Below are 57671 nucleotides of genomic sequence, written 5' to 3' on the forward strand. Positions count from 1 at the left end.
AAAATCACAATTGCAAAAAGCCCAAGAAGCAAAAAATAACATTGATAATCAAAAACCTGAACAATTAAAAAAAGTTATTCAGGAATTAGCTAATGCTTTAACAGATGCTAATAATCAGTTGAATGAGTACACAAAAAATATTAGTAGTGAAAAACAACAAATTAATGACGGTATTAAACAAGCGGAATTAATCAAACAACAATTAGCTAACAACAGCGACTCTACAGATTTAAAAACAAAAATTGACGCGGCTATTAATGCAACTAAAACCATTCTGGATAATCCAAAATCATCTGTTGATGAATTAAAAAATGCCAATCAAACCCTAAAAACGGCTAACATAGCAAATAGTGCTGCAAAGAAAGCTTTAGAACAAACTAAAGAAACCGCTCTTGATGAATTAAAAAAAGAAATCACCGCAGCCGACACAGCACTTATTGATCCGGCTAATAAAAATAAAAACACCACAGCACTAAGTGAATCATTACGCAAAGCTTTAGAAGTATTAGTCAAAGCAGACACAACACCAGCTAGTGATGTTGATAACCAAACTAAGGAGCTTAAAAACGCTATTGCAAGCTTTAAGTCGCAATCACCAAATTCATCAAATAACAATGAAAAAGAAGTCTTATCCACTCAATTAGACAAACTAATTGCAGATACAACCACAGCACAGAATAAAAACGATACAGTGGGATTAGATACCCAAGAATTGAAGCTACAATTGCAAAAAGCCCAAGAAGCAAAAAATAACATTGTTAACCAAAAACCTGAACAATTAAAAAAAGTTATTCAGGAATTAGCTAATGCTTTAACAGATGCTAATAATCAGTTGAATGAGTACACAAAAAATATTAGTAGTGAAAAACAACAAATTAATGACGGTATTAAACAAGCGGAATTAATCAAACAACAATTAGCTAACAACAGCGACTCTACAGATTTAAAAACAAAAATTGATGCGGACATTACTGCTGCTCAAAATGTTTTAGAGAAAACAAATTCTACACTTGATGAATTAAAAAATGCAAAAGAAACACTAACAGCAGCTAACACAGCCAATGCATCGGCAAAAACTGATTTGGAAAATGTTAAACGAGCAGCTATTGCTGCTCTGCAAGCTAAAATTACAGCAGTTCAATTATCAATTCAAAAACCGGAAAATAAGAATAAGGATATCACAACCTTAACTCAATCAATGATTGAAGGATTAAACACATTAGTTGATAAAGATACTTCTCCAGTCGAAGCAGTTAATGCCATGACAGATAAATTGCAAGCAGCAATACAAACATTTGAGGCACAAGAGGTTGTCGACCCAACTGCTAAATACAAAGAGTTATTAGGTGAAAAAATTAATAAATTAATATCTGATGCTGATGCTGTAGCTGCTACAAATGCTGCTAACAGAATTACAGATGATGAATTAGTTCAACAAATAGCTGCTGCTAAAAAAATGAAAGAAAATCTCGAAAATCAAACTGCAGACGAAATTGAAGCTCAAATTAACGCCTTATTAAATTCATTAAACGATGCTAATAAAAACTTAAATAAAATTCTAGATAAGAAGGAATTGTTAGCGTCTGAATTGCAAAAAACAGAAGCATTATTGAAATCATTAAAACCAAACAGTGATTATGAAGAAATTAAAGCAGCGATCCAGGCTTCATTGACGGCGGCTAAAACAACTTTTGATCAAACCAACCCTACGCCTGAAAAATTACAAACAGCGCTGGATAACTTAAAAACAGCCAACACTGCAAATGCTGAAACTAAAAAAACTTTAGACCAAGAACATTTGGATAAAGTAGAAGAATATCAGCAAATATATAATGCTGCAATCGACATTTTAACTGACCCTCAAATTCTTGATACTCCAGAACGGCAAGTATTGTTGGGTTTAAAAACAAGTGAGTTAGCTGCTTACCTAAATCCTATTTTATATACTAAAACTGATTTAACTGAAAAAACTAAAAAAATTGAATCATCAATTTTAAATTTACAAAAAGAAAGTGCGAAAAAAAGAGCTGCTATTTTGCTTGCTGAGATAACGAATAATGATATTTACGCATCATTAAAAGAGAAGCTAGAAAACGAAATAAATAAATTTGAATCCTTACCGAATGATGTGACAAGTCAACAAACCAAACAAGCTATTACATCATTAAATAAAATTATTGATGAAATAAACTTGTCGAAAAAAAATATTGACAAAGACACTGTTTTATCGTTACAAAATAATTTTGATTTTATTCAAAAAGATGTAAATGACTATTTGGAAAATGATCTTGCAGATAATAATTATGCTGATATAAAAGAGTTTTTAGATAATATTAAAAATAAACTAAATTCTATTGTTCATCCAAGTAACGGAACAAAACCAACAATTTATCAAATATTAGATGCTACAAAGGAATTGAAATCATCGCTTGAAAACGCTAAACTTAGTAAAGAAGTTCTGGACCTACGATTAATTAATTCAGATGTACCTCCACCTCAAAAATATGATCCAACAAAAAAAACAAAAAAAGAAATCATTGATGATTATATAAATCTTTTGAATGAATCTATAAAAAATACGAACAAAATTATCGCGGAAACTTCAGAAAAATATCCAACAGAAAGTTTCCCGAATGATACAACTAGTAAATTTCCGAAATCATATAAAGAGCTAAATGATTTAAACAACCCTGAGAAAACTCACGCAAGAAAGTATTTGACTTTTTTAAACACCGAACTAAAATGAGCTCAAGAACAAATAAAAGATATAAACGCTATTGAATACAAAAATTTAATAGGTAAGATAAATGTTTATTTTGTAAAACGTTATAATGAAATTATTTTAAATAATTTAGAAAATATTATTGAGCGGTCTAGATCTGTGTTGCGAAATTTTGCACTTTCCTTAAATCATAATAAGTACAAAGATATAATATCTCTCATCAAAACTCATTTATTAACTTTACCCGAGGAAACAGATAAGCCTCAATATATGTTTAATGAGAAAACAACATTATTGCAATTAAATCAAATACAAACAAATTTAAATAAATTATTAAATAGTTTACCAGGGGAAGTTATGAAAATCGATTTCATAAGTATCCTTGATCATGATTTGCTTAATTTTATTCCTGCTATAGAATCTTTTTACAAAGAAAATATCAATGAAGATTGAACACTAAAATTGAACTCCGCGGGCATAAAAAAAATAAAAGATAAAATAGATAAAACTAAAATTGAAGTCTTGAAAATTCCGTCTGAAAATTATATATTAATTAAAGAAAAAACTAGTGAATATAATAATTTTAAGAATGAATATTTTGCAGCCTACACCTCCGCTATTCAATATTATACATCCGAGGCTTTAAAACAAATACAAACAGAAAAAATGGGTGGACAAGCCGAAGAAATTTTAAATATTCTAGAAACAATATCGAATAAAAAATCTTCTGCTGTTATTTCAAATATTTTAAAGGATAATAATTATATCAAAGATGTTAAAGAGAATATTTCAACTTTCGATGAATGAGCTAAAAATATCAAAGAAAATGCAATTAATATATCACTTAAAATTCTTCAAACAGGATCAAGCGCTTATCAATTATTCAATAGTAATTTACAATTAGAAATTCAAGTTGGAGAACTACATATTAGTGATGCACAAAAAAAACTAAAAGATTTCATAAGTAAAATCGAAGATGAAACTAATAAGTTTTTAGATTACTATAACTCTTCCCATGAAAAAATAACGCTTAAGAAATTTCTTGAAGATATACAATCAAAAGATTCTACAAAACCAAATATTTATGCATCATATCAAAATTTTTTAGAAATTATACAAAGAAATAAAAATCATCAGAATCTTAAAAATAGAATTGATATTATTGATCAGCTCATTAAAAATGATAGTATAGTTCGTGAAAATTTATTCTCTTATGCTCAAGAATATTTTAAAAATAATATGACTGATGATTTTAAACAAAAAGCAAGAAAATGATTTATTCAAAATTCAATGACCTCAATATTAGGAACTTATGATGAATCTTGCAGTTCCAACACTCATTGTTTCGCGAATGTTGATAGACTAGAAGGTAGTTCTCAAAACTCGAGCTTAGATAAGTTTAATAAATTACATTCAGGATCTTATGCTTATCTTGATAAAAAAACTGGATTTATGAAAGAATTAATAGACCCTAATTCGGAACTTTATGCTTCTAATGCTCTTAATTTTATGAATGACTTAAATTTATTATTTTTGAAAGAAGAGTCTATAATTAATTCATTAAAACCGAATGAAGAATGTGCTCATTACGCTTACGCTTTATTTGTTTTATTAAACAAAGAAAACCCAGGTGATATCGATGATAACTTTAAATTCGTTTTATCTCGGAAAAACTTTACACCGGATTGGTCAAAAAGAAATGAGTTTAGTGATTTTATTGTAGCAGATTTGTTTTTTGCACCAGCAGCAAGACGTGAATACCTTCGAAATTTTGGTTTCTACGATCTTATATCATACATGCTTCAAGGATTAATTTATGCATATCAGAAAAAATGAAAAGAAGTGCATCCAGATCAACCTCTAGACACTAAGTATTTTATACCAAAAGAAAACCAAACAATTCAGCTAAAGGAATTCCAAAATTTAACAATTATTCAAAAAGCATCTTATGTTCTAGATGTTTTTGGATCCCTTACCTTTTTAGGTAACTTAGGTTTTAAAGAATTAACAAAAAAAGGAAAATTTTGAATGTATTGAAATGAACCTTTAGCATGGGGCACAAAAATTAAAGAAGCACCTGAATTAAATAAAGATACATTTAATTTTCAAGGGATCTATCTAATTAGTGAGGAAGAACCAAAATCAAAAGTGATGCAATTGTATAAAATTAAAGACCAAAACATCTCACTTTTTAATAACTTTATTGGTGGTGATGGGGATAGTATTTTAAATATAAAAAATGTTTCACCAACCACATATGTTGGCACGAAGCAATCAAATATATCTATCGATTTATGAATTAAAAATATGTTTTATAATTTAATTTATACATATCAAGAACTGTATACAGCATTTTTAGAATTAAATAATAGTTTTATCATAAATAATGAATACGTTAATGCGCTTTTAGTAGTAGAAAAAAATGGCAAACCAATACGTTGAACAAGAATAAGAAATTTTGAAAATTTCAAAGAAATGCCTATTATTTTTAATGATTTTGTGCATTTTAAAAAATAATTAATTTAATATACTTTAGAAAAACTAAAAATAAAGAAGTGTAGGAAGAATGAGGGTAAGCCAAGCGACTTACCCTTTTTTTCATGACTTTAAAAATTCTGAAAAGATTTAAAAATGTAAAATTCAAGACATTTAATTCAAGGTTGGGCCATCGATGATTGAATATCGGATAATGTGAGCACATGAGCGGATGAACAACGTTGTTCAAAAAAACCAAAAACAATTTACCGACATTTTCTGACGATGAGTTAGAAGAAGGAACTAAAAAATAAAAAATCTGGTAGTTCTAAACATTTGATCCTTCGTGGAATAAAAGGGAACGGTTTCGTACAACTACCAAACTTTGTTTATAACGTATTAGTTGCGAGCAAAAATGCTGCAGTTGTTCCTTTGGTTATACAGTTATATAAACGTCAAACACTCTCATCAAAGAATCGTAATTTTTGGGAGAATGATGATGAATGTTTCTTTATTTATAAACAAACCGATTTAACTGACGATTTAGGTGTGGATGAAAGAACAATAAGAGCGGGTTATAAAGTGTTAAAAGAACTGCGAATAATCGATGTTGTCCCTCAAGGCTTAGGTCGGCCAGCAAAACTGTATTTTAATTCTAGTGAAACAGTCTATGAAGCAATCGTGAATAATAATGAATTGATGAATATCATAAAAGAACACGAAGCTAAGGACACGAATGATTTTATGAATCATTTATACAACGAGGTCTTTAATCAACAATATTAAAGGACTGATTACAATAAAAGATTCAAAACTATCAATCTAAATCATTGGTGATTAAGTTCATCCAATCGTCTAAAACACGAATAGAAATTCCTATCAAGACAGGAAGAAAAGTTCCCCCCCAGAGGTGAAGAAAAGTTCCCCTCCTATATAAAACAGATTGATTATAAACAGATTGATTGTAAATATATAAGTCTAAGTCTAAGTAGTTAAGTTATGAACTATGGTTTGAGAAGATATTAAACTAAAACAAAATATCAATCGAATTTAGAAAAGTACAAAAATTGATTATTCATAAAATGAAAAAAAGACAATTATTCAAAAATATAAAAATAGACGTTTTAACAAACAAAACATAAGTTAATCAACAAATTACTCTAACGTTTTAAAAAAAGCTCTTAAACGAGGTATTAGAGTGTTTTACGAAAGAGTTAGTTTAATGCGAGTATTTAGTAAATTGAATTTTATAACACCTAAAGGTCAATATAAGACCGGTAAGGGAAATATAAGAACTTTAGAAAATTGGGTTCATAATGGCAACATGTTGAATTATTTATTACGAGTATCTGCATCAGTAGTTATGCCAAATGATTTTTTATATGGCAAACAACAAGTGTTTGCCATGGATGTAAACGAAAAACTAAAATGATTTTAAAAACATGTTAAACAAAATAATTCAGAATATGCTAATCAGTCAGGATTATATGACTTGTTTGCTAAAACGCCCGAAGATGTTAAACAAGATGATGTACAAGCAGAGCTAAGTCAACATGTAGGAAACTTTTGCGAACTAACAATATCACCTAGCGATTTAGGTTTACAAAAAGGTTTAGTTACAAAAAATCAATATCACGAAGTTTTAAAAGAACCTGTGCGAAGTTTTTTAAAAGCAAACAAGTTGAACGATGAAAACATTCGTTGTTATTACACCTTGCACGGTAACACTGAGCATCCGCACGCCCATTTATTCTTTTACGAAAAAAATCCGTGCTTAAAAAAGCGCGTTTCACAAAAGAGTCAGTTAATAACTTATCTAAAAGTGTTTATGTCAAAATCATGTATTCAGCTGATTTATCGAAAATAGAAAATCTGAATAAAAGCTTATGAACAAGCAAAAAACAAATTAATCAATGCTTGTCGAGTGTTTTACAAAATGACGAACAAAGTATTAAAAAACGACTTTATGTTGAGTTTTTAAAAGATGTCCGAACAATTGAAAATGAATTAGCGAACAAAAAAGATATTTCCTATGCTAATTTATCGCAAGCATCACAAAATGCAGTAGCTAACATTCAAGAGTTTGTTTATAAAACGAATTCAGAATTCAAAAATGAAATAGATAATATCAATGCTATTTTGGAAGTAATAAAAAAGGGCAAGGCATTTGCCTTGTTCTTCATCTTTCCTACACTTGTATAGTTATAAAACAAAAAGATGTCGTTATTTTATTTTTAACTTTTTATTGTTCTACATTTTTTTGTGTTATTTTTAAATCTGAAGATTACTCGTTATAAAACTTTCGCTTTTAACTCTTCATAAAATGAAGGGTGTTTTCATTATGGTTTTATCTTATTGAATAGTCATAATTTATTTTCATCTTTTTCAAAAAAATAAAACCTTGTATTGCAATTTATATCTTATTTGCCTTGGATATATGAGTTTTTTAAACAGGACTTTTTAATCCGATGCACACTAATTGATAAATCTTTTTGGTAAAAAATAAAATCTTCATTTTTTATTCGCCTTTTTTCTAGTTTCCCTAATATCTTCATTTTCTTTATTTATTTTTTAATGTACAAATAAAAGTAAATAATATTTTTTCTTATTTCTAATTTACTTAGAAGGATATATAATATTTAAAAGTTCAAAACTGTGATACCTCTAAATGGCAAACACATTTCTTCGTTATTAAATTATTTTATATATCTATGTATTATTAATGAATTATTTATATTTATGTGTTGGATGTATCAACGAATGTTTTGCTCCATTTGAAAAGAAGTGTGGTTAATATGAAAAAGAAAATATGACAATTACTCCCTTTGTTTTTATTTCCAGGGATTACAATAACAATGATTGCTAGTACAAGTGTTAATAAAAATATGCATAAGTGAGATAATTGGTCTCAAGTTGACAATGGTCAAATAGCAAATATTGAAAAATATTATGCTCAGGATTGGATGAGTGAAATACCCGATGATCGTAGTATTTTCACTTTAAGTATACCTGGTACCCATGATTCGACGATGTTTAATGGAACAGGTTTTTATTATACATTTGGTTATACTTGAGCAAATACACAATACTATAATTTTGGTAATCAATTAAATTTAGGAATTAGAGCCTTTGATCTTCGAATTTCTTCAGATGGTTGATTAGTGCATGGTGTAACATATTCAAAACAGAAATTTGAATCTGCGATGAACGATTTTGCTAATTTTTTAGATAAACATCCATCTGAGTTTGTAGTTGTGCGAGTAAAAGATGAAAATTTTAATGTTAACGATTATAATTAAGCACAAAAAGCGAACAGAAATTATGAAGCAGTATTGAGAAAATACGAAAAATATTTAGCAAATCCAGAAGGATGAAACTATAGTAAATTAAAATATGAGAGAGGTATTAATGTTAAAGCTTATCGAGGCAAAATAATCATTTTAAATCACTGGCACCACAAGGTTAATACAAGTCCAAGAGGTGGATTTATGTTTCGATCTGTTTCATACGGTCCAACGATTCAAGACCAATACAATGATATTTCTTCGACTGATCATAAATTTAAATTAGTAGCACAAATGATGCAAAAAGCCAGTGCTAATCAACGTGATAATGAAGCTTTTTATGTTAATTTTTTATCAATGGCAAGCGGATGACGCCCTTATGTAAGTTCCAAAGAAGTCAATTCAAAAGTTAATAATTTTTTAAATAAACAAACATCTTTAAGTTCTTTAGGTCTGATTTATATGGATTTTCCTGGACCTTCATTAATTCAATCAATTTACCGAACTAATTTTTATTATACAGATGAAGCTTTGCGAACGGGTGTTTTAGGACCAAACATTGATCATTTAAAACTTAAACCTATCTATGAATTTGACAATTTTATATCACTAGATACATCAGATAATCCACGAGCTTATCAAAACTTATGATTAGAATTGTACATAGACGATTCCTTAGTTAAGAAAATCCTTCTACCTAAGGATTTCAATGCCGCTGAATTCACTCTAACATTAGACAAAACGCAACTAAAATTGGGAAAAAATATTTTTTTAAAGGCTTATAAAAAAACACCTGATAACGGCTGATATCCTGCGCGTATTTATAATCAGGAAGAACTAGCAAACATTATTGTTCAAAAACATCCTTTTCTTATAGAACAGAATGCACTTTTAAAAAAGATTAGTAATGCGCAACAAACATTTTTAAAAAAACATCCTAAGATTAGTGAGTTTTTAGAAAATCAATATATTCCAAGACTAAAAAAATTAAACCCTCACCAAGATAATAGTTTGGGAAATTTTCAAAAAATAATGAAGAATTGAGAAAATATTGAAAAGTATTTAGAAAATCTAACTAAACTCCTAGAAGTATTTAAAAACAGTTTTTCTAATATCCAAAAACTACCGTTAACCAATCTTTTTAATTCTACAAATACGGAAAAAATTAAAAATTTGGATAAGCAAATAACTAGTTCAATGAATGATGTTTTTAATCAAGCAAGTCATGAATTGATTAATCCTTTGAATTTAACAAGTTTAAACCAACGTATTATGAAAATAAATGCATTAGTTAGTTGAATTAAAACTACTTTTGATAGTATTCATGGATTAAATTTATTTAAAGAAATAAACGAATTTCAATCATCGAATCCAGAATTTGATTTTGCTAAAGGTAATATTTTACATGCACTTAATGAAAAAATTAATGAACTAAACCAACTTTTCGAAAATAACCTATTAAATAATAATACTAGCGAAGTTATTGCAACCATGCAAGAAAAGTCAAAGAAATCAGGTAGCGAATTAAACCGATTAAAATCTAAAATTGATGCATCATCTGCTTTTTTACAAAAATGTAAGGATTTTTTTAAGCAACCAAAGAATGAATCTTTATTAACTTTTTTTAAACAAGATATAATTCAATCTCTAGAAAATAATAATCTGGACTCTGAAAACATTACACAAAAAGCTCGGACTTTTTTACTAGCTTTCAATCAATTGCGCGAATTAGTTCAAAATCAGTCAAAAATTTTGTCATCTTCATTAAAAATGAATTATAAATCTTCAAATATCCAAACATACGTAACTTTAATCGATCAGGTGCAAAGTGCATTGACAAAAAAGGATCCAAAAACCCTTACTATCTCATATATTTACGATAATATTGACAGATTAAAAGATATGCAAACCAAGATTCAAAATAATGCTGATATACTACAACGAATTAATGAACAAATTCAAAAAGACTCATCTCTATCAGATTTACAAAAAAAATATTTTACAAAAAACTTGTTGCGAATAGATAATTTAGATGAAAGAAATTCATCTCCATTAATTAATTCAATTAACAAAATTAAAGATGTATATAACAGTCTTGACCATCTAACCTCTTTAAACAGACGTCAAAAGAAGAGTATTCGTGATCATTTACAAACAATGACAGATATACCATCACTTGTGGAGGAATTAAAAGTAGGGCAAGACTTAAATCAGGGTATGAAGGAATTATCAGCCAAACTCAACCTTTTAAATGATTATCAAAAAATGAAAGGCTTTTTAATTTTAAACCCTGATAAACGTAATGAATTTACTCAATTTTTTAACAAAACTAAAACCGAAGCTCGCGATACCAATTTAACACAAAACTCAGTAATTAAAGCTATTGAGCAATTAAATCACTTTCATGATATATTTGCAAAACAAAAAAGTCTAGAAGAGGCAAGGAAAACTGTAGAAGAATCAGCTGATTTATACCAATTTGAACAAGCAGAATTACTATTAGATTTGAATAAAGTTGCTAATTTCGATGACTTAACGAGATGGTATAAAAAACACAAGGAATGAAGTAGTAACGCAATAAGAAAAAAGGATTTAATAACTTTCCCGAATTTAAACGCATTACAGCTACAAAAAATTTTAGATGTATTCATTAATGCAAAAACAAGAGAAGATTATAATCGATTACGTAGTGATTTTACTTGCTTAAACGAATCGATTAAGAATGGGTTTGATTTAGCAAATAAACTAAAAGGTATTGAATCTTCGGAACTATATTTAAAAAATTCAGTTGAGCAGCAAAATAAAATAAAGGAATCACTTAGTTTATTGAATGATTTACTTGTCAATAGTACTAACTATAATAGTGTTAATAAACAAATCGCATTAGTGCAAAATGATTATAAAAATTTAATAGATAATTTTCATACATTAGAAAGCATAAGTCTTAAAAAACAAGCTATAGATGAATATGAGCAAACTTATCAAGCAGCACAGCTAATGAAAAAAGAATTAACACATCCACAGAATATTTATGATTCTTTAAAACAACAAATTACTGATTTTTTAGCAAAGAACACCTTAAATGTACAAGATTATAATCTGCCATTAGAAACCATTAAAAAAAATAAAAACGAATTGCAAAAACAAATAACTGATTGAAAAAGATCTCAACAAATTATTGAAAAACAATATAACGATAAAATTCGCAAACAAAAAGAACTGCTAGATACTTTTAATACTTATGCTGAATCTTTAATTTTTAATCTATCTACTCAAAAAAGCAATGCTTTACCAAGTACGATTGAAAAAGATGATCTGAAACCTAATCAAGACAACCCAGATTATCAAATTGTTAATTTATCAATGAAACCAAACGATGACACAGGGGTTTTAGAAATATCCTACGAAGTCAAAAAGGGTGATTTAGTTTATGAAAAAAACCAATTAATAAATGGTTTTATGACAAACAAAGAGATGCAGGAACAGCAATTTTTAAAAGAATCTAAGAAGCGACTTGACGAGATTATTCATAAAACTAATGAAAAAATAGATTCTTTTAAAGATCTCAATAATGAAATGTCTGATGATGAAGTTTTACAAACGGCTATGACAACATTGATTGATACTTGTGACCAAGCAAAGCAAGTGCAAAAAAACATCGACTCTACAAATAAAACAATTAATGATGCGGTTCGTGCACTGATTTTAGCAAATGAAAAACTTGATGAAGCCATTCAAAAACATGAGATTAATGAACGCAAAAACCAGTTGGGTTTAAAAATAAATAACTATATTAGTGAAGTCCAAACGTGAGCTAGTGAACAATGAGAAGAGCCGATCACCTCATTTATTAAAGATATGCAAATGTATGCTAAAGAACTAGATAATGCGAACACTTGAACAGAAGAACAATGATTATTAATTACAGATAATATAAATAAAAAGTATGCAGATTTATCTGCACAAACAGATGATTTTTACAATCATTTACTTACTACATTAACCCAAAATGTTTCGTTTGTTGTTGATAAGCAAAAGCATTTCCAAGCTATTCGTGATATCAATAAAGAAGATTTAATTATTCAAAAAGATAATAAATTACAAATTGACATAAAAAATCTGCTTGCAGACGAAAAAGAACACGCCCTTACAGTTAATTTTGATTCTGTTTACAAAGGTTATAAAATTAATAGTTCCTTTGTAATTACAAATATTACCTTAGACAATGAAAAACACTTGGTGATTAACGAAGAAGTAACGGATGTTTCACACGAAAAACCAGTGGTTTTATCATTACCAGATGTTCCTCATGAAACTATAACAACTAATGATGAAAATACAGACCAAGATATATTACCTGATAAAACAAATGGAGTTGTTAAACCAGTTAACAAAGAACCAGTGGTTGTATCATTACCAGATGTTCCTGATAAAGAGATAACAACTAACGATGAAAATACAGACCATGATATATTACCTGATAAAACAAATGGAGTTGTTAAACCAGTTAACAAAGAACCAGCGGCTGTATCATTATCAGATGTTCCTGATAAAGAGATGACAACTAACGATGAAAATGTAGATTCATCTATTTTACGAGAAAAGGTTGTAGAAAATAAAAAGACTACGCCTAATGGACATTCAAATAATATGGATACAAAACCAATAGAAAAAACTACCACAACGAATTTTAAGACAGATCATGATGATACAAAAAAAGATCTAATTAAAAATAAAGAACCAATTATAGAAAAATTACCAATTAAACACAACGCAAAACTAGTGGACGCTAATGACAAGAACAACACATTAGTTAAAGGCATTCCTGCAGAAAAAAACAAAACAGGAAATGAATTTAATACCTCTATCTTGCCACCAAGTAATCAAAAACAAAAAACATCTGATGTTAATACTATTCAAGCTGATCACAAATCACATCTTAAATATTTATGACTTCTACTACTACCTTTATTAGGCTCTATAATTATTCTGTTAATATATCTTTACATTAGAAAGAAACGTAAATCAAAAACATAATAAAAAAGGATATTAAATGCTTCGATTAGATAAATTCCTAACAGATTCTTTAGATTATTCGCGTAAAACAGTGCGGCAATTAATTCGTCAAGGGCGCATTTGTGTTAACAATAAAATAATCAGATCGAATGAATATATAGATCCTACTTGCGACATAATAACCTTAGATAATCAAGTCGTTAGTTATCAGAAATTTAGGTATTTTTTGTTAAATAAACCACAAGGATATATCACAGCTAATCATGATTCATACAATAAAGTTATTTTTGATTTACTTCCAGATTTAGATCGTAATAAATATTTTGCTGTGGGGAGATTAGATAAGGATACCGAAGGACTTTTAATAATCACTAACGATGGTTTATTTGCTCATAAAATGCTTCATCCACGTAGTCGCATAGCAAAGACATATTATCTAGAAGTTCATGCGGATTTTAACGATTATATAAAAAACTATTCTGGCCCTATTAGAATATCAGGGTATGTTGTTCATGATTACCAGTTTAATTTTCTATCAGCACGAAGTGCCGAGTTAACTATTTACGAAGGTAAATTTCATCAGGTTAAAAAAATGCTCAAATTTTTTGACTATCAAGTGACTTTTTTAAAGCGCATAGCCTTTGGTAAATTATATTTACCTGATGATCTAAAAAAAGGAGAAATCAAAACTTTTGATCCATCGCTTATTTAATACTATATAAATGCAATATGTTAAATTACTATTTTTTTATAATTTACTTATTAAACATTTTTTGTTAAAATAAAGGGATTGAATTATTTTAAAATGGAGGGTCCACCACTTATGAAAAATCAAAATTCAAATAAAAAAAGACGAAAAATAGCTGCAGCTTATTCTGTAGTTAGTTCATTATTCATGGCAGGTGTAGTTATTACTGCTACACAATTAAGATGAAATAAAAACAAAGATCACACATATGATGAGACAGGTATAGAATACCGTAAATTATTAGAAGAAGCAAAAAAAACACTTAAATTATTAATAGAAAATAACAATTTAAATTACGAAAATTTAATTGATGATTTAAAGAAAAACATTCAATTAAATTCCAATATCGATTTAAAAAATAGTGAGCGAGTTAAAGAAGCTATAAATTCATTAAAACGAAAAATTAGCAATATTAAGAAGCAACAAGACGAAATCGATTATAACTACAAGAAAATATCTTTTGACTCAGGTGAATTAATCAAAAAAGCTAAAGAACTTTTAGCAAAAATCGATTCTTATCAACAAGATGATGTAGCACATCAACATAAAGAATTATTAACAAACGCAATCGCATCATTAGAAAAAATGTTGAAAGCAAAACCAACAGTTTTAGTAAATGATTTATTAAAACAAAACGAATTATTACAAGGTTTAATTACTGACTGCGAAAATTATTTATTAACATTAGATAATAAAAACGATTCAAAAAACAAACTGCTGCAAGAGATTCAAACATTAATAGCAAAGATTAATGATAAAAACCAAGGTATAAGCAATCTTTATCAAGTTGTTAAAGATAAAATCAATTCTGTAACGTCTGAATTCAATCGATTAGTACCTAATGTCAATGATTTATCGAATGTATCTTTAGAAGTTTTAGAAGCATTTAAAAATAAACTTATAGACCTATTAAATAATATTGATCCAGATATTTTAAAAATTTCACAAGATAATTTATTAAATGCTTCAAATAACATTCAAGATTATATAAATGAATTAAAGATACATTCTAATTCTAGAAATTATGTTGATATTATTAACAGATTAGAAGAAACATTAAAGGCAAATCAAGTACCCAACTCAGATGTATTAATGAATGAAAAACAAACGAAAAATTTACTTGATGCTTTAGATTCAGCAAAAACTAATAAGTTAAATAAAGATACAGAATTAAAAAACAGCAAGGAAACATTAATTTCTACTATTAAGCAAGCAAATACACTTAAAGATCAATTAACTGACCCGGCTTTAGTAGTAGAAAAAAACGCTTTAGAAAATTCTATAACAAAAGCTAATACAATCAAACAAGTAGATGCAAACAACAAAGAAGCACTAATTGCTGATATAAATCAAGCTAAAATTGATTTGGAAAAAGCAATGCAAGTTGCTCAAAATAAAAAAACTACAATTGATCAACAAAAAGCTAACCTGAAAGAACAAATTATAAATTCAAAACAAGCTATTACCGATTTTCTTAATAATTTAACCCCTCCAGAAAAATACGCTGCACTAAAAGAAAAAACAAACCAGTCTTTAACAGACCTAAATAATAATAATCTTAATTTAGATGTAAAAACATTAGATCAATTAACGTCAATTGATCAAGAGTATAAAAATCTATTAGCCGAAGCTAAGAAACAAAAAGATCAATTAGATGGCAATGAAAAAACTGCTAAACTAACAGAACTAAATGGTATAAAAGAACAATTAAAACAAAAAGTAGCGGAAATAGACAGTCTAAAAAATAATGGTAAGAATCATATAGATGGATTAAATTCAGCACCAATTAATGAGTTTTTAAGTCAAACAGATCCTGAAACTGTTGATTCTATTAATCAAGCTATTATTCAAGGTAACCAATTGCTCCAACAAGCTGATAAAAATATTTATGCTGATAAATTAAATACAATTAAAAAAGATTTAGAATCATTAGCACAAACTGAAGATTTAGCTAAAAAATACCCTGATATCAATAATCAATTAACAGGATTTGTATCTGCTATTTCAACACCGGTTGACCCTGATACACTTGAAGCTTACAAAACACGTTATGAAGAACATAAAGAAGATGTAGCTAAAATAAAGGAAGCAATTAAACAAAAACAAGAGAACGAACAACAAACTAAACAACGTTTAGTTCAAGAAATTCAAGAATTATTAAACCAAGCTGATACAAAAAATCAAACAATTACAGCGACATATCAAACAGTTAAGGATAAAATTGCTGATTTAAGACCCGATTTTAATAAATTAGTACCAAACACAACAGATTTATCTAATGTTTCAATTGCATCATTAGAAACATTCAAAACAAAAGTTAAAGATGTTTTAGATAATATTCAGGCTGAAATTTTAAACATTTCAAAGAGCAATTTAAACACAGCTGTAAAGAATCTTGATGCTTTTATTGATAAATTGCAACAAAATCCAAAATCTAAAAATTATGTTGATATTATTAATCAATTAAATGAAACATTAAAAGCCAATCGTACACCAGCAAGTGATACTATAACCAACGAAAAACAAACTGAATCATTAAAAAACGCATTAGAAGAGGCGAAAAAGAACCAATTAAATAAAGATAACGAATTCAAAGTCGCAAAGGATGCTCTATTACCACTTATCGAACAAGCAAATACGCTTAAAGATCAATTAACTGACCCGGCTTTAACAACAGAAAAAACTAATTTAGAAAACGCTTTAAACAATGCTGATAAAAAAAATAAAGTTGATACGAGTGGCAAAGAGGCGTTAATTAAGGATATTAATAAGGCTAAAACAGATTTAGAAGTAGCAATCCAAGCTGCTAGTGCGAAGAAAAATGAAATTGACAAGCAACGAGAATCTCTAAAAAATCAAATTACAGATTCTAAAAAAGCAATTAACAATTTTTTAAACACATTGACACAAAATGAAAAATATAAGGATTTGTTTACAAAAACAAACCAGTCTTTAACAGACCTAAATAACAATAATGTTAATTTAGATGTAAAAACATTAGATCAATTAACGTCAATTGATCAAGAGTATAAAAATTTATTAGCCGAAGCTAAAAAGCAAAAAGATCAATTAGATGGCAATGAAAAAACTGCTAAACTAACAGAACTAAATGGTATAAAAGAACAATTAAAACAAAAAGTAGCGGAAATAGACAGTCTAAAAAATAATGGTAAGAATCATATAGATGGATTAAATTCAGCACCAATTAATGAGTTTTTAAGTCAAACAGATCCTGAAACTGTTGATTCTATTAATCAAGCTATTATTCAAGGTAACCAATTGCTCCAACAAGCTGATAAAAATATTTATGCTGATAAATTAAATACAATTAAAAAAGATTTAGAATCATTAGCACAAACTGAAGATTTAGCTAAAAAATACCCTGATATCAATAATCAATTAACAGGATTTGTATCTGCTATTTCAACACCGGTTGACCCTGATACACTTGAAGCTTACAAAACACGTTATGAAGAACATAAAGAAGATGTAGCTAAAATAAAGGAAGCAATTAAACAAAAACAAGAAAACGAACAACAAACTAAACAACGTTTAGTTCAAGAAATTCAAGAATTATTAAACCAAGCTGATACAAAAAATCAAACTATTACTAATATCTATCAATCTGTAAAAGATAAAATTAACTCTTTACCTTCTAAATTTGCTAAATTACTGCCCGATAAAAACGACTTATCAAATACTACTATTAAAACCTTAGAATCATTTAAGGATGAGGCAAAAAATGTTATAGACAACATTGATACTAATATATTAAAAATTTCTGAAGAAAATTTGAAAACTGCCGCGAATAATATTAATACTTTACTTAATGAATTAGAAAAAAATAAGAATACAAAGAATTATACAGAAATTATTGACACACTAAAGTTATCATTAAAAACTAATAGTCACTCTGCAAACAATTATTTAACTAATGAAGCGCAAACTAAAAAGTTAGAAGATGTATTAAAAAAAGCTAAAGCAGATCAAAAAACTAAGGATAATGAATTTAAAATAGCTAAAGATAGTTTATCTGTAACTATTTCGCGAGCAAATACGCTTAAAGATCAATTAACTGACCCAGCTTTAACAACAGAAAAAACTAATTTAGAAAACGCTTTAAACAATGCTGATAAAAAAAATAAAGTTGATGCGAATGGTAAAGAGGCGTTAATTAAGGATATTAACAAAGCTAAAACAGATTTAGAAGTAGCGATCCAAGCTGCTAGTGCGAAGAAAAGTGAAATTGACAAGCAAAAAGCTGATAAATTAGTTAAATTAAACGCGTTAAAAGAACAGTTAAAAGCAAAAGTTGCAGAAATTAAGAATATTAAAAATGATAATAAAGAACATATAAGTTCTTTGAATACTCAAGCAATAGAAGAATTCTTAGTACAAGAAGACCCGCAAACAATTGGGGAAGTTAATAATCACCTTAGTCATGGTAATGAAATTTTAGAACAAGCTGATAAAAATATCTATGCCGATAAATTAAATGCAATTAAAAAAGATTTAGAATCATTAGCGCAAGCCGAAGATTTGCCAAACAAATTTGTGGATATTGATGCTGAGGTTAAAAATTTAATACAAACAATTAAATCACCATTTAATCCAGATACAGTTGATGCTCATAAAGAACGTTATAACGAACATGTTAATGACGTGGAAAAAATAAAAAGAAAAATTGCTGAAGCAAAAGATGAGTTAGCAAATAAGAGAAATAATCTATTAAAAAATATTGAAAAAATCATTGAGGGTGTAAATGCAAAAAATGCATCTTTATCTTCAACTTATTCATCTTCAAAAAACAAATTAGAATCGCTAAACAATGAATTTAACCAATTAAAAAATGATTTTTCAAATAAGACAGTTCATGACTTAGAAACCTTTAAAACAAAGGCACAAAAAACTTTAGACTCAATTGATGAAGAAGTTTTACAAACATCGAAGAACAATTTATCGGCTGCAGTAAGTAATTTAAACAATAGATTAAGTGAATTGAACGCCAATCCTCATAAAAAAATTATGAAAATTTAATTTCTAAATTAGTACAAGTTAAAACAGAAAATGAGACACCGGTCAATGCTCTTTCTGATAATGAAAAGAAAATCGCAAATATCATCACCGCTATTAATAATTCACGATCTGAACAAAATAATTTAGACAACGCTTTTAAAACTGCAATTGATAATATAAATAATGTAATCAAACGAGCAGAAACATTAGCATCCACACTTAGCAATGAGGGATTAAATTCAGAAAAAGAGGAATTGCAATCTATCATTGATCAAACTAAGTTAAAAATTCAAAAAGATAATAATAACTTATTACCTTTAACTGATGTAATTGAATCTGCTAAACAACAATTAGAGACAAAAATGGGTCAAGCCGAAAACGCAATTACTCAAAGAAAACATCAATTAAAGGAACAAATTAAGCAAATTAAACAATCGTTAGATACAGAAAAGAATGCATTAGTAGCTGATCATAAATATCAATCCGTTGGTCAGGAAATTGCTCTAGCGATAAATGAAACGAATAACAATCATCAAAACATGGATAATTATTCAATTCCACAATTAAAAAATGTGCTATCATCTTACCAAACAATTAAGGATTCAATACCAAACAAAAAAGCAGTTGTTGATCAAAAAATTGCTAAATTACGAGCTGAATTAGAAACTAGTTTACATGATGCCGAAAACATTAACACAAGTATTAAGAATAGTGTATCTAATCCATCGACTGAGCTTACGAAAAAACACACAGACTTAAAAAATGCAATTTCTTCAGCTCAGGCATTAAAAAACAATAATAATGCAAGTGCTAATGATCTAGAATCACAAATTCAGAGATTAAACTCTGCAGGGTCTGCGGCTAGTAAAGCAACTTTAGAACACTTACAAACTGAATTCAATACAATTCATAACAAATTTATAGAATTAGCAAAGCAAACAGAAATAGCAAAGGACCTCCAAGTTTCTTATAATAATCAGATTAAGTCAATTAATGATTTAACACAACAAAAAGCTACAAGTACGTTTAATAACAAGGGCGATTTTGTTAATTTACATAACCAAATAAATACTTTAAATAATGAATATAATAATCTTTTGAATCAATTTAAAAACAACCAAAAAACTCTATTAGATAATTTTATTGATAAAAATAATAAACAATTAACTAGTGTCCGAAGTTTAAAGTCAGGTTACCCAAAATTTGAATCAATTATTAGTCAAGAAGACATGATAAATAAATTATCAAATCAAGCTCAAGAGCTTAAAACCAAAATTAATGCTGGGGAATTTAATTCAGCTATGATCAATACATTGCATCAAATACAAGCAAAATATAATGGTAAAATAAATGATTTAAATGTGAAAGTCAACTCAATGAATAAGAAATTGAAATACATTGTTGACTCCGCTAATACTTTTAATGACAACATTAATAAACTAGATAACGCAAATCAATTGCCAAAGATTGATATTAACGTTCTAAATGTTTTAAAAAACGGAAAAGTGAATATCAAAAACGATGACCAATTTAATAATTTAATTGATCAAATGTTAAAAAAATACTCAAATTCGGTAGATTTGGCTACTAATAAAATTAATCAACAATATGATAGTTTAACTAATGAAACAGGCGTATATAATCAAGCGTGAGCAGATAAGTTAGAAGTTTCAAAATATATTAATGATAAAGCCAACGCTTTAAATGATTTTGTAAAACAAGCTAAATCTGTTACACCAAATAACCAGCCTGCATTAGAATTAGAGAAAGCTATAAGAGAATTCAATAAACTTAATAATCAAGCATTTAAAAATGGAATTAACGAAAACGTCTCAAAAGCTGATTTAAATCATTATTTAGGGCATGAGATAATTACTGGTATATCAAGTAAACAAAAAGCGATGGATGAAATTATTAAAAAAGCTAAATTAGCCTTTGATAGTATAAAACAAGAAGCAAATTCAAAGGTAACTCCTTTATCATCAACTATTAATCAATTTGTTAGCGATGTTAACCGCAATCAATTAAATAATAATTATGGATATAAAGGTACTATCGATGCATTACAACCGTATAATGAATTATTTAATAATAATCATGCAAGTCCACTAGAGCAATTACAAAAATTCACAGAATTAAAATCTAAATTTAATACTGATAATGTATCCAAAGAAGAATTAAACGAAATCGCTGTTAAAAAAGAAAAATATAACAATAATATTAAAAAATTTGAATTATCTAGCTGATTTTGAGATTTTATTTATGAAAAATCAATTAATAAAATTCAAATTAAACGAGATTGATTAAATGAATATTTATCGTTATTTTTTAGAACCCAAAATATAGTTAATACAACACTTAAAAATAATTCGAATCCAATTGTTAGTCGTTTCGGAAGTGCTGGATTAAATGCTGAAAACAGAAATTTAGTCAAAGATAGCTATAAAAAAATGCTAAATCTATTTAGAATAGATGCAAATAATGATAGTTTTAAAACCAGTCTAGATATTAATGAAATAAATCACAAAAATGATGAAATGCAGAAATTTACATTTTCAAGTTTTGGAAATGTAATTGATTTTCAAAAATTCATAGTTTTTAATAATATTATGGAAAAAATAATAGAATTTATAGCTGACACAATTTGATGACCGATTCAAGAGGCTTTAATCGACTTCTCTGTTTTAAATCCTTTTTCTGCAATGGTCAATGGTAATGTAGATCAAAGTGTGAAAAATGATAGACAAAGATTTTATGTAAAGAATAATCAAACGATTAAATATATGAATTTTGATGAAAATATTATTATTTATAATCGAAATATAAATAAATTGTTGGAGATAAGTAAAAACTTTGATAGAGTTATTAGCCCTATTAAAAATAAACAAAAACCTCAACGAATTTTTGATTTACAAATCGACCAAGATTTTAATAACATAAAATACATGAATACAGGTTTTGATAATGATAAATACACAAACACTATGGTAATTAAGAATAATTTAATCAACATAGCTGATTATTTTAAGAAATACGATGTTGAGTCTAATGAATTCTTACAAAAAGTGGAAAAACAACTAACAATAGATGGTGATTTCAGAAAAAATCAAAGTCATAACCCCATTTTTTATCCTACAAAGAACATTCTTTTACGAATCGATAACAATATCAGACGTTTTTCAGCCTTAGGATATGTAGGGAGAACATTATTCCAAACCCAAAAAGTTCTTTCTGACGAAAGATTAATAGACTCAGAAAATTTAAAACAATTAGGCCGAGAAATGTCACAAGCAGCACTTTCATTTGGTGTTGTGATCGGAAATGGTGAAGAAAAAGGAACTCATTATTATGAATATTGAGATACTATTAAAAATTATACTAAATACTCAGGGGATGACTCATTTTTAGGAGAATGAACTTATAAAAACAACTGAACATCTCAGCACGATTGATTATATAAAGATATTAATCCAATAAATCGACAACGACACTCTGTTGGTCACGAGGTTGACCATAATGATTGAAATACAATAAAGAAAACTATTACTGATGGGTATAAACTATACTATGACTTCATTAACACAACAATTCAATTAGATCAATCTGAACAACAAAAACAAAATGTGTTTGGTGGCAACCACTTACTTGTTTATAATTTTAAAAAGGACGAACTGGATGAATTCTTACCTGAGAACGTCTTCCCTAGATAATTCGCTTTTATAATTCCTAACATGAGCTAAAAATCAATTTAACTAAAATAAAATCACATTGTGGTTTTATTTTTTTATTTAAAATAGTATTTCTTTGCTGTTTTAGCTTAGAATAATAAGTATATTAACTTTTGAGTGTATTGAGAAAGGTTTTATTATGTTTGTTAAAAAAACACAAACGCCACTCCACCATTTAGCATTTGATCCTTCTATCAAAAGTACTGTTAAACGTTTTTTACACGGTTCTGCCCGTTTTATTGCATCATCAGTGCTGTTAACCTTAGCGCTAGTTTTAGTTGTTGTAAGCATGGCAGCAGGATTAAAAGATGGTGCTTTTGGAGTACAAAGTATTAGTTATATAACCGTTTTCCAATTAGCTTTCGCCCAATTAGGCGGGACTGTTGGGGTTTTAATCGCTTTATACTCCAATAATTTCCACTCTCGTGATAAGCATGGATTTAGTTTAAATAAATCTTCACAACAAGCTGGAAGTATTTACGCCTTGTTATTTGGAATTTTTCTGTTAATTATTTATTTTCCAACAGCTCATGTGTATAACGAATATGCGAACATTCACACTAATACGTTATATACACAACAACAAGGGATGTTTTATATTTATGCATCTTGTGGATTGATATTATTCTCTTGCTTAAAACAATATTGACTATCTATTTTATATAAATCTCGTTTTTTAAAAAACCGAATTATGTATTATGTTTTTGAAATTAGTTTATATGTTTTAGGGTTAGGTTTAGCGTGTTTAATTGGATTATTATCTAATATAACATACGTGGGGTTTGGTGTTGGCTTAAGTATTGCGAGTTTTGTTGTTAGTATGTGCATTTTTACTTACATTAACGCAACACACTTATATTTACGAGATAAATTAGTGCTTATCCGAGCACAATTTATGGCGATTTTAAAAGCAACATGAGATTATACATTAATATCTGTCTTTACATCTGTCATTAAAATGTTTGCAATGATTAGTTTATTTTATGTAATCAATGATAAGATGGTTGGCTCAACCCCATTATATATGCAATCTGCACGGATCATTTGATATCAAGCAATGATGTTTATTCAAATGTTCTTATTCGGAATTTCTGATTATTTAGTTTATTTGTTTGGGAAACAAATGATTCGTCAACAACGTTTCCATAAACCAGAATTATTTTGAACAATTATTGTTTATGGATCATGTACAACAATTATTTTGGGAATTATTTTCGCTTTTAGCATTCAAGGTTTTAGCAACTTGTATGCACGAAACCAGGACTTAATCATTCCTGTAGAAGAAAATGCACCACCAGCTTATTTATATGAATTATTTAGAAAAAAACTATTAGAAGATGAAAATAATATTCATAAGATTATTGATGGTTTTGCTCAAACACCAGAGGGGCGAGCTTTATTCGAACAAGCCATTCATTTAAAGTTATTAACGCGATTAAATAACGATCAGCCATTAGATGAAAACATTCTAAAAATGTTAGAGAAAGAGGGATTTGATGCTACTTTAAACGCTATGATCAATAAAATTGCAACTGATAAATTAGCAAACGATCCTAGCGTGCTTAACTTAGCTACCAAAAGTGTACAATCCGAATTCTTAAAACGTTTAACAAAACAAACAACTCTTGAACCTCAATTAGTCCAAATGGTTCAAGCTAATCAATTTAATCAAGCAGTTAAGGTCATTATTGAACAAATTAAAATGACAAAACCAACTGAATTAAACGAGTTAATCTTAAGCTATCAAGTTGATGTAATTAAAAATCTGATGAAGACTCCAACTTTAGACCCTCTTGTATTCCAAATGATGTTAACTAACCAACCAACTGAATTAATAAATACTTTAGTCGGACAAAAGGCGCAATCAATTCATCAAGCTAATCCTCAATTATCTTTAGAACAAGCAACAGTTTTAGTTCAAAAAGAAATCTTACAAGGTTTATATAAATCAACTTATAATGATAGTTTATTAACTAATTTTAACCAAGCTGTTGATAATTACTTTAAAAATTTAGCTGATAAAAATTTAACTATTTTAGTTCAGGCAGAGATTGCTAAAAAAATCCTTAACAAAGAGGTGCTTGATACAGAATTTTATTCATTAGTTAACCAATATATAACAAACCAAGTTGAAGCATTGCATTTAAGTGATCCAGAACAAAAAGCCGCTGTTTTAATGCAAGTACAATCTGAATTGATTAAAAAGATTACGAACCAAACAACACTTGATCCTCAAGTTATCCAAGCAATCCAAAATAACCAATTTAACACAGTATTAGATAATGTCATAATGCAAGGTGTTAAACAATCAGAATTGATGAAATATAAAGTCGAACAAGAAGTTGCTTTAGGAATTATTCAAAAAATTATCGCACCTAACCAAATCGATGCGCAAATTACTCAAGGTTTACAAAATCATGGCGTTGCATTTGTTCTTAGTCAAATTGCTCAAAAAAAAGCACATGCTCTTAGTGTCCAACACCCTGAAGTACCTTTTGATCAATTACTATTAGGCGTGCAAAAAGAAATTTTACAAGGATTATACCAAAGTAAATTTCATGACAATTTATTAGCTAACTTTGAACAAGCAGTTAATAATGCTTTCAAAACTTTAGTTCAAACTCAATTAAATTCACCAGCAGTATTATCTCAAGCTAAATACTTAGCGCAAACAAAAATTCTTTCAACTTTAGATCCGTTATTAGTTGACAAAGCTTTTGATAATTTAATTACAACTACTATTAATGACCAAGTTCATAACAATCCCTTAGTTTTAAAGAAAATAATTATGGGTGTACAAACAAAAATTCTTGATAAGTTAAATCTTGAACAAGGTTTATATGCTCAAGGGTTAAAAATGATTCAAAATGAACAATTCAATGAATTTGTCAATAAAACATTAATGAATCAAATCTTCATTTTACAAGCCATTGATCTTAAAACCCAAGAAACTATTAATAACTTGAAATCACAAGATGCACAAGTTGCTTTAGATCAAACTAAATATTTAGTGGATCGTCTATGAGTTAAAACAGATGAATTTTTTATCGAAAAGATTAATAAAGTAAATCCGTTTACACGCTTATTTAAACACATTGACGCAAATGATATAGCTAACGAATTTAGTCATAAAAACGCCTTCATTCACATCTTCTTACTAAGTTGATTCTATCCATTAGCGTTAATCATTATTCGTTATGCTGATTTAATTAGATGCAAAACACCACTACCTGTGTTCACACTAATTATCCAAATTGCTGCCATTGCTTTTGTTGTAGGCTTTGGGGTCAATTATCAAACATCAGATACTTATAAAGGTTTATATGCATGATGCATGCCCTTGTCAATTATTGGGGCCACAATTCTATGTGCAGCCCTTATAATCGTTGGTGTCAACTATTTAAAATATCAAAAAGCCCTAACAAACAACAAACCACTACCAATTAATTAGAAAAAACAGCAAGATTAAGCCGGTTCTTGCTGTTTTTTTTTTTTTTTTGGCAATTCTGCAATAATTTAAATATGTCTATTCTAGACATTTTAATAATTAATAATTGATAAATAAAAAAAGGATTTAAAATGGGTAAATTTAACATTGACATTATAATTGATTTTGATGAGTGTCTATCAATAGGTGCACAAAAACAAACGAAATCAAAAACCATCGGAGAGCATTTATTAGATATTAGAAATCAATTACTTAAAGAGACTAGTCACTCTAATAACCCATCATCAGATGCAGACGTTGATATCTCGAATTTCTTGAATGAATTGATTCAAGAAAAAGAAAATATTTACATTTTGCATAATGACTTAATAACAAGGTTTAACAAAAATAAACCGGTTAACCAGAGTGACTGTTTAGATTTTGTAATTTGTTTAGGCGAAAAATACAATTTTCTAACTTTAGACATTAAGACTGAATATGATTCAGAAGAATACAACTATGCTTTAAGATTAAAAAGAATAAATATACTCAATAACTTAAAAGCCTCAATGATTCCAGAATCATTTGCAGAACTTACAAGTGGCTATGATTTTGATTTCCATTTTTACAATAGTATTAGTGACAAAATTGACGCTGAAAATGAAAGGACTGCTTCAGATGTTTCTAAAAAGAATGAGTTAAAATTAAAAAAGAGTGAGTTAATGAAATTATTATGAAAAGTTATTCAAAAAACTCCTAAATTATTGCATCAAGAAAAATGAAGCAGGGAAGAAAATTTAAACTTAAATTTTGTATATTATTTTTATAAAGATTTAATTTGACACTGAAAAGATAAATATGCTAATAAAAAAGAAGATAATGAAGAACTTTTACCTAAAATTGTTAAATTAGAAGAAAAAAAGTCTGGGGATGAAGTACATTTTATTGTTAAAATTCCTGAGAACCAAGACTCTTCAAATATTTTCAACTTGCAAAAAGGAAAGCGTTACTTATTAAATAACGAAAGTGAAAAAATAATTGAATTTGAACTTGCAGATATAAAAAATAGTGTAAAAGAAATATATTACATAAATTCTATACAACGTATACAAGATAGAAATAATAAAATAATCGAAAATTCTGAAAAAGAAGTACAGTCATTACAACAAAAGATAGATGAATTATCTCCCGAAGAAAATAAATTAAATAACGAATTACATTCTTTAGAACGAATGATAAAAGATCTTAATGAACTAAAACGAAAATTAGACGAGGATAATAATCAGAAAAAATATGAATTAAGACGAGGGTCCACAGACGACTCGAGATATGCATACATTAATAGTCAAATTAATAATAATAATCAACAAATAAAATATCATTCAAATAAAATTAAAGAACTTGATGATAAAAAAAAGGACCTTGAAAAGAGGAAACAGGTTCTTAAAGGAGAAATAGATAAAATCGAAAATTCTATTTGACAAAAAAAATCTATTATTTGGAAATGTGAAGAAAATAATAAAGAAATCGAAAAGTCATTAATAAAGAATGAGGAAAACCAATTTTTTAAATTTAAGATTAAGAAAGACAAAATAAATAATTCAAATAGCAACAATTCATATACACAGATGGAAGGGGTTTTGACTGATTTTTGAGACATTTGTGAAAAAGAAGTTTTTAAAGAACCAACAGAAGATCAATTTTTAAAAATAACAGAAAAGTTAATATCTTTACCGAAGATTTTTGAAACCAATAATGAATTTTGATTGTCAGATCAAGATGATGGATTAATGACAAAACACAAACGTTTTTATAATAATTTGAAAAATTTTGCAAAGGGTGATTACCAGAATCCATTTTTATCATATTTTATTGAAAAACCAGGAAAATTTACAATCAATTCACAGGCGTTAGAAGACATAAAATTATGCCTACATGACGATAATCCTCTTAATGATTTACAATTAAAAGCTGCTAAAAAAGCGTTGATTTCTCCTTGCATTTCATTTTTACAGGGACCTCCAGGAACCGGAAAAACACAAACCATTGTTGCGCTGATATATCATATAATTAAAAAAGAAAAGAAGAATGTAGTATTGACTTCATCCACTCACGAAGCTATTTTAAACGCTTTTGATCGCATAGCTTCATTGACTGAGGATGATCCTAATTTCATTTTCTATAAGACTTTAAAAAAAGTTGATGACAAAGATGATAAAAAAAATAAAACAAATGATAATGAAAAACTAGAAAAACGATTCGACATACGAAATACATTTTTTAATTTTTGTAACGCTTCTATTAACTATTATTCTAGTAAACATTTAAAAAATACAACTAAAGACGAATTTAAAGGTTTGATGAATAAAATAAATGATGTAATTAAGCCATCAAATTTTCAAATAAATAAAAAATTAATTGAATTTATTAGTGAATTGGAAAAAACAAGTAATCTTAAAAATATATCCGGTACTGATGAGGAAAAAAGACAACAAATCGTCAAATTTTTCAATAAGGACAAGGATAGTTTCCCAAATTTTATCAAAGAACACTTTGATAAAGAATATGAAATAATCACATTAGATGACATTGAATATTATTTTAAAAAAATTCAAGAAAGCTTATCAGAACGAAACAGAATTGATCATTTATTTCATAGGATGAAATCACTTCTAGAACATTTATTAAAAAACGAACGAATTAATAAGATTTATTCTCAAATCAAAAATGATGAAAATGTATGATCTGAAATATCGCCAGATAATAATTCTAAAAATAAAGATAAAATAATAAAAAAACTAGAATTAATTCAAAAAAACTTAGAAGAAAATTGTAATGATAAAGTAAATAAAAATATTAAAGACAGTTTTAATTTATACGTATTTAAGGAAAAATTAATTAATCTTATTGGTTTAACAACGACCGCCAAACAGGAAATTAAATACGATAGTGAAAATCAAATTAACTTATTCCAGGAGTATCCTGTTTACATGTCTATAGTTGATGAGGTGTCAAAGTGTAATAGTTTTGAAATTATTTCTTCATCACTACTTGCTGAAAAGATTGTCTTGGCAGGTGATTATAAACAATTACCACCAATTACAGATTTTGAACAAACAAACGACAAAAATAATTTAACTAAAAAAATAGATGAAGATGATGTAGAAGATATAGAAATAAATAAAATTTTTAATAAATTCCCTTTGATTAAAGAAGTTTATGATCGTTATGAGTGAGATGATGATGAAGAAGAAGATATAGACGACGACGATGATGAAACTTGTTGATATAAAAATAAAAACAGTATAGAAAAATTAACTCATCAAATAAAGTATCCTTTCTTTAAAAAACATGTTCTAAATTTAAAAAAATGAGGCTACGAACATACCTTTTATACATTCCTTAAGCAGCAAAGAAGATTTAATAAAGAAATACAATCTGTTGTGAACTGTTTTTATGACGAATATGAAAAACTATCTACTGACAATGAAGCAAGAACAGAATTTTATATAACATATAAACTGGCTAGAAAAGAGAAAAAATCTATAGTCGCATATGATACTTCAATCGTTAGCAACGATTGAAAACGACGATTAATAGAACTTGTAAATCAAGGAATTGTAGATCACAAAATTATTGGAACACTTGAACAAAGGGGAAATGTCGCGTTCGATCAAAAAGAAACATTAGATAAGCAAAAAACATACAGTGCTAGAATTAACGAATATAACGCCTTTACAATTGCCGAAATAATTGCTGACATAGTTGAAAGTAATTCATCTGATGACAAACCTTTCGACTTAGCAAATATTGGAGTGATTTCCATGACTAGAGCACAAAAAGAAATAATCAAAAGTTATTGAAACAAGATAAAGGAAAGAGTTCACAATAAAACTATTAACAAAATCAAGGTTGATACGGTTGATAATTTCCAAGGTCGAGAAAAGGAAATAATCATTATTGACTTTGTTCGGGCAAAAGGCTCTTTAGAAAATGCTGAGTTAAGATATCCAGAGAAACGAAATTATGACTTCTATAGTGTTCCAGAACGTTTTAACGTTGCAGTGTCAAGAGCGAAGCAAACATTAATATTAGTCGGAGCATTTAAAGAACCTTTAGAACATATAGAATTGGATGGAGAATATGCAAGTTTAATTAGTGATTATATTGAGTGTTTCAAAAACAAGGATGCATACATTGATTTAGGAGAGAAATATGGAGAAAGAAATTAAGACAAAATTGTTTATACCTATTTTGAAGATTGATTTAAAATTGTATTTTCGTAAATTAGTTGAAATAAATGATTTATCAAAAATAATAATAACTATGTTTTTATATGAATATAAGCAACACAAAGAGCTAACTATAAAAAAATTTTTAGAAAAACTATTAGGATATGAACGTGAAAAATTGGTGGATTTTGTAATTTCAGAAACATGAAAATTGATAAAAAGTAATGTTATTTTATATCAAGGAAAAAAGGGATTCGAAGAATTAGAAAAAAAAGATGAAAATGCAGTTATTAAATCAATAAAGGATTTACCTTTATTGGCATTAGGTAGCGAATCAAATTCAGACCATCCAATCCACCCTACAGTAGCTCAGAATTTTGAGGAAGATAGAATGGTGGGATTAGAACAAAAACCATTGGAAAAAAATTACTTTTACAAAAGACACCTGTTCTATGATAAATATAACGAAATTTTAAAATTTGATGACAATTCGGTTTATAGTAAAAAGGAAAATTATCATTTTTTAGACCCAGACAAGGTTTTAAAAAATAAATATAGTGATGAACTATATTCTTTCCTTAAAAACTATTTTGAGAATTCTGATAATTATGAAGGTGAATATAAGATTTATGAAGATTATAGTTTAATCAATGAAAAAGATAAAAATACTTCTTTGTCAGAAGAAGATATCTCTTGAGTTGAACAACCATTTAATTTCGATTTAAATAAAAATGAAATTATTCCAAAGGATGAAGAATCAAAAGCGTTTTTATCAGCTATAAAAGAGTTTAAATATAACGACGAAGAATCGCCACTTTTTAGTATTGAGAACATTGATCAATTTGTTAAAAAAGATATTTTAGGTATGGAAATCGAGAAATTCCAGAACGAAGAGTTGGGATTCAAAATAGAAAATTTTAGTGGACTAGAAGATGATCTTTCCCTAAGCTTTTATCAGAAAATCGCGCAAAAGCAATGATCTAAATTTGAGGATACATTGCATTCGCTTATTAATAAAAAAATAATGTACGATACCACAAATGATCAATATTTTTATATTTTCATTAGAGAATATCCAATAAAAATCGGTTCAAACTACTTGGTAAATATTTTTAGCTTTGATCGCAAAGAAATTAAAATTAATGAATTATTCAATGACTACTTGGATTTAAAGTCTGAGAAATATGACGATAAAACACTAAGTCTAATATTTGATAATATAGATAACTTTTTAAACGAGGAAGAATTTATTAATTTTTTAGATATAAATATCAAACAAGACAGAAGTCTAGAGATTAACTGAAACCAAATTATTAAAATATTGGAAAAATATGAAACCGAAATATCTCCTAATCTACTGATTAGAATGATTAGCAAAGCTGGTTCATTTAATGGAGATGAAAACCAACAAAAAAGACACGATCTTGCTAATTTACTAGTAAATAAATTAAATCTTTCGGAAGAAATTCTTTTTCAAGTATTTTTAGAGATGAATTTTGAATATAAAGAAAACGAATTTCTATTTAATAAGAAGACAAGTTTTGAAAAAACGATTAATGAATTTTTCACTCAATATCAAAAGCTCCTTGATGCTTCAAATATAATTGAGAACTTAGAAGCGTTGGATGAAGAACAATGTACTCAATACGAAGAAAATATCTCTTCGTTAAAAGAATACCAAGCAGATTTGCTTAAAAACTTTATTAAGGAAAATCATAAATTAAAAGATAAAATAGAGAATTGCAAAAATTTTTCAGAAAAATTGCAAGAAACTTATCAATCTCTAAAAAAAGGGTCTATGGATTTAATTAAGACTAAAGCCCTTAATATCAGAGAGATGATCGAAAAAGAAACAAATAAGCCAGAACTTGCTAAGCTTAGTTCTTTTCTTCAACAAACATATGAAAGAAATGCAGATTTAGAGGAGTTATTACAATTAGTTAAGTGATGTAATTCCTGACTCCACCATAACGATAACAAAAAGACACTTTCCCTTAAGGAAGTTAAAGATAAAGAAGAGCGAAGCAAACAATTACTAAAACAAATTAAGAAGAAAAAAGAGGAGCAAAAATAATGTCCCATTCTGCTAGTGTCCGTTACAACATTAATACTAATTCCGAAAAAACAGAGATTGACGCCTTAAAATCTCAACTTTGCAATTTACGTAAGACTATAAATACTAAATATATCATTCAATCCATAGATTCACAATTAGAGAGTTTAAATGATCTTGAACATAGATTGCAATACTTAGATAAGAATCTAAAAAAGCCAATATTTGATGTAGATGTTCTACATTTAGATAAAAAAGTGTTGGAATATACTATGTCAAAAAGTCGTTTAATAAAAGTGATTTCAAATTTGTCTATTGATTTTTCTTTTAAAAATCTAATAAAACTTGAGGATCAGGAAATTAGCGATTTAATTCTGCAAAATGGTTTTTTATCAAATATAGTAATCTGTAGATTGGAAGAGGAAAATCTTTCCATCAGCCCCGAAAATTTTCTGCGTAAATTAGAGGAAATTAAACAAGAAAGAATTAATGAAGAACAAACCGAAAAAATTCGAAATGAAATTAAAAATTTAGTTCTTTCGCAAAAAATAGACGACAAGTTAAAAAGATCGTTATTGAACGAATTTTTATTTATTACAAATTACCAAGAATTAGCTGATTTCGTCCCATATGCTACTGAGATTATCAATCAGTATAATGAAGCATTGAAAAAACATAAAATATACACACAACTACTAGAAAAACATAAGTATAAACACAAAAAAATCGAATTTATTATTCAAAGAGATGCTGAAGATAAACTAAAACCTAGATATGCTTTCATTTCAAAATTTTCGAATCCATTAAAGAAAAACAACGAGTTTTTATTAACTTTTAACTTAGATGGATCGATTAGTTATGATATTGGAGATTATGAAAAACACATGTGTTGATCCCTTTCTGATGAATTAGAAAAAGACCTAGAAAAGCATGGCTATTTTGTGAAAACCAAAAATATTACACGAAGTGTTTCCGGGGCCCGACCTTTAAGTAATGCCCGTAAATTAAGAGAGGGTGAAAAATAGTGAAAAACTCCTTGGAATATTTAAAGATAAAAATTAAACATAAAAATTTAATTACAATTACAGGCAACGTCAATGATTTATATTGTTTTAACGACGATGAACATGGATTTTTAAATGTTGACTTAAAAAATATCATAGAATCTTTTGCCAAAGAAAACAATTATAAAATTGCTCATTATTTTGCTCCATCATTCGGGGCGATTGATTTACTCGAAGAAGAAACGAATGGTTTATATAAGCAATTAATAGCATTAGATGATATAAATAGCTTTATGAACCATATTGTTGAAAAAACCAAAGATTTTGTCGATGAATATGGCACATTTGTCGAACACGAAAAAGGAATCTATGTTATTAATTTTGCTGATAGTTTTTTTGATAATCAAAACAATTCTAATAACTATATAGACAATCTAGTTAATGTTATTTCCATGACTTTGGATAATAATAATAAATCTAAGTATATTGAGGATTACAGTCGATTAACAGATAAAATTATTTTTATCATGCGAGATTCGAATAATCTTATTAAAGACTTATATATGAACAACATTGAGTACATTGATGTACAAATAAAAAAACCTAATATGCAAGAAAGAAAAGATATTATTCGAAAAAACGCTCATTTTTTTAGAACGATTGACAAAATGGACTTAAACTCTGAAACAGAAATTTTACAAAAAGCAGTGGCTATGTCCGAAGGTTTAAGTTGTATCGAAATTTTACAATTAGGAAGAGTTAATGAATCTCAACAAAGTTTTTCAAATAGATATAATTTAATTTATTTTAATCAGCGAGAATCAGAGTGAGAAAAAATTGATTACGAAAAAATTCGAAAAATTAAGGAGCAGTTTAGCAAAAGGGTTCAAGGTCAGGATTATGCAATTGATAAAATTTCTCAAGTTTTAATCAATTCTTTCCTCGGTTTAAATGGTCTGATGTTTAATGAGTCGCTTAACAAGCCTAAAGGAATATTATTTTTTGTAGGACCGACTGGTACAGGGAAAACAGAGATTTCAAAAACTCTGGCCGAGTTTGTTTTTGGTAGTGAGAGAAAATTGATTCGTTTTGATATGTCTGAATATAATCACGAGCATTCTGACCAAAGATTAATTGGTGCCCCGCCAGGCTATGTTGGATATGACTCAGGTGGTGAGTTAACTAACAAGGTAAAATTAAATCCTTTTTCTATTCTTTTGTTTGATGAGATAGAAAAAGCACACCCCAAAATTTTGGACAAATTTTTACAAATCCTTGAAGATGGGAGATTGACTTCTTCTAAAGGAGAACTTATTGATTTTTCTGAGACATTTATTATTTTTACATCAAATATTGGTACGGCTGAAATTAATGATATCGATATCACGGATGACAAAGCTGTACGTAGCGCTTTTATAAAAGAAGTAAAAAAACACTTTATCGAAAAGATCAACAGACCCGAATTATTAAATAGAATTGGTAACAATAACATCGTTCCTTTTAATTTTATACATAATAGAGAAATTATCAAAAACATTATTAAGTCAAAAATGAAAGTTTTATTCGACAAAATATATAAGGATTATAATTTACTAGTTAACTATAACGATGTTTTTGAAAAATTGGTTGATTTAATCAAAAAAATAACTAATCATCATATGGGTGCTAGAGGAGTTATCAACAGTGTTGACGAATTTATCACCAAAAGTATAGGAGACTTTATTTTTGCTAATTATCCAGAAATTCAAACTAAAAAACAAGCAAAATTAATTCTTAATGTTGATATGATTATCGAAGATAACAAAGCAGTTTTTATCTTCAAACAATAAGCAAACCAAAACAAAAAAACAACGTAAGACGTTGTTTTTTTACTTTTTTTACTTATGAATTTTATTATTTATCAAATAATAGCTCTTTTTTCAGGTGCTAAATACATTTTATCATTTTCTTGAACATCAAAGATTTGGTAGAATTCATCAAAATTACTAATTTGGACATTAGCACGTAATTTGGCTAAAGAGTGAACGTCGGATTTTAGCAGTAATTGAGCATATTGACTACGGTGTTTTGCAGCTCACACACTAGCTCAACCATAGAAGAAGTCTTTTGCATCAAAATCTTCTTCTTTTTTAGCAGCTTCATAAGCGCACATGAATCCACCTAAATCAGCAATGTTTTCAGACACAGTTAATAATCCATTGCTCATCCCATACGGAGTTTTAATTTGATCAAACATTTCGATTACTTTTTTAGCTCGTAAATCAAATTCCGCACGGTCATGATCAGTTCATCAGTTATTTAAATTTCCCTTTTCATCAAATTGCGAACCATTATTATCAAAAGCATGAGAAATCTCGTGCGCAATCACTGCCCCAATTCCACCATAATTACGTGAGCTAGAATACTTTAATGAGAAGAATGGTTCATCTAAAATAGCAGCTGGGAATACAATCACGTTTTTGAATGGGTGAAAGTAAGCATTAACAGTAGCTGGACTCATTTCTCAGTAATCTTTAATTGGTTGCATATATTGAGCATAATGATAAGCGGTGATGACTTTTGAATAAGCTTGAATATTATCAAAAATATTATCTGCAGTAGTTTTTAATTCATCATAGTATGGCTCATAGTTGTTAGGAAAGGCGATTTTAGGTTCTAAAGCGTTTAATTTACAAATAGCTTTTTGAATAGTTGTTTTAGACAATCATGTATTGTTTTGCAAACGTTCTTTATAAACATCGATCATTGTCTGTACCATATTTTCAACTTTAGCCTTAGCTTTATGACCAAAGAATTTTTGCGCATAATAAATTCCGTAAGGCATTTTGAAATATGACGTAGCTAATTGGTATGCAAATTTAGTTTTGCTAATCATTTTCTTAGCGCCATTGATTAATGAAGAATAAGCAAATAATAAACTACGAGCTTCTTCAGTTGTATATTGGGCATTACTCATTAAGAAATGCGTAAACATACGCGCTTGAAATAGTTTAAATGTTTGCTCGTTATAGATAGAGTTTAAAGCATCAATAAAACGTGGATTATCAACAACAACAGTAGTGATGTTAGGATCTTTAACTAATTCTTTAGCGATTTCCTGGATGTCAAAAACAGTTGTTTGAGCATTGATGTCAATTAATTTATAAACATTGTATGATTTAACATAATCAGCATGTTCTGTGGCTGATTTAGCCATCTCAATGTTTAAAGTATCAAAGGCCACAGCATCATTGGCAATAGTCTCTAAAACAGTTTGGTCAAAACCTGCTAAAAGACCTAGTTTAACAATAGTTTCTTTGAATTTATTTAATAATAAATCTCGTTTTTCACTATCTTGGTAATATGATTTTTCGGGTAGGATTAAGTGAGGGTGATCCATAGCTAAAACCTGTTTGGTATTATCGACAAAATCCTGTGTAATTCCGAAAGCAAAAGGTAGCATAAAACCTTCGTATTCATATTTAACATAGTTTTTTTGAATATCATGAAAATCTTTAATATCCAAAATCATTTGTAACGGTGGTACTAATTTAGTTAAGCCTAACTTTTCTTTGTAATTATGATTTTTACATACTTTATAGAAACTAATAAAATTTTCAAGAGTTTCATTTGGAATCAAAGCAGGTTTTTTGCATCATTCATTAGCTAATTTTTTTAAATTTTTTTCAATCTTTTTATCTAAAAGACTGAAACCGCCTACAGCTGATTTATCTTGCGGGATTCGTGTTTTTTTAAGTCATTCTTTGTTGACTTCAGCATAAAAATCTTGCTTTAAGGCTTGCGTGTTATATTTTGTCTTCATAATTCTTATTCCTTTTTATGATAAATATATTTAATTATATAAAATTAGGATATTAATACCACAGATACTAATAATTATTTATAATATAAACTAAGATTAGGATAGATTATATGCACATTTTAGAACAACAAACACATACTTATTTAGATAGCTTAAAAACAAACCATATGCTAAAAAAATTTTTCGAACAAACAAAAGTCGAAAAAAAGTTAGAAAAGAACGCTAAGATTGGCTTATATACAGTCTTGGGTATTTTTGTAGTCGCAGTTGGTTTATTAATTGCCGGAGCGTTTATTAAAAACGGGGAAACATGAGCTAATAACCCCTGAGCTATTACAGTGATGACTTTAGGTCTATTTTTTTTGTTATGTTTAATGATTCCGTTTTTTACAGTGATTGTGTTTAATAGAAGAATTGTAAAAAATTTCATTCGAACATATTTAGATCATCCAACAATTAATGTTTTTTATAAAAAAATTGGGGCATATTTGAAAGATTTTAGTTTTCAAAAAATTACTTGAAAAGATACGCAAGTTATTTATGATTTTGTTTATCAAAAACAAACATACCAATTAGTCATTAATGATCAGACGGCTTTATTAAGAAATCCCGAACAAATAATCAATCAAAAACAATATAACCAAATCAATTATCACGATGATCAATGATTCATTTTCAACCGAATAGACGCTGCTTTTTTTAAAACATATCCAATGAAGTGCACAGATTATTTAGCTAGTCAAATAAATCATAAAGTTTTATTAATGATTCAATTGTTTGTTGATTTAATGGCTACTAATAAGGAGCAAAATATTCATGGCAAATCATAAAAAAAATAAAAATCAACCAACAAATCGTCAAGAAAAAGTATTACAAGCTGTGGTTGATGAATACACAAAAACAGCGACACCAGTATCTAGCATGTTAATTCAAGAGGTTTACTTTCCGCAAGTTTCACCTGCGACAATTCGTAATGATATGAAGAGTTTGGAAACAATGTTGTTATTAGAAAAAAAACACCGTTCAGGCGCACGTGTGCCGACAACGAAAGGTTATGATTTCATTAATCATCAATTTAGCGATTTAGATTCAATCATTGACCCAGCTATAAAAAAACGCTTACATAAAATTTTCATGCAACGTTTTGTTTCGATCGATAAAATCATTGAGGATTCGATTGAAATTATTAATCAGTTTACCCTTTTACCAGCAATCATGCGTGATCATAAAGATAATGAATTATTAAAACGGATTCAATTAATCGAAACTGGTCCTCACAATGCGGTTTTAATTGTAGTAACTTCATCGGGCAATGTGGAAAATCACCCAATCGTTCTTAACCAACTGACAAAATATACTGATTTAAGTATTTGCATCGATATTCTAGATGAATATTTATTAAATACTCCAATGAATGAATTAAGCAACAAAATTATTGGGGCTGCTGATTTATTGTCTAAAAAAGTTCATGCTTATGAACACTACATGAATAATATCGTTTTAAAAATATTTAAGCATTATTCATGTATTAGTAATGATAAAAATGCTTCCTTTGGTGTGCGTTATTTAACAAGTCATCAAGAGTTTGATAACATTGAAAAAATGAATGAGATTTTAAATTTGATTGAAGATACAAGTATTTGAGAGCAAATTTCAATTAATAAAAAAATTGACAAGGTAAGTACGCAAATTACATATGGTAACCAGATTGGACACAACGGTATCGCTATCGCTTCCACAAGTATAGATTTATACAATAAAAATAAAGAAATTGCTGTCATCGGTCCAACCCGTATGGATTATAAAAAAATAATTGCTCTATTAGAATATATTAAAAAAGAATTGGAAATGATCGTTTATGAACAAAAAAACAACAACGAAGAGATCTAAAGAACCAGTGCGTTTTGATGAAGAATTATTAACAAATCATTTAGATAATTATCAAGATTTATCCCAACTATCATTACACCAAGAAATTATGGTTCATGCTTATAAATTAAATGGTTGATTGTACCGTTCGTGAAATAATCCGATAGTTATTGATATCCAAGAAGATTATTTAGTTTTGTGCTCAACAAATTCATTAGTGATTACATCAGAAGAATATTCGACACGAAATTTCCCTTCTTATACAACAAAAACTTCGTATTGATTCTTTTTTAAAAAGGAATGATTTAACATTATTGCCACAATCGAAAAAACGGGTATGAAATTATATATTAATATTGCCTCACCCTTTATTTTTGAAGAGCAGGCGATTAAATATTACGATTTTGATTTAGATTTTAAAATTAACGCTGAGAAACAATGACGCGAAGTCGATTTTGATGAATTTTTAGAAAACTCTAAAAAATATCATTATCCAAAACAATTAGTCCAAAAAATTATGCGTGTCGAAAGTCAAATCGAACAATTGATTCAGGAGCGATATTTTGACCGACTAATTAATAAAAATAAAATTATTGAATTAAATAATTTAGTGCCCCCAAAGAAAAGTATTCGATATAAACGCAATGAAACACCAGAACGTTTCAAGAAAGTCAATTATGGATCAAAAGAAAATTAGCAGCAATGATCAAATGCTGATCAACAATTATTTCGCAAAGCAAAAAGCGGTTATTGATGAATTGATTGATCAACAAAACTATCAAGCAGCCATCGATAAAATGAAGGGATTTTTAGAGATGGATTTACTACCTGTTGAGTATCTAAATATCTTTAATGAACAATTAAAAAAACTGGAAGCCATTCAAGCTGATTTAGCCTACCAAGAAACATTAGATTGGAAGCCGGCCGACTATTTTGCACACATTGTTGTACACAAACAAATTCACACTCATTATGTACGTGAATATTTGGATAAATTTATTGCTGATTGATCAATTAATGACGAAATATTTTTTAACAATATATTTCTTAGTACCGAAATTAATTTATTAGAAAAAATTAATTTACTAGCTGTTTTAAGTGAATATCAAATCAGTGCCAGTTTAAATTTTTACAACCAATATTTAAATATTCGGGCACAGATTGTTCCTGCAGATTATTTTCATTTACCAACGCAATCAGTATTAATTTTTGACCAAAAAATATCAGTCTTTTTTACGGAATATTTTAATGAAGTCTTTAAACAAGACCCTTTTAAATATGATTATGCATTAAAAATGGTGGATATTTACTGTCATTTTTATTTTCTAAACCTTGAAAGCCTAAATTTAAAACAAATAGCTCATTGTATAACTCAATACATGAATTTAGTCTATGAAGAAATACCTTTAGATTTAAACGAAACGGATTTAGCTGTATTAAGAGAAATAACATATCTTTTTCATATGCACGAAAATTAAGTAATAAAATATATGAGCATATTTTCGTGTCTATAACTTTTTAGAGTCTAAAAATAACCCTTAAATAAATGGTTTGAGGACATTTGATAAGATGCTAATAACTCTTATCTTGCCAATTATCGACTCTAAATAAACAGTTTTTTCTTTGTTTTTTTACATTCTTTTGCTTACAATTATTGTAGTCAGATAACGGCTTATACATTACTATTTTTATTCAAACATGCAAGATGGAGGCAACACCTTTATGATTTTTTGTACGCTAAAAAACGATAATTTGTCCATTAATAATTATGTTTTATATGATTTATATACACCAATTATTGGTTTACAAGCCACAAGTTTTTATGTATACTTGGTCACACGGTCAGCACATCAAGCAAGTGTTAGCACTAATGAACTTTGCGAAAATTTACAATTAAACTCAGATGAGTTATTTGCGTGCATTCGTGAATTAATTAAAATCGAATTATTAAGCGTTTATCAAGACGAACAACAATATTACTTAGTCGTTAAACCTCAAAAACAAGCCGAAGAACTATTAAATAACGAAACCTATATTAATTTACTGCAAACACATACTTCTATGAATTATTATGCAGCCAAACGTTTTGAATACGCTCCAATGCATGAAGCTATGAATTTGGTGAATGTTAGTGATAGTTTTGTTAATAATGAATTAACTCCTCCTGCCCCAGATGCAAGTGCGTGTGTGCAAATCAATGTGCTAAATAAAAACCAAAACACAACAAGTAGCATTGTTAATTTAGAAGGTTTGCGAACGCGTGATATCTTTTTTAGTGCATATGATTTATCTAATTTTAGTTTATTGATTGATAAATACTTAAATACAGATCCAGTCAGTTTTTTAACACATATCTTTTTACACCAAACAGACGCCCAGGAAATAACTATGGTCAATAATTTATGCCAGGAATATCCTAATAATCTATGAGCTATTAATTTAGTAATTGATTTTTGTTTGCACAAAAACATTACAGGTAAATTAAACTATAATTATTTATGTAAGTTATTACGTTCTTTTACTGCAAAGAATATTGTGGATATTTATACAGCAATTAATCATTTGCGTGCCGCTTTGAATGATGATATGAATAGTTATTTAGAAGCTAGTAAAAAAGTTAAAAAAAGCAAAATTAATCAAGAAAATGAATGAGTTGATGAACGACGTTCATCAAAAGGACCTAAAAATAATTTACCGTGTCTTTAGAATAAAATTAATTTAGGATAAATTATTATGTCTACAAAAAAAATAAATTATCAAACGTGTCTGTCAGATCCACGGTTTAAGGATTTAAAAATTACCCCTGATGAATTTCATAATCACAAGGATTTATTTGATAAACTATCGGTTTTGCAAGAAGCTTGTGCAAATCTACCATATGAACCTATAATAATTCGTAAATACGGATTGTTAGAACTTTCTTTTGATAATAAAACAAGTTGAGTTGAGAAAGAAAAACAACCCAAATATCTAGATAACTATTTTTACCCTGAATACTTTTTGGAAAAAAAAGAAACAGAATACACAGATTTATTTAAGGCAAATATTTATGATATGCAGAGTAATGATCGCAGTTATTTCATTAATTTTTTAAGCCAAAATCAAAAAAACTGACTCCCCAAACTTCGTTTATACATCTCTGGAGTTCTTGGTAGTGGTAAAACGTTCTTTGCCCTTCATATTGCTAATCATTTAATCGCAGAAAACAATTCTTTAGTTGTTTGTTTAAAGTTGCGGAAGCTCAATAATTTAATTCACCAAATTTTTGCTAAAACCAATCCTTTTTTTAATACAATCGATGCATTATTAAATATGTTGAAGCAAGGTCACTTTTTTATTTTTGACGATTTTGATATAGAAGTTATTAAAGAAAATATTTACTATAATGTCTTAGAACCGCTTTTTCAACATATATACAACGAGAAATTACCTGTGCTATTTTTAAGTCGTTGGGATTTTAATACAATGATGGAATATCGTCATTATGGCTCATCAAAACAACGATCATCGTTAATTGAGGAATGCCGAATGTGAATAAGTTTACTAGTTAACGGGTCATATGTTGATTTGGGGACAACTAATTATTTAATTAAAAAACCACTAAGTGTTGACAAATTAATTAAAAAATAATATAATAAATTTGACAGTTTAATTTATATGGGTAGATTAAACAATTCTAGTTGTTAAATTCGTTTGCAACAATTCTAGATGAAAATCTAGTTCGCTATACCCATAAAACGAATGTTTTAGACCTGTGAAGACACAGGTCTTTTTCTTTGATTAAAAAATAAAAAAGTACCTTATGGTACTTTAATTTTTTCGTTTGGCCTGAATTCTTTTTCATTGATCTTGGTGTAAACTTAAATACTTACTATATTCTTGGGTTTTTTGTTGGTCTAAATTAATATTTTGTGTTTCAGGGTTAAAAAATCAATAAATGCGTAAAGCGTTGCGAATAACTAAATTAGCTTCTTGATGGTTTTTGATTTTATAAACTAAATTTTTATCCAAAATAATTTGATTGTTCAAATCAGACAAAACTGGCAATAATGGTAATAAATTCTCTATGCTGATTAATTCATGTAAAGAATCAATGATGGCTTTTTGCATGTGTGCATATAAATAAACGGCCTCATCTAATAAAGCGTTTTGAATAATTTGTGAGTATGTTAATTCGTTTTGCTGTAAGACTTCATAATCTTCCATATTAATACAAACCAATAATTCGTTGTAAATCCTACGAGTTTCACGGGTTATTTTATTAGAGACATAAGGACTATGCACAATATTTTTTAACAACCCAGCAAACTCTTCAGGGCTATTTGTAATCACATCAATTAAATTTGTTTGGTGATTATAAACTACATAACCAAATAAACTTTTAGAAAAATCGTATTTAAAATTAAACATAAACGCCCCTACAAATCTTGTTGAATATTTTAACTTTTATTATAATATAAAATCATTATTTTTTTCGAAAATTATTAAGACATTGTTTTTTTAAAAAAAGTTAGAACTAGGAAGAATTAAAAACCAGATTAATTTATAATTAAAAGTGAGCATTCTGAATTCATGGAGAGCATTAATATGAGGACTTGATCAGTTAAAATTGATGAAAATCAATACCAATTAATTTTACAAACTCTAATCAAATACGAACAAGCAAATACACAACCCTTTGTTCGTCACCGTTTTAGTCAAAACCAATGTTTTACAATTTTTGTTTATAATACATTTAAGACCGTAATTAATTTACACAAAAACTACGAATGAACAACTTTTTTAGCAAACTTCCCTGAGTTATTTTTTTTGAATGCACCACTTGATAATCAAGAAGATCAGAACCAATTACATGAAGCAACAATTGGTAGTGATGAAGTAGGTGTCGGAGATTTTTTTCATGGCTTAGTTGTTTGCGCTGTATATTTACCAAAATCACAAATTCCCTTTGTACAGAATTTGCGCGTTAATGATTCTAAAAAAATCAGCGACCGTAAAATTTTAGAGTTAGCAGAAATTCTAAAAGAAAAAGTGGATTTTGTCATTAAGTTTTTCGAACCATACGAATATAATGAAAAATACCGGATTTATAAAAATGCACACGTGTTAAAGACAATTTTACACAATCAGGCAATTAGTCGCTTATTGCATAAATATCCAAAAACATATACAGTAATCGACCAATATGTTTCGCAATCCAAATTCAAAGAATACGAAACGCAAGCGCATTTAGAACACGTTTGTATTAATAAAAGTATAAACAAGGCAGAAAGTCATTTTCTAAGTGTTGCATGCGCTTCAATTATCGCTAGAGCCTTTCTGTTAAATTTTAAAGCTAGTTTAGAACGTAAGTACCACATTAATTTACCACTCGGTGCTGATAATGAAAAAATTCGAGCCGCAACAACTTTTATTTTGAATAAATATAAACCCGGCTTTTTATATTATTTAGCTAAAGCTCATTTCAAAAATTTTCCAGTAATTAAAAATCATAAAAGTAAGTAAAAACATATTTTTTCTCGTTTAATTTAACAAAGGAGGAAAATATGCAAAAATTAACAGACAAAAATAAGCAAGAAATCTATAGTGGTTTTTTTGGCAATTATATGTGAAACACCGCAATTATGACAGGTATATTAGGCCAAAACATCACAGGGGCGTTGGGTTTAGTAGCTCAATTAGTTCATATTTTTAACCCATCACCTCGGTTTACTCGACACCAATTTATTGATAATCCGGCTGCACGCATGTATACGCGTATTGCTCAACACCCTTCGCGAGCAACTTTAAGTTTTGGAAGTCCGTTCTTTTAATATGTTATTATTAAATAGACAAGAAAAGCAACAAATATGATCAGGATTTGCCATGCTACTAGCTAGTTCTTTAAATATCTGAAATAATTTTTTATTTTGGTCTACCATTGTTTCTATGGGAGTTCAAGTGGTTTCGGGTATTACGAATATCGCTTTAGCTGCTCTGCCAAAAAAACCTGACCCAGCCGCGCAAGAATTGATTAAACAAGCTCAGGAAGATATTATTTTTAAAGGCCCATATGCCCCAAGTCAACACATTTATTTTTTAGGTCGGTAATATGAAAAAATTAAATTTACAAGAACTCATTCAAAAGAAATATCCACCAGTTAATTTTGGTTATGATCCGCGAGAAGTGGACAAAGATTTTGATAACTATATTCAAGCTTTACAAGAGGCTTATGTAGAAATTGAACAATTAGAAAAAAAACATCAACAAGCATTGCAAACAACGATCGAGTTGCAAAAATATAAAGATTTTGCTAAACAACAAGATGATTTTATTAATTTAATTAGCAACCATGTTAATTTTGATGACAATTTTAATTTTTTTGAAAAAAGGCCAAAATTATCATGCAAATAGTCCATGGAATAGACTTATTAAATTTAAAGCGTCCAATTCTAAAAAACCCACGTTTAGCAAGACGAATCATGACCGATTATGAGTTTGCCATCTATGAAAAACACACTCACCCAGAACGGTATTTAGGTAGTCTTTTCTCGTGCAAAGAAGCAGTGATGAAAGCTTTTTATTTACGTTACTTATATGATGATATTGAAATACATATTGATAACGGTATTTACCTAGTTTATTTGCAAAAGAAAAAAACCGACCTAGTATTAACGCTATCATATGAAAATAACTTAGTAATGAGTTCGGTAGTTGGCATTATATAAAAAAACAAACACAATAACTGTGTTTGTTTTTTTTACTAAAATAACTCGGTTTGCGCAGATTCGTCAAAGTTATCCAAGGCTCCAATGTTTTTTAAAACTTCAATTTGTCGAGTTGTAATAGCAGTCCTATGAATAATATCTTCAATTGTGCTAAAAGGTTTTAAATTTCTTTGTTCTACAATTGAAGACGCTACTTTTTCGCCTAATGAAGGAATACAAATAAGAGGAGGGATTAAAGCGTTTTTTTCACGGTCAATTAAAAAGTCTGTAGGGTGGGAATGATTAATATCAATATTTAATAATTTAACGCCTCGAGCTAGAAATTCAATAATAATCTCGTAGGTAGTTAGACTATCTAATTCCTTATTAGATGCATTTTTGTCACGCTTAATTTTTTTATAAATATCAACGATTTCGGTACGAGTTTTATTGATTGCTTCTAAATCGAAATTTTGACTTCGCACTGATAGAAAGGCTGCATAATATTCCAGAGGATAATACAATTTATATCAAGCAAATTTTCAAGCGTGCATAACATAAGCTGTTGCGTGAGCCTTCGGGAACATATATTGGATTTTATTAGCTGATTCAATGTATCAGTCAGGGATATTATTAGCGCGTAAAATTTCTTCGTGCTCCGGCTTAATTTTTTTACCTTTCCGCACATCTTCCATAACAAAAAAAGCAGTAGTAAAATCGATACCGTTTTGAATTAAATAACTCATAATATCATCCCGACAAGCAATAACATCTTTTAATTTTTTATTATGTTGGGTAATTAATGTTTGAGCATTATTTAAATAAACATCAGTCCCATGTGATAATCCAGAAATACGAATTAAATCAGCAAAACTTCGCGGTTGGGTAGCTACAAGCATTTGACGAACAAAACTAGTTCCAAATTCAGGAATACTAATAGCTCCAGTTTTTTCGTCTAGAACATCTGATGGTTGAATGTTCATGACAGTAATGTCATAAAACATTTGCATAGTTTTTTCGTCGTTGATTGGAACATCTTGTTGTTTAACATGAGTTAAGTCTTCAAGTAGTTTTAAAATAGTAGGGTTATCGTGCCCTAAAATATCAAATTTTAAAAGATTATTATGAATGTATTCAAACGCGAAGTGTGTCGTTTTTCAACTTTCATTTTCATCATCAGCTGGATAGTTGTAAGGAGTAAAATCATAAATAGATAAATCCTTAGGGACAATGATGATGCCTCCTGGGTGTTGCCCAGTTGTTTTCTTTGTCGCAAAACAATGTTGGACATATAAATTAATGGTTGAATCACGAATGATTTCATCATTTTTTTCTTCAAAATATTTTTTGACCATTGCATATGTTGTTTTGTCTTTTAATTTCGATACTGTCCCTGCACGATAGGAATGATCATCACCGAAAACATCCTTAATAAACTGGTGAGCAACAGGTTGGTAAACACCTGAGAAATTTAGATCAATATCAGGTACTTTATCACCATTAAAACCAAGGAATGTCTCGAAAGGAATATTATGACCTTCACGCAATAAATCTGCTTGACATTCGGGACATTTTTTAGCTTCTAAATCATATCCGTCTTCAGCATCAGGGACAAATTCACAATATTTGCAGGCAGGACATAAATAGTGTGGAATAAGTGGGTTTACATCAGTAATATTTAGAAAGGTTGCAACTAATGATGACCCAACACTTCCCCGCGAACCAACTGAATATCCATCTTCATTCGATTTTTTAACTAGTAGGTGTGAGATTCAATAAACAACACTAAAACCATGAGTGATAATCGCATTTAATTCTTTATCAATTCGCTCTTGCACAATTTCTGGCAAGTTTTCCCCGTATATTTTTTTGGCTGTTTGGTAAACAAAGTTCTTGGTTAATTCATCAACATTATCGATTTTGGGTGTATATAAATCTTGTTTTAAGGGCTTAATATTATCTGCGAACCAACTAATTACCTCGCTCAAGTTGGCTGAGAGAATTTTTTGTTTATCTTCAGGATTATTTAAATAATCTAGTTCTTTATTGAATGCTTGCTGATCTAGATAATGTAAATCGGGCACATATGATTCGTTAGCAAAACGGTGTAGACGGCCATTTAAACCTTTGGAATTAACATATACATCGTAGTATTTTTTATCACTAGGTTGTAAATAATAAACATGACTGGATGCGATAATAGGCTTCTGAGTTGTTTTAGTTAAATCAACTAATTTGTTTAATGCGTGTTGTAAATCGCTCGTGGTGATTTTTTCACTATGGATTTGGTTTTTAAAACAATTAAGACTAGGTAAAGTAATGAAATCGTATTGGTTGATTTGTTGAATAATTTCATCATCTGTTTTATTAAACAAACTATTGATTAACTCATTATCATAAACCGCATTTGTTATTATTAAATTACTTTTAAATTGCTCTAAGAACTCTTTAGTAATCGTTGGACGATTATTATAAAAATCAGTATGAGCTTTAGATACTAGTTCGTAAATATTTTTAATTCCCGCCTGATTTTTTGCATAGATCGCAATTTGATCACCAAAAAAACGGTTTCTTAAACTTCGGTTTTGAATGCGGTTATTTACTTCGCTTCACTGTTTAATTTTATGCTCATTAATTAATTGACTTAACATAATGTTAAACACGCTGACTAAGACCTCAGCATCATAATCAGCTCTATGAGCTATTAAATCATCATAAGCAATGTTATTTTTCTTACAAATAGCACCTAACCGATGGCTACGATATGTTGGGTTTAATGAACGCGATAACATTAAGGTATCAACATACATGTTAGAAATAATTGGCATGCCATATTTTTGTAAACGAATATTGATGAAGTTAATATCAAAATTAAAAGCATTATGAGCAACTAAAATTCGGTTTTTAAACCACTCTAACATGGTTTTTAAACCCGTTTCCTCATTCATCGCTTGTTTAACATGGTCATCGGTAATTTTCGTTAGTTTAATAGTGGTAGGACTCAATGGTTTGCTTGGTTTCATGAAAAATTGTTTACGTTCTAAAATCTGACCATTTTTCACTAAAACACCCCCAAATTCAATGATTTCATCGTAATTTGGATATAATCCGGTTGTTTCTAAGTCGAAAACAATATATTCCTGATCAATAAAAAAACGCTCATCCGTATTATAAACGGCATCAATTCGTGTGGGTAAAACTTCGCACTCCAATCCGTAAATGATTTTTAATGTTTGTTCATCAATTTTCTTTGTTTGTAAATAAGTTTGAATCTCTGGGTAAGCTTGTACAACATACCGGTCGGTTATGCCGATGCACGGAATTTTGTTTTTTACAGCAAAATCAACCAGTTCTTCCGTTCCAATGATGCAATCACTACTAGTCATTTTAGTGTGAAAACCCAATTCAATACGCGGAGCGACAACAGCATTATCCCCGGTCAGCGAATAATTATCAACTTTTCAAATTTTCTTAGCCTTAAGCACTGGAATAGTTTTTGTTGGATCATTAAAACTGCTGGTGATTTCACCGGATGCCCCAATATAATCGTTCACCTTAAGACTTAAAAAGTGTTCTTTAAACTTGTTGTTAGCATTTAGATAATATGTTACATTTAAAGTATCTGTGTCATCTTGAATATAAAAGTTTAAAATGATGTCCTTATTATTTCGTTCGCGTTGTTCTATTAAAAAAATTTTACCCATGATATTGGCTTGGGTCATATTAATGTTAATATCATTCAATTTTGTAATCGCTTTATTATCTTGTCGATTATATCGGTTTCAATTTTGACTATAATCTGTTGCTTCGGATACTGTTTTTTCTTGGTCGAATTCGTTTAACTTAGCCAACAAGATGGCGGCTTGGTTTTGTTGTTCAATGGCCTGTTGGGCAATTGTTTCGGAATAATCATTGAAACTAATGATTAAATCATTAAAGATTAACCCGCACTGGTTAAGTGTTTGTCGGATTGTTTCAATGTTGTTTTGCAAAATAACTAATTGATTGTGTGAACTAGTTGTTAATATTACTTTTTGTTGTTCATATTCTAGGTTAGCAAATTCAGGATTCATTCATTCGTTTTTACTAAATAAATAATCAACTAAAGCAGTAAATTGCTCAGATGAATTAAAGTGATTGTGTCAGACTAAAGAACAATTTTGAATACGCGGGTGCAAAGGTAAGTCACTGATTTGTTCTAACAGTGCAAAATCAACAAACGAGTTGAACCTAACATGTAAAAGATATTTGCCGTTGTTAATCGATTCTTTTTTAACATTGTATCCTGGTAGATTGCGATATACATCGTCTGCTAAGGTGGGAAGAATTTTTAATAAAATATTTTGTTGCATAAACACTCCTTATATTCGCTTTAATAAAAAATAAGAAGTTATACCTTCTTATTCATTGTTTTATTCTTCAAAATAAAGTGTAACATAGTCATGCCCATCAGCATAAATACAATCACCATCTTTAAGCTGATCAGCTTGATCTACAAAATTTAAATTAAATACGTATTCATCATGATTAACGGGTGATTTAGTAATAACCCCTTGTTTTAATTCACTACGTTGCAATAAAATCTTGTATTCATGTACATGGTGATGACCATGATGATGTGGAGGATTTGTTAAGATATTATCAACGATTTGATTATATTCTTTTTTGATTTCCATAATTTGTCTCCTTGGTTTATATTAATATTATACTAAATATAAAAATAAGAGGTTTAGATTCCCTCTTATTTGATTATTTTATTTCGACATATTAGTAATTAGTAAATTAGTTTTTACCAAATACGATTTCATAAACCTCATCATAATGTTTAGCTAGATGAATTTTTAAATCCTTGCGTACTTCTTGTGGTACATCCTCTAAGAAACGTTCATCATCAGCTGGTAAAATGATTTCACGAACTCCTGCACGGTGGGCTGAAATAACTTTTTCCTTAACTCCACCAATAATACCAACAGTCCCTCTTAACATAATTTCCCCAGTCATTGATAAAATTGGACGAACAGGGCGTTTTGATAATGCAGAAATGATAGCAGTTGTTAAAGCGATCCCAGCACTTGGACCATCTTTAGGCACCCCACCTGATGGAACGTGAACATGAATATCAATTTCATTAAATTTTAACGCTTCATCAATGCCATATTTTTGGGCATTAGCTTTTACAAAACCTAATGCAACCCGCACTGATTCGCTCATTGTTCTTTCTAAATTACCTGTAATAGTAATATTTCCGCCCTTAGGGTTTGCAGTGAAGTTAACTTCGATTGGTAGTAGATCACCACCCGCTTGTGTATAAGCCATACCATTAACAACACCCGGAATACTTGTTGATTCTTTTTGGGTAACATCGAATTTAATTTTACCTAAGTATTTAATAATTAACTCCTTAGTTAAAATAGTTGGCGACAATTCTTTTTCATTAATTTTCTCTACAATAAATTTACGAACAATGTGTCCTAATTGTCGATCTAATTCCCGCACACCAGCCTCTTTGGTATAGTGCTCAATAATAAAATCTAACACTTCATCACTGAAAACTAAATCAGTTGGTTTTAAACGTGCATCGTTAAAGATGCGTTTCAATAAATGCTCTTTAGCAATCTCACGTTTTTCGATCGCTGTATAACTTGATAACTCAATGATTTCTAAACGATCAATCAATGCGTACGGAATTTTTTCATAATAATTAGCTGTAGCCATAAACATAACATTACTTAAATTATATTCTTCTTCAATATAATTATCTGAGAAGTGTTTATTTTGCTCAGGATCTAAAACTTCTAATAAAGCAGCTGATGGATCGCCCCGGTTATCAGATGTCATTTTATCTATTTCATCCAATAAGAATAATGGGTTATCTACGCCCGCCTTTTTTAAACCTTTAATAATACGACCCGGCATAGCTCCCACATAAGTTTTACGGTGACCACGGATTTCTCCTTCATCACGTACTCCCCCTAATGAAACTTTAACAAATTTTTTATTCATCGCTTCTGCGATTGAATAAACTAATGAGGTCTTTCCGACTCCGGGAGGACCTACAAGACAAATAATTGGCCCTTTAATATTTTTATTACGCATACGTAATGCTAAATATTCTAAAATTCGTTCTTTAACTTTACTAATCCCGTAGTGGTTTTTTTCTAAAACATTCCGAACCTTATTTAAATCGTTGTTATCAACACCCATTTTACCTCATGGTAAATCTAATAATCAATCTAAATATGATTTAATAATCGATGACTCATTCGAAGACATTGCAGCTTCGAAACGGTTTAATTCTGCTAGGGCATGTTCTTTAACTAAAACAGGTAAGTTTAAATCCTTGATTTTCGCACGCATGCGGCTAGCATCGTCTTCACGTGAACTTAATTCCCCTAATTGTTCTTTCACAACTTTTAATTGTTCACGTAAATAGAATTCTTTTTGTTGCTTTTGTAAATTATCATTAATAATTTCACTAATTTTAGCACGTACATCTGATTCCATTTTAGCTTTATCAATTAAATTATTAAACAAGATTGATAAAATTCTTTTGTAAGCATTAATCAATGTTGACTGTGACATGATATCTACTCGAGCACGTAAATTAGCTAATTCATTATTTGCTCCAGGAATAACTGGTAAATAATAGTGTGCTGCATGGTAGGGAAAAGTATCAGGATAAAATTGTAAAATACTGAAACGTTCCTCAAAATCAACGTCCTTCATTTGAGAACGATCACGAATGACTTCAAATATTTGTAAATTAATATTCGTTAATTGATCTTTTTCTTCGGTTGTTAAAACTTCGTCTTTTATAATTGGATCATAGTGAAATAGAAATTGATTTTGTTCTCGAGAATTAAAATCAATTGTCTCAGTTGTTTCAAAATCAATGCTAACAGCTTTTAAGCCTTCCACATCAATAACGAAATCACCTTCGTCATCGTCACGAAGATCAACAATTTTTACTAGTGTTGCTGCATTAGCATATAAATCCTTTACAGAAATGACATTAGCATCTGAATAAATATCACTCTGCGATACAACGATCAATTCTTTACTTCTAGAATTAAAAGCCTCTAAAACAGCTGTTTTAGACAATGTTCGGCCTACCGAAATAGTTAGTTTTTCCTTTGGTAGACAAACAATGCCGTGCGTTATTAAGATTGGTTTTTTGTCCATGTTATTATCCCATCCTTTGATTACTTTAAATAATTATAACAATAAAAAAACAAAATTAGCAAATAAATTTAAAGAGTGCTAATTTTGCTTAGAGAATAAACATAAAGTTTTATTTAGCCTTACTTGCTTTTGGTTTGGCTTTACTTATAGTTTTTTTAACTGTTTCTTTAGCTATTTGATCTTCCTTATTTACCTTAGGTTTACAACTGCCCTTTGTTTTGCAAGTTTTCGTAGTTGTTTCTTTAGCTGGTTTTTCTTTTGCGATTTTGGCTTCCTTAACTGCTTTTGGTGATTTTTTAGCCGCTGGAGTATTTTTTTCGTTCAAATTAATTAAGAAGTTCATAACTTTTTTCTGAACAATAAATTCAGACACTAATTCAATATTATCATTTAAATATTTAATTGTTTCTGGACTATTTGAACCATATAATGTTGCCATTTCAGGAATGCCTGCGCGTGCTTCTTCTTCAGAAACTTGGATTTTTTCACGTTCAGCAATATAATCGATAACAAGCGATAATTTAACTGTATCAACTACTTGTAATTTTAGATCAGCATTTAATTCCTCTTCGGTTTTATTTGATACTTTTAGATATTCTTTTAAATCCATGTTATAACGCGCCAATTGAGCTAATAATTGTTGCTTTAAATTTGCGCTTTCTTTGTTAATCATTGATTCAGGAATAGTCGAAATAGTTGTTCGAGCTAATAATTGGGAATTAATTTGGTTTTGTGCAACGTTAAAACGTTCTTCTTCAGCCGCTTTTTTTGAATTATCAAGAATGAATTTTTCTAATTCTTTTAATGTGCTAACGTTTGGTAATTTGAATGATGCAGCAAATTCATCATTAATTTCTGGTAAAACAATTGAACTAATTGATTTAATTTTTAATTCAAAATCCGCTTTTTTACCTGCTAAATCTGTTGCATGGTAATCTTCAGGGAAAGTAACTTGAATCGTTTTTACTTCATTTGTTTTTAAACCAATCATTTGATCCTCAAAACCTGGAATAAAAGCATTAGATCCGATGATTAATGTATGGTTTTCAGCAGTCCCACCTTCAAATGGTACATTATTCATTGAACCTTTAAAGTCAAAGACTACCTCGTCTCCATTTTCAATTGGTTGTTGATCGTCTTTTTTAGTTCTTTTAGCACGCACTTTTTGCGCATGTTTTAATTCTTTGTCAACAAGTGATGGGTCAACGGTAATGGGTGATAAATTCAAAGTGAAATCATCGTATTTATCCAAAGTAATTGTTGGGTAAATTTCATACGATAAACTTACAACAAGTTTTTGATCATCTAAATCGATAATTGATACATTTGGAGTATCTAAAGTTTCTGTTGGATCATCTTTAAATTCTTTAGAATCCTCTAAATCCTTAATTAATGAGGGTAGGATATCATTAATTGCACGATCGTACAAGTCATAACGATTGATCCGTTTTTCAACTTCTTGATCAGGAGCATGTCCTAAACGGAATCCGTCAATTTTCACTTTTTTCTTTAATTGACGAATCATATTTTGGGTCTGATTATTTAAAGCTTCTGCTCATTTTTTTGGATCTGCAGTAACTTCAAAACTAATATTTAATTCATTTTTTGTCTTTTTATTTAATTGCATTGTTCTCACTCATTCTTTAATATATGTTATATGATAGGTATAGTTAAATTTACGAACTATTTACTTTTATATTTTAACATTTATATATAAAATATTGAGGTTAATCTCAATTTTCTTCGTCGATTGGATTAAAATCTTTAAAATCTTTTTCTAATCGAGGTAATTCGCTAATATTTTTTATTCCAAATAAGTCGAAAAACTTTTGACTAACCTTGTATAAAATAGGCGAACCAAGGGTTGGAGCTCGCCCTGCTTCAACGATTAAATTATGTCTAAGTAAGGTGTCAATGGCCGACTTAGGGTCCTTTTTACGGATACTATAAATTTTAGCACGTGTCGTTGGTTGATTATAGGCGATGATTGATAAGGTTATCAAAGTAGTTTTGTTTAGAATCATTTTGTTAGGTTCGTTAACAAAAGCTGTTAAATGATCTTTGTTTTTTGGTTTGGTTAAAACCTTGTATTTTTCACCAAATTTAACTAAAACAACTCCTGAATCACTGGTTTCATAGTCTTTTTGTAATTGGTTTAGTAAGTCTGTAATTTGGTTATGGGGTAACTGAATAACGTTTTTGAAATCATTCAAACTCGCGCCATCTTCACCAGCTAAATACAAGACAGATTCAATAACTGATAATAGATTTTTTCTTTCTCCATCAGATAAATCTGTTGTTTTGAAGGTGTTGTTGAATTTTTGATTTTCAAAATGCTTATGAGGTTGATTAAATTTAACACTTACTTTCTTTTTATTTTCTGCCTGACTAGTTTTATTAACAGTTTGTTTTCTTTGTGAAACCTCATCCTCTTCGTCATCGGATAAATTGCTTATAAAGGAGTTAGTATAAGTAGGTTCAACATTTCTTAAACTAACTTTCTTAGGTATTTCTTGTTTTTTGTAAAGATCAGGGTTAATTGGTTTGAAGATAGAAGGACTATCATCCTTGTTTGAGATGGTTTTTTGAGTAGTTATGTCCGCTTGATTAGGTATAAATTGAACATTTGTTTGATAATGTTCATTTTCTACTAAAATTTTATTTTGTTGACGTTTTAAGGATTGTTTAAATTCTTCGTCCTCGTCTACATCATCATATGCAAAAAATTGATGATTTTTGAAACCGATGTCATTTTCATCTTCGTGGTTTTTTTTATATAATTTTTGTAAATCTGTTTTATTACTCATATGTTTCTCCTATCTTAACTGTCGGTTCACTAGTAAAAATGTTGTTAAGGTTAAAATCTAAATCAATTAGAACAACTTCAATTTGATCAACTTCGTTTGTTTTTAAAGATAATTTTTCTTTATAAATCAAAGTCAGGATCACCAACAAACTAGTAACTAGGAAACGACGGTTTTTATTAATCCTTGGTTGATCTTTAAAAAAATCTAAAAGATTACCAGTATATGATGGTTGTTTTTTTAAATAATGAACTAGATTAATCATTACATCGTAAACTTTATAATCAGGGTTTTTAAAAGATAAATCAACTACTGTATGAGCTAATTCGTATTCTAAAATAACTTGATCCATTAAAGTTTTTAATAAATTCACAGGCATTTGTTCTGGTAATGGTTTATACTGTGCATCTTCATCAATGAAATCGTCATAATTTTTTTGTGGAATATCATGCATTTTAGTTCGTCATTGATAGCAATCTTGTAAGTAATGAGCAGCTTTTTTATAATTGGAATATTCGATCAATCGTTGAATTAGATCTTCGCGGTCTTCTTCCAATTTTTGCTGTTCTAATAAAGAAGGATTAGGTAATAAAGATAAAATTTTTAAACGTAGTAAATGCGATGCATAAAACAAATAGTCGCTAATCATATCAAAATCATCTAATGTATCAATATTTGATTCCACATATTTTTGATATTGATTAGCTAATTCAACAATATCTAATTCTTGAATACTTTTACGACCCATTCGAACTAATTCAACAAGTACATCTAAAGGTCCATCATAGCTTTCTAATTGTAAATATAAGCGCTTGTTTGTATTGTTATGATCCATAATTAGAGGCTTTCTTTAATATATTTGTATATGTGTATAATTATATACATAAATATGATAATTATAATAAAAAACAAGCGCGTTTTTCGTGCTTGTTTTTAAAAGTTATGAACATTTTTTAATCGTAGATATTCATCAATAATTTTTTTCTCAAGATTCCGCATAATGATTTGTTTATCAATGTTTACATAATCATAACTATTAAGCGGTTTTAAAAACGAAACATAAATGTTTTTAGATTTTGCAAAATTACGACGCATACGTTTTTTGTTATTATCGTATCGGTCAATCGTGTTAATCGAATTCCCAATTACAAATGGTTGAATTGCACTAGCGGTATTGTAAGCAGGCGTAAGAGCAGCGGGTTGAAATTCAAAAAAATCATCACTATGATTACGTTTTGTCTCAGGGAAAACTGCTAACCCACGTGAACGCACCTTTAATAAATTTTCTTGTTGTTTAATTGTACTTAGAATTTGACGCAAATTTTTACGATCAACATACACGACATCAATTAAATCAAATAAGGGAGCAAAAAAAGATTTCTGCAATTCAATTTTAGCTACAAATGTAATGTTTTGTAGCGAATGTTTTTCTAAGGCTAAAAATAAGGCTAAAGCATCAATATTTGATTTATGATTACCTATATAGAACATGTTTCGATTAGTTAAAAAACGTTCGTTCTCGACCTTAATTTTTACGTTTAAAATTCACATGATTGCATGTAGAATTTTACTTACTTTTTTGTATCGATCTACTTCACTTACTTCGTCTGGACTCTTTTTGT

36 protein-coding genes (1 of these 36 running past the window's edge) are annotated in these 57671 nt (G+C 28.7%); 26 read left to right on the plus strand and 10 right to left on the minus strand.

What is annotated here, in order from left to right; translation table 4 throughout:
- The 9 genes from OF365_RS01555 to OF365_RS01595 all read left to right on the plus strand — a co-directional run.
- The coding region (locus OF365_RS01555; RefSeq protein ID WP_263817854.1) for a coiled-coil domain-containing protein at positions 1 to 5239 on the plus strand (5239 nt) is incomplete at its 5' end.
- A gap of 294 nt (positions 5240 to 5533) precedes the next feature.
- Complete coding sequence (locus OF365_RS01560; RefSeq protein WP_263817855.1) at positions 5534 to 5983, plus strand: hypothetical protein; 450 nt, start codon at positions 5534 to 5536, stop codon at positions 5981 to 5983.
- A gap of 412 nt (positions 5984 to 6395) precedes the next feature.
- Positions 6396 to 6635: a hypothetical protein gene (locus OF365_RS01565; RefSeq protein ID WP_263817856.1), complete on the plus strand. Its 240-nt coding sequence runs from the start codon at positions 6396 to 6398 to the stop codon at positions 6633 to 6635.
- 54 nt (positions 6636 to 6689) lie between these two features.
- On the plus strand, positions 6690 to 7064 hold the full coding sequence (locus OF365_RS01570) for a hypothetical protein (RefSeq protein ID WP_263817857.1): 375 nt from the start codon (positions 6690 to 6692) through the stop codon (positions 7062 to 7064).
- Positions 7037 to 7399, plus strand: coding sequence for a hypothetical protein (locus OF365_RS01575; protein ID WP_263817858.1), 363 nt, complete (start codon positions 7037 to 7039; stop codon positions 7397 to 7399). Before OF365_RS01570 ends, OF365_RS01575 begins: the two co-directional genes overlap by 28 nt.
- A 593-nt stretch (positions 7400 to 7992) precedes the next feature.
- Positions 7993 to 8496 carry a PI-PLC domain-containing protein gene (locus tag OF365_RS01580; protein ID WP_263817859.1) on the plus strand — a complete coding sequence of 168 codons (504 nt, stop codon included), beginning with the start codon at positions 7993 to 7995 and terminating at the stop codon, positions 8494 to 8496.
- A 189-nt stretch (positions 8497 to 8685) separates the two neighbouring features.
- Positions 8686 to 13518 (plus strand): lipoprotein 17-related variable surface protein, encoded by a 4833-nt coding sequence (locus tag OF365_RS01585; protein ID WP_263817860.1) that lies wholly within the window; start codon positions 8686 to 8688, stop codon positions 13516 to 13518.
- Positions 13519 to 13534: 16 nt separating this feature from the next.
- A complete protein-coding gene (locus OF365_RS01590; protein WP_263817861.1) occupies positions 13535 to 14209 on the plus strand; it encodes a pseudouridine synthase in 675 nt (224 codons plus the stop codon).
- Between the two features lie 111 nt (positions 14210 to 14320).
- Complete coding sequence (locus tag OF365_RS01595) at positions 14321 to 19282, plus strand: hypothetical protein (protein WP_263817862.1); 4962 nt, start codon at positions 14321 to 14323, stop codon at positions 19280 to 19282.
- Here OF365_RS01595 and OF365_RS01600 read toward each other — a convergent pair.
- On the minus strand, positions 19269 to 19529 hold the full coding sequence (locus OF365_RS01600) for a hypothetical protein (RefSeq protein WP_263817863.1): 261 nt from the start codon (positions 19527 to 19529) through the stop codon (positions 19269 to 19271). The genes OF365_RS01595 and OF365_RS01600 overlap by 14 nt on opposite strands.
- On the opposite strand from OF365_RS01600, the gene OF365_RS01605 reads away from it, so the two are divergent.
- The 6 genes from OF365_RS01605 (at position 19516) to OF365_RS01630 (ending at position 35534) form a co-directional block, all read left to right on the plus strand.
- On the plus strand, positions 19516 to 22971 hold the full coding sequence (locus OF365_RS01605) for a coiled-coil domain-containing protein (RefSeq protein WP_263817864.1): 3456 nt from the start codon (positions 19516 to 19518) through the stop codon (positions 22969 to 22971). The genes OF365_RS01600 and OF365_RS01605 overlap by 14 nt on opposite strands.
- Before the next feature lie 157 nt (positions 22972 to 23128).
- Positions 23129 to 26440 carry a hypothetical protein gene (locus tag OF365_RS01610; RefSeq protein WP_263817865.1) on the plus strand — a complete coding sequence of 1104 codons (3312 nt, stop codon included), beginning with the start codon at positions 23129 to 23131 and terminating at the stop codon, positions 26438 to 26440.
- A 128-nt stretch (positions 26441 to 26568) separates the two neighbouring features.
- A complete protein-coding gene (locus OF365_RS01615; RefSeq protein ID WP_263817866.1) occupies positions 26569 to 30648 on the plus strand; it encodes an AAA domain-containing protein in 4080 nt (1359 codons plus the stop codon).
- Positions 30632 to 32722 (plus strand): hypothetical protein, encoded by a 2091-nt coding sequence (locus OF365_RS01620; protein ID WP_263817867.1) that lies wholly within the window; start codon positions 30632 to 30634, stop codon positions 32720 to 32722. The genes OF365_RS01615 and OF365_RS01620 overlap by 17 nt, the downstream gene beginning before the upstream one ends.
- Entirely contained in the window at positions 32722 to 33726 is a 1005-nt protein-coding gene (locus OF365_RS01625) for a hypothetical protein (protein ID WP_263817868.1), read from the plus strand. Before OF365_RS01620 ends, OF365_RS01625 begins: the two co-directional genes overlap by 1 nt.
- Positions 33726 to 35534, plus strand: a complete 1809-nt coding sequence (locus OF365_RS01630) for an AAA family ATPase (RefSeq protein WP_263817869.1) — start codon at positions 33726 to 33728, stop codon at positions 35532 to 35534. Before OF365_RS01625 ends, OF365_RS01630 begins: the two co-directional genes overlap by 1 nt.
- Before the next feature lie 68 nt (positions 35535 to 35602).
- Here OF365_RS01630 and OF365_RS01635 read toward each other — a convergent pair whose 3' ends face one another.
- A complete protein-coding gene (locus tag OF365_RS01635; RefSeq protein ID WP_263817870.1) occupies positions 35603 to 37507 on the minus strand; it encodes a M13-type metalloendopeptidase in 1905 nt (634 codons plus the stop codon).
- Positions 37508 to 37617: 110 nt separating this feature from the next.
- On the opposite strand from OF365_RS01635, the gene OF365_RS01640 reads away from it, so the two are divergent.
- The 6 genes from OF365_RS01640 to OF365_RS01665 all read left to right on the plus strand — a co-directional run bounded on the left by OF365_RS01640 (position 37618) and on the right by OF365_RS01665 (position 43006).
- The gene (locus tag OF365_RS01640; RefSeq protein WP_263817871.1) at positions 37618 to 38337 is read left to right on the plus strand and encodes a hypothetical protein; all 720 of its coding nucleotides are present in this window, start codon (positions 37618 to 37620) and stop codon (positions 38335 to 38337) included.
- Positions 38324 to 39397: a heat-inducible transcriptional repressor HrcA gene (gene hrcA, locus OF365_RS01645; RefSeq protein WP_263817872.1), complete on the plus strand. Its 1074-nt coding sequence runs from the start codon at positions 38324 to 38326 to the stop codon at positions 39395 to 39397. The genes OF365_RS01640 and hrcA overlap by 14 nt, the downstream gene beginning before the upstream one ends.
- Positions 39366 to 40073, plus strand: a complete 708-nt coding sequence (locus OF365_RS01650) for a DUF402 domain-containing protein (RefSeq protein WP_263817873.1) — start codon at positions 39366 to 39368, stop codon at positions 40071 to 40073. The genes hrcA and OF365_RS01650 overlap by 32 nt, the downstream gene beginning before the upstream one ends.
- Positions 40054 to 40854, plus strand: coding sequence for a DUF3196 family protein (locus OF365_RS01655; protein ID WP_263817874.1), 801 nt, complete (start codon positions 40054 to 40056; stop codon positions 40852 to 40854). The genes OF365_RS01650 and OF365_RS01655 overlap by 20 nt, the downstream gene beginning before the upstream one ends.
- A 244-nt stretch (positions 40855 to 41098) precedes the next feature.
- Entirely contained in the window at positions 41099 to 42082 is a 984-nt protein-coding gene (locus tag OF365_RS01660; RefSeq protein ID WP_263817875.1) for a replication initiation and membrane attachment family protein, read from the plus strand.
- A gap of 27 nt (positions 42083 to 42109) precedes the next feature.
- A complete protein-coding gene (locus OF365_RS01665; RefSeq protein ID WP_263817876.1) occupies positions 42110 to 43006 on the plus strand; it encodes a hypothetical protein in 897 nt (298 codons plus the stop codon).
- Between the two features lie 180 nt (positions 43007 to 43186).
- Here OF365_RS01665 and OF365_RS01670 read toward each other — a convergent pair whose 3' ends face one another.
- The gene (locus OF365_RS01670) at positions 43187 to 43786 is read right to left on the minus strand and encodes a hypothetical protein (RefSeq protein ID WP_263817877.1); all 600 of its coding nucleotides are present in this window, start codon (positions 43784 to 43786) and stop codon (positions 43187 to 43189) included.
- 177 nt (positions 43787 to 43963) lie between these two features.
- On the opposite strand from OF365_RS01670, the gene OF365_RS01675 reads away from it, so the two are divergent.
- Genes OF365_RS01675 through OF365_RS01695 form a run of 5 tightly spaced genes read left to right on the plus strand, consistent with a single transcriptional unit; the run spans position 43964 to position 46084 of the window.
- Positions 43964 to 44881: a ribonuclease HIII gene (locus tag OF365_RS01675; protein ID WP_263817878.1), complete on the plus strand. Its 918-nt coding sequence runs from the start codon at positions 43964 to 43966 to the stop codon at positions 44879 to 44881.
- Positions 44882 to 44922: 41 nt separating this feature from the next.
- Complete coding sequence (locus OF365_RS01680; protein ID WP_263817879.1) at positions 44923 to 45189, plus strand: hypothetical protein; 267 nt, start codon at positions 44923 to 44925, stop codon at positions 45187 to 45189.
- Between the two features lies 1 nt (position 45190).
- Positions 45191 to 45466, plus strand: coding sequence for a hypothetical protein (locus OF365_RS01685; protein WP_263817880.1), 276 nt, complete (start codon positions 45191 to 45193; stop codon positions 45464 to 45466).
- Between the two features lies 1 nt (position 45467).
- Positions 45468 to 45770, plus strand: a complete 303-nt coding sequence (locus OF365_RS01690) for a hypothetical protein (RefSeq protein WP_263817881.1) — start codon at positions 45468 to 45470, stop codon at positions 45768 to 45770.
- Positions 45761 to 46084 carry a 4'-phosphopantetheinyl transferase superfamily protein gene (locus tag OF365_RS01695; protein WP_263817882.1) on the plus strand — a complete coding sequence of 108 codons (324 nt, stop codon included), beginning with the start codon at positions 45761 to 45763 and terminating at the stop codon, positions 46082 to 46084. The genes OF365_RS01690 and OF365_RS01695 overlap by 10 nt, the downstream gene beginning before the upstream one ends.
- A 35-nt stretch (positions 46085 to 46119) precedes the next feature.
- Here OF365_RS01695 and polC read toward each other — a convergent pair whose 3' ends face one another.
- The 7 genes from polC to OF365_RS01730 form a co-directional block, all read right to left on the minus strand.
- Positions 46120 to 50415, minus strand: coding sequence for a DNA polymerase III subunit alpha (polC, locus tag OF365_RS01700; RefSeq protein WP_263817883.1), 4296 nt, complete (start codon positions 50413 to 50415; stop codon positions 46120 to 46122).
- A 60-nt stretch (positions 50416 to 50475) separates the two neighbouring features.
- Positions 50476 to 50739, minus strand: coding sequence for a hypothetical protein (locus tag OF365_RS01705; protein WP_263817884.1), 264 nt, complete (start codon positions 50737 to 50739; stop codon positions 50476 to 50478).
- A gap of 106 nt (positions 50740 to 50845) precedes the next feature.
- On the minus strand, positions 50846 to 53245 hold the full coding sequence (gene lon / locus OF365_RS01710) for an endopeptidase La (RefSeq protein ID WP_263817885.1): 2400 nt from the start codon (positions 53243 to 53245) through the stop codon (positions 50846 to 50848).
- A gap of 109 nt (positions 53246 to 53354) precedes the next feature.
- The gene (gene tig, locus OF365_RS01715) at positions 53355 to 54872 is read right to left on the minus strand and encodes a trigger factor (RefSeq protein WP_263817886.1); all 1518 of its coding nucleotides are present in this window, start codon (positions 54870 to 54872) and stop codon (positions 53355 to 53357) included.
- Positions 54873 to 54972: 100 nt separating this feature from the next.
- On the minus strand, positions 54973 to 56052 hold the full coding sequence (gene scpB, locus OF365_RS01720; protein ID WP_263817887.1) for an SMC-Scp complex subunit ScpB: 1080 nt from the start codon (positions 56050 to 56052) through the stop codon (positions 54973 to 54975).
- Positions 56045 to 56884, minus strand: a complete 840-nt coding sequence (locus OF365_RS01725; protein WP_263817888.1) for a segregation/condensation protein A — start codon at positions 56882 to 56884, stop codon at positions 56045 to 56047. The genes scpB and OF365_RS01725 overlap by 8 nt, the downstream gene beginning before the upstream one ends.
- A gap of 98 nt (positions 56885 to 56982) precedes the next feature.
- A protein-coding gene (locus OF365_RS01730) for a lysophospholipid acyltransferase family protein (protein WP_263817889.1) crosses the window boundary here: on the minus strand, positions 56983 to 57671 show its 3' portion. It continues 100 nt past the right edge of the window; the window shows 689 of its 789 coding nt (coding positions 101-789); the start codon falls outside the window, past its right edge — the gene reads right to left on this strand; the stop codon is at positions 56983 to 56985.

This window comes from Ureaplasma zalophigenitalium (genome assembly GCF_025780055.1).
Classification (GTDB): domain Bacteria; phylum Bacillota_I; class Bacilli_A; order Mycoplasmatales; family Mycoplasmoidaceae; genus Ureaplasma; species Ureaplasma zalophigenitalium.